The 57,128-nt window shown below is 53.9% G+C and carries 60 protein-coding genes and 1 riboswitch (2 of these 61 cut by a window edge); of the genes, 9 read left to right on the forward strand and 51 right to left on the reverse strand.

Features of this window, described 5'->3' with window-relative positions; genetic code table 11:
* The 3 genes from abc-f to ACZ439_RS00285 all read right to left on the reverse strand — a co-directional run.
* Positions 1-790 carry the beginning of a ribosomal protection-like ABC-F family protein gene (abc-f, locus tag ACZ439_RS00275; RefSeq protein WP_054799417.1) on the reverse strand. The gene continues 824 nt to the left of window position 1, outside the view, so only the first 790 of its 1,614 coding nucleotides appear in the window; its start codon is at positions 788-790; its stop codon lies off the left edge, out of view.
* 115 nt (positions 791-905) lie between these two features.
* Positions 906-2,849 (reverse strand): ABC-F family ATP-binding cassette domain-containing protein, encoded by a 1,944-nt coding sequence (locus ACZ439_RS00280; RefSeq protein WP_155613975.1) that lies wholly within the window; start codon positions 2,847-2,849, stop codon positions 906-908.
* Between the two features lie 45 nt (positions 2,850-2,894).
* The gene (locus ACZ439_RS00285) at positions 2,895-3,968 is read right to left on the reverse strand and encodes a M42 family metallopeptidase (RefSeq protein WP_464620463.1); all 1,074 of its coding nucleotides are present in this window, start codon (positions 3,966-3,968) and stop codon (positions 2,895-2,897) included.
* Positions 3,969-4,046: 78 nt separating this feature from the next.
* Between ACZ439_RS00285 and ACZ439_RS00290 the strand changes: the two genes are divergently transcribed.
* Together ACZ439_RS00290 and ACZ439_RS00295 are read left to right on the forward strand one after the other, a co-directional pair.
* A complete protein-coding gene (locus ACZ439_RS00290; protein ID WP_127605747.1) occupies positions 4,047-4,379 on the forward strand; it encodes an ASCH domain-containing protein in 333 nt (110 codons plus the stop codon).
* 144 nt (positions 4,380-4,523) lie between these two features.
* A complete protein-coding gene (locus ACZ439_RS00295; protein ID WP_054796440.1) occupies positions 4,524-4,955 on the forward strand; it encodes a DUF2269 family protein in 432 nt (143 codons plus the stop codon).
* Positions 4,956-4,963: 8 nt separating this feature from the next.
* Here ACZ439_RS00295 and ACZ439_RS00300 read toward each other — a convergent pair whose 3' ends face one another.
* On the reverse strand, positions 4,964-5,254 hold the full coding sequence (locus tag ACZ439_RS00300; protein WP_054796439.1) for a Dabb family protein: 291 nt from the start codon (positions 5,252-5,254) through the stop codon (positions 4,964-4,966).
* A gap of 160 nt (positions 5,255-5,414) precedes the next feature.
* Entirely contained in the window at positions 5,415-6,299 is an 885-nt protein-coding gene (locus tag ACZ439_RS00305) for a PP2C family protein-serine/threonine phosphatase (protein ID WP_464620464.1), read from the reverse strand.
* Between the two features lie 292 nt (positions 6,300-6,591).
* Between ACZ439_RS00305 and ACZ439_RS00310 the strand changes: the two genes are divergently transcribed.
* Positions 6,592-6,981, forward strand: coding sequence for a RidA family protein (locus ACZ439_RS00310; RefSeq protein ID WP_054796437.1), 390 nt, complete (start codon positions 6,592-6,594; stop codon positions 6,979-6,981).
* A gap of 13 nt (positions 6,982-6,994) precedes the next feature.
* Here ACZ439_RS00310 and ACZ439_RS00315 read toward each other — a convergent pair whose 3' ends face one another.
* The 21 genes from ACZ439_RS00315 to ACZ439_RS00415 all read right to left on the reverse strand — a co-directional run bounded on the left by ACZ439_RS00315 (position 6,995) and on the right by ACZ439_RS00415 (position 27,895).
* The gene (locus ACZ439_RS00315; RefSeq protein WP_464620465.1) at positions 6,995-8,647 is read right to left on the reverse strand and encodes a DUF6382 domain-containing protein; all 1,653 of its coding nucleotides are present in this window, start codon (positions 8,645-8,647) and stop codon (positions 6,995-6,997) included.
* 51 nt (positions 8,648-8,698) lie between these two features.
* On the reverse strand, positions 8,699-9,223 hold the full coding sequence (locus ACZ439_RS00320; RefSeq protein ID WP_230875932.1) for an A24 family peptidase: 525 nt from the start codon (positions 9,221-9,223) through the stop codon (positions 8,699-8,701).
* A gap of 2 nt (positions 9,224-9,225) precedes the next feature.
* Complete coding sequence (locus ACZ439_RS00325; RefSeq protein WP_141335833.1) at positions 9,226-9,882, reverse strand: TadE/TadG family type IV pilus assembly protein; 657 nt, start codon at positions 9,880-9,882, stop codon at positions 9,226-9,228.
* Positions 9,883-9,919: 37 nt separating this feature from the next.
* Positions 9,920-12,208 (reverse strand): hypothetical protein, encoded by a 2,289-nt coding sequence (locus ACZ439_RS00330; RefSeq protein WP_464620466.1) that lies wholly within the window; start codon positions 12,206-12,208, stop codon positions 9,920-9,922.
* Positions 12,209-12,231: 23 nt separating this feature from the next.
* A complete protein-coding gene (locus ACZ439_RS00335; RefSeq protein WP_464620467.1) occupies positions 12,232-13,266 on the reverse strand; it encodes a hypothetical protein in 1,035 nt (344 codons plus the stop codon).
* Positions 13,267-13,272: 6 nt separating this feature from the next.
* Entirely contained in the window at positions 13,273-13,506 is a 234-nt protein-coding gene (locus ACZ439_RS00340; RefSeq protein ID WP_054796431.1) for a Flp1 family type IVb pilin, read from the reverse strand.
* 29 nt (positions 13,507-13,535) lie between these two features.
* Positions 13,536-14,411 (reverse strand): type II secretion system F family protein, encoded by an 876-nt coding sequence (locus tag ACZ439_RS00345; RefSeq protein WP_430105025.1) that lies wholly within the window; start codon positions 14,409-14,411, stop codon positions 13,536-13,538.
* 7 nt (positions 14,412-14,418) lie between these two features.
* Positions 14,419-15,246: a type II secretion system F family protein gene (locus ACZ439_RS00350; RefSeq protein ID WP_155613969.1), complete on the reverse strand. Its 828-nt coding sequence runs from the start codon at positions 15,244-15,246 to the stop codon at positions 14,419-14,421.
* A 24-nt stretch (positions 15,247-15,270) separates the two neighbouring features.
* A complete protein-coding gene (locus ACZ439_RS00355; protein ID WP_054796430.1) occupies positions 15,271-16,503 on the reverse strand; it encodes a CpaF family protein in 1,233 nt (410 codons plus the stop codon).
* Positions 16,500-17,612: a P-loop NTPase family protein gene (locus tag ACZ439_RS00360; RefSeq protein WP_054799431.1), complete on the reverse strand. Its 1,113-nt coding sequence runs from the start codon at positions 17,610-17,612 to the stop codon at positions 16,500-16,502. The genes ACZ439_RS00355 and ACZ439_RS00360 overlap by 4 nt, the downstream gene beginning before the upstream one ends.
* A 221-nt stretch (positions 17,613-17,833) precedes the next feature.
* Positions 17,834-18,307 carry a hypothetical protein gene (locus tag ACZ439_RS00365; protein ID WP_054799432.1) on the reverse strand — a complete coding sequence of 158 codons (474 nt, stop codon included), beginning with the start codon at positions 18,305-18,307 and terminating at the stop codon, positions 17,834-17,836.
* Between the two features lie 180 nt (positions 18,308-18,487).
* Complete coding sequence (locus ACZ439_RS00370; protein WP_054796428.1) at positions 18,488-18,958, reverse strand: DinB family protein; 471 nt, start codon at positions 18,956-18,958, stop codon at positions 18,488-18,490.
* Between the two features lie 44 nt (positions 18,959-19,002).
* Positions 19,003-19,626: a class I SAM-dependent methyltransferase gene (locus ACZ439_RS00375; protein ID WP_054799433.1), complete on the reverse strand. Its 624-nt coding sequence runs from the start codon at positions 19,624-19,626 to the stop codon at positions 19,003-19,005.
* 15 nt (positions 19,627-19,641) lie between these two features.
* On the reverse strand, positions 19,642-20,679 hold the full coding sequence (locus ACZ439_RS00380) for an SAM-dependent methyltransferase (protein WP_054796427.1): 1,038 nt from the start codon (positions 20,677-20,679) through the stop codon (positions 19,642-19,644).
* Positions 20,676-21,452 carry an ABC transporter ATP-binding protein gene (locus ACZ439_RS00385; protein ID WP_054799436.1) on the reverse strand — a complete coding sequence of 259 codons (777 nt, stop codon included), beginning with the start codon at positions 21,450-21,452 and terminating at the stop codon, positions 20,676-20,678. Before ACZ439_RS00385 ends, ACZ439_RS00380 begins: the two co-directional genes overlap by 4 nt.
* 13 nt (positions 21,453-21,465) lie before the next feature.
* The gene (locus tag ACZ439_RS00390) at positions 21,466-21,807 is read right to left on the reverse strand and encodes a cyclic-phosphate processing receiver domain-containing protein (RefSeq protein WP_054796426.1); all 342 of its coding nucleotides are present in this window, start codon (positions 21,805-21,807) and stop codon (positions 21,466-21,468) included.
* A complete protein-coding gene (locus tag ACZ439_RS00395; protein ID WP_054796425.1) occupies positions 21,804-22,655 on the reverse strand; it encodes a deoxyribonuclease IV in 852 nt (283 codons plus the stop codon). The genes ACZ439_RS00390 and ACZ439_RS00395 overlap by 4 nt, the downstream gene beginning before the upstream one ends.
* An 18-nt stretch (positions 22,656-22,673) precedes the next feature.
* On the reverse strand, positions 22,674-23,483 hold the full coding sequence (locus ACZ439_RS00400) for an Fpg/Nei family DNA glycosylase (protein ID WP_054796424.1): 810 nt from the start codon (positions 23,481-23,483) through the stop codon (positions 22,674-22,676).
* 83 nt (positions 23,484-23,566) lie between these two features.
* Positions 23,567-25,240 carry a ribonuclease H-like domain-containing protein gene (locus ACZ439_RS00405; protein WP_464620468.1) on the reverse strand — a complete coding sequence of 558 codons (1,674 nt, stop codon included), beginning with the start codon at positions 25,238-25,240 and terminating at the stop codon, positions 23,567-23,569.
* The gene (locus tag ACZ439_RS00410; RefSeq protein ID WP_464620469.1) at positions 25,237-27,522 is read right to left on the reverse strand and encodes a DEAD/DEAH box helicase; all 2,286 of its coding nucleotides are present in this window, start codon (positions 27,520-27,522) and stop codon (positions 25,237-25,239) included. The genes ACZ439_RS00405 and ACZ439_RS00410 overlap by 4 nt, the downstream gene beginning before the upstream one ends.
* 79 nt (positions 27,523-27,601) lie before the next feature.
* Entirely contained in the window at positions 27,602-27,895 is a 294-nt protein-coding gene (locus tag ACZ439_RS00415) for a hypothetical protein (protein ID WP_054797402.1), read from the reverse strand.
* A gap of 116 nt (positions 27,896-28,011) precedes the next feature.
* Here ACZ439_RS00415 and ACZ439_RS00420 point away from each other — a divergent pair, with 116 nt between their 5' ends.
* Positions 28,012-28,878, forward strand: coding sequence for a carotenoid biosynthesis protein (locus ACZ439_RS00420; protein WP_054797401.1), 867 nt, complete (start codon positions 28,012-28,014; stop codon positions 28,876-28,878).
* A 101-nt stretch (positions 28,879-28,979) separates the two neighbouring features.
* On the opposite strand, the gene ACZ439_RS00425 is transcribed toward ACZ439_RS00420, so the two are convergent.
* Together ACZ439_RS00425 and ACZ439_RS00430 are read right to left on the reverse strand one after the other, a co-directional pair.
* On the reverse strand, positions 28,980-29,186 hold the full coding sequence (locus ACZ439_RS00425) for a hypothetical protein (RefSeq protein WP_054797400.1): 207 nt from the start codon (positions 29,184-29,186) through the stop codon (positions 28,980-28,982).
* 100 nt (positions 29,187-29,286) lie between these two features.
* Positions 29,287-31,488 carry a hypothetical protein gene (locus ACZ439_RS00430; RefSeq protein ID WP_464620470.1) on the reverse strand — a complete coding sequence of 734 codons (2,202 nt, stop codon included), beginning with the start codon at positions 31,486-31,488 and terminating at the stop codon, positions 29,287-29,289.
* A gap of 89 nt (positions 31,489-31,577) precedes the next feature.
* Between ACZ439_RS00430 and ACZ439_RS00435 the strand changes: the two genes are divergently transcribed.
* Both ACZ439_RS00435 and ACZ439_RS00440 read left to right on the forward strand, forming a co-directional pair.
* The gene (locus tag ACZ439_RS00435; protein ID WP_372812758.1) at positions 31,578-32,084 is read left to right on the forward strand and encodes a type IV pilus modification PilV family protein; all 507 of its coding nucleotides are present in this window, start codon (positions 31,578-31,580) and stop codon (positions 32,082-32,084) included.
* Positions 32,077-32,610 (forward strand): prepilin-type N-terminal cleavage/methylation domain-containing protein, encoded by a 534-nt coding sequence (locus ACZ439_RS00440; protein ID WP_054797396.1) that lies wholly within the window; start codon positions 32,077-32,079, stop codon positions 32,608-32,610. Before ACZ439_RS00435 ends, ACZ439_RS00440 begins: the two co-directional genes overlap by 8 nt.
* A gap of 32 nt (positions 32,611-32,642) precedes the next feature.
* On the opposite strand, the gene ACZ439_RS00445 is transcribed toward ACZ439_RS00440, so the two are convergent.
* The 14 genes from ACZ439_RS00445 to ACZ439_RS00510 form a co-directional block, all read right to left on the reverse strand.
* Entirely contained in the window at positions 32,643-33,272 is a 630-nt protein-coding gene (locus ACZ439_RS00445) for a stalk domain-containing protein (protein WP_054797395.1), read from the reverse strand.
* A gap of 9 nt (positions 33,273-33,281) precedes the next feature.
* Positions 33,282-34,115 (reverse strand): hypothetical protein, encoded by an 834-nt coding sequence (locus tag ACZ439_RS00450; RefSeq protein ID WP_372812756.1) that lies wholly within the window; start codon positions 34,113-34,115, stop codon positions 33,282-33,284.
* A gap of 11 nt (positions 34,116-34,126) precedes the next feature.
* Positions 34,127-35,140 carry a hypothetical protein gene (locus ACZ439_RS00455; RefSeq protein ID WP_054799877.1) on the reverse strand — a complete coding sequence of 338 codons (1,014 nt, stop codon included), beginning with the start codon at positions 35,138-35,140 and terminating at the stop codon, positions 34,127-34,129.
* On the reverse strand, positions 35,137-36,354 hold the full coding sequence (pilM, locus tag ACZ439_RS00460) for a type IV pilus biogenesis protein PilM (RefSeq protein WP_464620471.1): 1,218 nt from the start codon (positions 36,352-36,354) through the stop codon (positions 35,137-35,139). The genes ACZ439_RS00455 and pilM overlap by 4 nt, the downstream gene beginning before the upstream one ends.
* 145 nt (positions 36,355-36,499) lie before the next feature.
* The gene (locus tag ACZ439_RS00465; protein WP_054797389.1) at positions 36,500-37,327 is read right to left on the reverse strand and encodes a prepilin peptidase; all 828 of its coding nucleotides are present in this window, start codon (positions 37,325-37,327) and stop codon (positions 36,500-36,502) included.
* A 78-nt stretch (positions 37,328-37,405) separates the two neighbouring features.
* Entirely contained in the window at positions 37,406-37,783 is a 378-nt protein-coding gene (locus tag ACZ439_RS00470) for a competence type IV pilus major pilin ComGC (protein ID WP_054797388.1), read from the reverse strand.
* A 59-nt stretch (positions 37,784-37,842) separates the two neighbouring features.
* A complete protein-coding gene (locus tag ACZ439_RS00475) occupies positions 37,843-39,060 on the reverse strand; it encodes a type II secretion system F family protein (RefSeq protein ID WP_464620472.1) in 1,218 nt (405 codons plus the stop codon).
* Between the two features lie 41 nt (positions 39,061-39,101).
* On the reverse strand, positions 39,102-40,145 hold the full coding sequence (locus ACZ439_RS00480) for a type IV pilus twitching motility protein PilT (protein ID WP_464620473.1): 1,044 nt from the start codon (positions 40,143-40,145) through the stop codon (positions 39,102-39,104).
* A gap of 130 nt (positions 40,146-40,275) precedes the next feature.
* A complete protein-coding gene (locus ACZ439_RS00485) occupies positions 40,276-41,946 on the reverse strand; it encodes a GspE/PulE family protein (RefSeq protein ID WP_054797387.1) in 1,671 nt (556 codons plus the stop codon).
* 80 nt (positions 41,947-42,026) lie between these two features.
* Positions 42,027-42,108: riboswitch (cyclic di-GMP riboswitch) on the reverse strand.
* Positions 42,109-42,189: 81 nt separating this feature from the next.
* Complete coding sequence (locus ACZ439_RS00490) at positions 42,190-42,399, reverse strand: metal-dependent hydrolase (RefSeq protein WP_054797386.1); 210 nt, start codon at positions 42,397-42,399, stop codon at positions 42,190-42,192.
* Between the two features lie 164 nt (positions 42,400-42,563).
* A complete protein-coding gene (locus tag ACZ439_RS00495) occupies positions 42,564-43,508 on the reverse strand; it encodes a lysophospholipid acyltransferase family protein (RefSeq protein ID WP_464620474.1) in 945 nt (314 codons plus the stop codon).
* Between the two features lie 30 nt (positions 43,509-43,538).
* Positions 43,539-44,309, reverse strand: a complete 771-nt coding sequence (locus ACZ439_RS00500) for a GNAT family N-acetyltransferase (RefSeq protein WP_141336266.1) — start codon at positions 44,307-44,309, stop codon at positions 43,539-43,541.
* A 156-nt stretch (positions 44,310-44,465) separates the two neighbouring features.
* Positions 44,466-45,158 (reverse strand): LrgB family protein, encoded by a 693-nt coding sequence (locus ACZ439_RS00505; RefSeq protein WP_127610160.1) that lies wholly within the window; start codon positions 45,156-45,158, stop codon positions 44,466-44,468.
* Positions 45,145-45,513: a CidA/LrgA family protein gene (locus tag ACZ439_RS00510; protein WP_054797383.1), complete on the reverse strand. Its 369-nt coding sequence runs from the start codon at positions 45,511-45,513 to the stop codon at positions 45,145-45,147. Before ACZ439_RS00510 ends, ACZ439_RS00505 begins: the two co-directional genes overlap by 14 nt.
* A gap of 128 nt (positions 45,514-45,641) precedes the next feature.
* Between ACZ439_RS00510 and tlp the strand changes: the two genes are divergently transcribed.
* Positions 45,642-45,872 carry a small acid-soluble spore protein Tlp gene (gene tlp, locus ACZ439_RS00515; RefSeq protein WP_054797382.1) on the forward strand — a complete coding sequence of 77 codons (231 nt, stop codon included), beginning with the start codon at positions 45,642-45,644 and terminating at the stop codon, positions 45,870-45,872.
* Between the two features lie 45 nt (positions 45,873-45,917).
* Here the strand turns inward: tlp and rnz are convergent, their stop codons facing one another.
* Positions 45,918-46,859, reverse strand: coding sequence for a ribonuclease Z (rnz, locus tag ACZ439_RS00520; RefSeq protein WP_054797381.1), 942 nt, complete (start codon positions 46,857-46,859; stop codon positions 45,918-45,920).
* 86 nt (positions 46,860-46,945) lie between these two features.
* Positions 46,946-50,380 (reverse strand): methionine synthase, encoded by a 3,435-nt coding sequence (metH, locus tag ACZ439_RS00525; RefSeq protein ID WP_464620475.1) that lies wholly within the window; start codon positions 50,378-50,380, stop codon positions 46,946-46,948.
* Positions 50,381-50,665: 285 nt separating this feature from the next.
* On the opposite strand from metH, the gene ACZ439_RS00530 reads away from it, so the two are divergent.
* Positions 50,666-51,208 carry a 1,2-dihydroxy-3-keto-5-methylthiopentene dioxygenase gene (locus ACZ439_RS00530; RefSeq protein WP_054797380.1) on the forward strand — a complete coding sequence of 181 codons (543 nt, stop codon included), beginning with the start codon at positions 50,666-50,668 and terminating at the stop codon, positions 51,206-51,208.
* Between the two features lie 152 nt (positions 51,209-51,360).
* Here ACZ439_RS00530 and ACZ439_RS00535 read toward each other — a convergent pair whose 3' ends face one another.
* The 5 genes from ACZ439_RS00535 to ACZ439_RS00555 form a co-directional block, all read right to left on the reverse strand.
* Positions 51,361-52,161 (reverse strand): HAD family hydrolase, encoded by an 801-nt coding sequence (locus ACZ439_RS00535; protein ID WP_054797379.1) that lies wholly within the window; start codon positions 52,159-52,161, stop codon positions 51,361-51,363.
* Positions 52,162-52,256: 95 nt separating this feature from the next.
* Positions 52,257-52,766: a hypothetical protein gene (locus ACZ439_RS00540; protein WP_127610170.1), complete on the reverse strand. Its 510-nt coding sequence runs from the start codon at positions 52,764-52,766 to the stop codon at positions 52,257-52,259.
* Between the two features lie 24 nt (positions 52,767-52,790).
* Positions 52,791-53,780 carry an aldo/keto reductase gene (locus tag ACZ439_RS00545; protein WP_464620476.1) on the reverse strand — a complete coding sequence of 330 codons (990 nt, stop codon included), beginning with the start codon at positions 53,778-53,780 and terminating at the stop codon, positions 52,791-52,793.
* 15 nt (positions 53,781-53,795) lie between these two features.
* Positions 53,796-53,990, reverse strand: coding sequence for a DUF896 domain-containing protein (locus tag ACZ439_RS00550; protein ID WP_054797378.1), 195 nt, complete (start codon positions 53,988-53,990; stop codon positions 53,796-53,798).
* A 168-nt stretch (positions 53,991-54,158) separates the two neighbouring features.
* Entirely contained in the window at positions 54,159-54,518 is a 360-nt protein-coding gene (locus ACZ439_RS00555) for a LysM peptidoglycan-binding domain-containing protein (protein ID WP_155613952.1), read from the reverse strand.
* A gap of 146 nt (positions 54,519-54,664) precedes the next feature.
* Here ACZ439_RS00555 and lexA point away from each other — a divergent pair, with 146 nt between their 5' ends.
* Positions 54,665-55,285, forward strand: coding sequence for a transcriptional repressor LexA (gene lexA, locus ACZ439_RS00560; RefSeq protein ID WP_054797376.1), 621 nt, complete (start codon positions 54,665-54,667; stop codon positions 55,283-55,285).
* Between the two features lie 152 nt (positions 55,286-55,437).
* Here lexA and glnA read toward each other — a convergent pair whose 3' ends face one another.
* Positions 55,438-56,775 (reverse strand): type I glutamate--ammonia ligase, encoded by a 1,338-nt coding sequence (gene glnA, locus ACZ439_RS00565; protein WP_127610176.1) that lies wholly within the window; start codon positions 56,773-56,775, stop codon positions 55,438-55,440.
* Between the two features lie 98 nt (positions 56,776-56,873).
* Positions 56,874-57,128, reverse strand: partial view of a MerR family transcriptional regulator gene (locus ACZ439_RS00570; RefSeq protein WP_464620477.1) — the 3' portion only. It continues 159 nt past the right edge of the window; the window shows 255 of its 414 coding nt (coding positions 160-414); the start codon falls outside the window, past its right edge; its stop codon occupies positions 56,874-56,876.

Raw genomic sequence — 57,128 nt, forward strand, 5'->3', positions numbered from 1 at the left:
CCTTGCGCTTCTCTTCGGTTTTCTTGTTTTGCTCCCGCACGAGCTTGAGCGCCAGTTGGCTGGACTCGTACCAGAAGTCGTAGTTGCCGACGTACAGCTGGATTTTGCTGAAGTCGATGTCTGCGATATGCGTACATACCTGGTTCAGGAAGTGACGGTCATGGGAGACTACGATGACGGTGCCTTCGTAGCGGGACAAGAAGTTCTCCAGCCAGCGGACCGATTCGATGTCCAAATGGTTCGTCGGCTCGTCGAGCAGCAGAATGTTCGGATTGCCGAATAACGCTTGCGCCAGCAGGACGCGCACCTTCTGGCTGCCGTCAAGTTCTTTCATTTTGATATCGTGCAAATCTTTCGGGATGCCAAGACCGATCAGCAGCTCCGCCGCATCGGACTCCGCCTGCCAGCCGTCCAGCTCTTGGAATTCTCCCTCAAGCTCCGCCGCTTTCATGCCGTCATCTTCGGAGAAATCGGGCTTTGCGTAAAGCGCATCCTTTTCCTCCATAATTTGAAACAGTCGGGCGTGGCCTTTAATGACCGTTTTCAACACGTCGATTTCGTCGTATTCAAAATGGTTCTGCTTCAATACGGCCATGCGCTCGCCCGGCGTAATACTCACTTCGCCCTTGTTCGGTTCCAGCTCGCCGGATAAAATTTTCAGGAACGTCGATTTGCCCGCTCCGTTCGCGCCGATCAACCCGTAACAGTTGCCCGGAGTAAATTTGATGTTGACGTCTTCGAATAACGCGCGTTTGCCGTATCTTAACGTGACGTTAGTTACCGTAATCATGAATCGATGACCTACTTTCCCATGGACTAAAACTAAACGATAAAACAAATAGCTTCCAAACGTATATTATAGCATAACTAGAGCTTGTTTCCCAAAAAGATTATACAGCGCGCCTTTATTTCTGTTGGGAGATGCTCTCGACCAGCTCCGACAGCTCCGACCAGCGCTCCATCGCCTGCTCCAGCTTCTCGGTAAGCTCCTGCTCCTCGCGGTAAAGCTCCTGCACTTTGCCGTAGTCGCTCCCGGCTCTCTCGATGCCCCGCTTCACTTCCGCGAGCTTTTCTTCCATATCGGCGATTTTGCCTTCGATTTCGTCCCACTCTTTCTGTTCTTTAAAAGAAAGCTTTCTCGGACGGTTCTGGTTCGCCTCCCGGCGGTCGCCTGCCGTCGATGCCTGGCCTTGCGCACTCTTCGGTGCATCCGCCTTCCCGGTACGAGCCGTATCGCTCTCCTGCTGCCGCTCCTGCTTCGTCTGCTCCAAATATTCGCTGTAGTTGCCGTAAAACTTGCGCACCTTCCCGTCCCCTTCGAAAACGAACAAATGGTCCGCCGTCCGGTCCAGGAAATAACGGTCATGGGAGACGGTGATGACGACACCCGGGAAGTCTTCCAAATACTCTTCGAGAATCGTCAACGTCTGAATGTCGAGATCGTTCGTCGGTTCGTCGAGTAGCAGCACGTTCGGTTCGCCCATCAGCGTCCGCAGCAAATACAGCCTTCTGCGCTCGCCGCCCGACAGCTTGCCGATCGGCGTCCACTGTTGAGCCGAGGTGAACAGGAACCGCTCCAGCATCTGTGAAGCGGTAATGGCTTCGCCGCTGGTCGTGCGGATCACTTCGGCCGCTTCCTTGATGTACTCGATCGCCCGCATCTTCTCGTCCATCTCGACGCTCTCCTGCGTATAGTAGGCAAGCTTAACCGTCGGTCCGACGGCGATTTCGCCGCTGTCCGGCTGAATCCGTCCGGCCAGCATGTTGAGGAACGTCGATTTGCCGGTGCCGTTCGGACCGATGATGCCGATGCGGTCTTCGGGCAGCACGATGTAGCTGAATGAGTCGACGATGCGGCGCGTGTCGTAAGCTTTTGAGACATCCTCAAGCTCCATAATCTTTTTCCCTAGACGGCTTGCGCCCAGTGACATATCGAGGCTCCCGGACGGACCGTCGACCTTGCGGTCGCGCAGCTCGACGACGCGGTCCACGCGCGCCTTCTGCTTCGTCGTCCGCGCTTTTGCGCCTCTTCGCAGCCAGGCCAGCTCGCGCCGCAGCAGGTTCTGCCGCTTGTCTTCCATGGAGGCTTCCCGTTCGAGGCGTTCCGCTTTTTTCTCCAGAAACGAAGCATAGTTCCCATCGTAGCTGTACAGCTTGCCGCGATCCAGCTCGAACATGCGATTCGTCACCCGGTCCAAGAAGTACCGGTCGTGCGTAACAAGCAGCAGCGCGCCTTTCCACCCGGCGAGGAAACCCTCCAGCCATTCGACCGTCTCGTGGTCTATGTGGTTGGTAGGCTCGTCCAGAATCAGCAGGTCGGCAGGCTGGATGAGCACGCGCGCCATCGCGACGCGTTTGCGCTGGCCGCCGGACAGGGTGCCGACCTTCTGCGCGAAGTCGCGGATGCCGAGCTTGGAGAGCACCGTTTTTGCCGTCGTCTGCGCATCCCAGGCGCCGCTGGCGTCCATCCGGCTTTGCGCGGCGAACAGCTTCGCCTGCCGCTTCTCATCCTCCGGCGCGAGCTGGAGTTCGGCGAGCGCCCATTCGTACTCGCGGAGTGCCTTCATAATCGGCGTATCGCCGTGGAACACCTGTTCGAGCACCGTCGACTCCATGTCGAACTCGGGCTGCTGCGGCAAATATTCGACGTGAAAATGATTGGCGTGCGTCAGCTTGCCGCGCTCCGTCGTTTCAAGACCGGCCATCACCCGAAGCAGCGTCGATTTGCCCGTCCCGTTCACGCCGACGAGGCCGATCCGCTCCTTCTCATTGATTTGAAACGAAATGCCGTCGAACAGCACTTTTTCACCGTAGCTTTTATATAAATCTTCAACCGTCACGATATTCATGATCGCATCTTCCTCTCTTCAAGCGGCTGCTTACGGGCAAGGCTGTTACGCCTCGTACAAGGGCGCCGGGTCCGTCACGTAAGCGGCGAGCAGCGCCGCGGTATGAGCGATGCCTTGCCGGTGCGTCCGTTCCATCGCATGCGAAGCGTGTACACCAGGACCGATCAGCGCGGCGCGAATGTTGCTGCCTCCGCGCAGGGCGGCCGAGGCGTCGGATCCGTACTGCGGGTAAATGTCGACCGCATAGGACAAGCCTTCGCGTTTAGCCAGCTGGATCAATTGCGACGTCATCGCGTAATCGTAAGGCCCCGACGAGTCTTTGGCGCAAATCGAGACGTCCAGCTCGGTGCAGCGCAGATCGTCACCCATTGCCCCCATATCGACGGCGAGCAATTCGGTAATGTCGGAGGGAATCCATGCGGCGCCGTGCCCGACTTCTTCATACGTGCTAATCAGCAGCTGAAGCGTGCAGGCCGGCTGAACGTTCTCCCTTTTCAGCCATTCCAGCAGTCCGAACAAGGCCGCGACGCCCGCTTTATCATCAAGGTGGCGGGACTTGATATACCCGTTCTGCAAAAATTGCGCGCGCGGATCGAACGAAATAAAGTCGCCTGTCCCGATCCCAAGCGCCTTCACATCCTGCTCCGATGCGACCGGCTCGTCGAGCCTCACTTCCATGACCGCCTCTTCGCGTTTCAGCTCGCGGGCGTCGGCGAACACGTGGACCGACGGCTTGTTGGTCATAATCGTCCCCGTGTAGGTTCGTCCGTCACGCGTGTGGACGAGGCAATACTCGTTCTCCACGGAGCCGAGCATGTAGCCGCCGATCAGCGTGAATCTCAAGGCTCCGTTCGATTTGATCGAACGCACCATAGCGCCCAGCGTATCGACATGTGCGGATAAGCCGATCGTCCGGCCGGGCTCGCGCCCTTCTACCGTCAGGATGCCGTTGCCCTTGGGCGTCAGCTGCATCGTATAACCGAGCCCCGCGGCTTCCTGCATCAACAGGCGCATGATATCCGCGCAAAAGCCGCTCGGACTGGGGGTTTCGAGCAGCGTTCGGAGCAGCTGCAGCATATATGACTCGTTCATGTTCAAGTTCACGTCACGCTCCTTCATTTGATTCGAATTTCGTTTTCGTGTAAGCTTTTGGATGGAATTGCATAACTGCAGACGAACCCTCAAGGAGGAAACAAAATGACAACCGAAGCATTGCCGCCGAAAACCTGTTCAATCGACCGGATGATTACGGTGGAAGCCGACATTGAGAAAGTATTGAGCGGCCAAAAAACAACTACCCGCCGCAACGGACGGTACGCCGACCCGGGTGAAATTATGGAGCTGCGCGGGCATCGATATGAGGTCACACGCGTCTACCAGCAATCGATCGGCGAATTGACCGACGAGAACGTGCAAACGGAAGGTTACCCGAGTGTAGAGGCCTATAAGACGTACATCATGTCTTTGCATGCCGGGATGCCGTGGATGCCGCAAATGAAAATGTGGGTTCACGAGTTTCGCGCCTTGTAAGAAAAGCTCCTGTTGAAATGAAAACAGTGCAGCGCGGCGCCGTTTGCCCGCTTGAGGACTTCCTCAAGCCGGCGACCGGCCGATCTCGCTACACTTGTTCTTGTTTGTTCACCCATCCCCCTGCTTGGAGGTTGTTTGCCGCTCATGTACGCTTGGCTCGTTTATATTCACGTGATCAGCGCGATGGTATCCATCGGTCCGTTCTTCGTCCTCTTGCCGATGCTTCGCAAGCTGCAAAGCGCCGAAGGCGCCGTCCTGCATACTTATCTGGATTCATTTCAATTCGTCGTGCGACTTTCCAAACATACCGGTCATGTGCTGGTCTTCTCCGGCTTGCTGCTCATGTGGCTCAGCGGGCTGCCATGGACGACCCCGTGGATATTCGGCACGTTCGTCGTGCTGTTCGCTTCACTCTTCTTTATGGCTCGCGCCTTCTCACCGACACTCCGCAAGCTGCGTCAGCCGGATCACGAGCGTGGGGTTCTCGTCCGCAAATTAAGCCGGGCCCTTTATTTGTATATGTTCGTCTTGTTCGTTATGCTCGGTTTGATGGTCATGAAGCCCGCCTTGTGGTAGGGCTTTTCTTAACTCTCGAAATCGACGCACACGCTCGTTCCGTCAACCGCCTGCTTGAGGTACGCTTTCACTTCGACATGCAGCGGGTGGTTATCGTACACACTCAAATCGTCCTTGGAATCGAACTTCGTGATCAGCACGATGTCGTAAGAGCGGTCCGAACGAAGGACGTCAATCCCTACTTCGATCGAACGCAGCACCTCGATTTTGCCTTCCATATTTTTCAGCACCCCAGCCGTCGCTTGGACGGCTTCCGGGCTGCGGTCCTTCAATTTGAACATAACTACGTGTGTCAGCATCTCACGTTCTCCTTTTGTTGCTACGCATTATATGTATCATTCTGCTTATTTACCGGCTTGCACAGCCGACCATTCATCGAAGTTCCAAACCTTGATGGACAACTCATTATATCATTACCTGTAAGGAGGAAGCTAGATCGATTCGCTTCCAAGCTGTCGTTTACGGAAGAAAATAGGATGACAGCCGCAAACGACGCAGCCGGTGCAAGAAAAGCTTTAACCCGATCAAGATCGGGTCGTCGCCCGCATGCCGGTCCATCGCCTTCAACACGAGAATACTGATATTGTCCGTAGCCCGGTGCTCCAGCGTCCGGGAAAGCAGCTCGTCGCAGATCGCCTGCGCGCCCTCCCCGCGGTCCCGGGCTGCCGTCAGCATGACGCGAATTTCCGTTTCCGGGAACGATCCGTGAAATCCGTCGCTGGACAGCAAGAACAGCGTCCCCGGCGTGTAAAGCCCGCTTTGCACCTCGACGCGCGGATTGCCGTTCATTCCGAGAAACGAGAGCAGAACGTTCCGCTTCGGGTGTTTACGTGCCGTCTCATTCGACATCAGCCCCCGCCGCACTTGTCCGTTTACCCAAGTATGATCGCGGGTGAGCCGCTTCAAGTCTTGGCCCGGACTAAATTTGTACACGCGGCAGTCGCCGATATGAACGATCAAATAAACGGCGCCGATCAAAAGAAGCAGCGTAAGCGTCGTTCCTTGACGCTCCCCCTGCTTATGACTTTGTTCCACGATTTGGCCGTGAATCGTTTGGAATTGCCGGACGGCTTCACGCTCGAACGCGCTCCACCGGTCCTTGCGATCGAGCAGCTTCGACAGCCGCTCCTCCAGCCATGTGCGAAGTCCCTCCATCGCGGCGTCCCCGGCCGCCCCGCCGGCCCCAAGCCCGCCCATACCGTCGGCAAGCGCCGCCACGGCATAAGGCGTTCCGCCAGCGGTCAGTCCAATGCGTATCAAAGAGCGGTCGTCGTTCGTCGCACGGTGCCAACCGCTATGGGTGGCGGCGCCATAGTGCCAGTGTACGGCAATCGTTTTTTTCACGGCTCAAGTCTCCAATTTATAGGTGATTTCGGTCGTTATGATGTTTACTATATCATCTTAGCCGAGCGGATGCACCTGAAAATGGGGTAAAAGTTCGCCGGTCACCCTTGCAACATGGCAAATTCCACAATTTTTGAGTCCATTTGACGACTTCATCTGACACTTAACTGTTTCATATAAAGGAACATCGCAATTGAAAAAAGTGAAGTTTAGCCTTTTACTTGAAGTATCGTTACATCACGCCGGATGAATACTCCCGGTGATTGTTAATTGAAAAGGAGATAAATTGTGCATGAGTAAAATCCGACGCATTCAGAAAAACTCCCGGAAAACGGGCGTGCTTTATAGCGACGCCGTGATCTTCGGTAACATGATGATCGTATCCGGGATGCTGCCTACCGATCAGCTTGGTCGCCTTGTCGGCTTGGGGAATGCCGAAATCCAGGCCGAGCAAGTATTTCAAAACATCAAGTCGGTTTTAGACGAAGCGGAAGTCCTTTTCTCCGATGTCGTCAAACTGACTATCTTTTTGACAGACATCCAACGCCGTTCTGAAATCGCCTCTGTTCGCGAGCGTTATTTCGGCAATGACAAGCCTGCCAGCACACTGGTTGAAGTGAGCAGACTCTCTCACCCCGACGCACTGATTGAGATTGAAGCCATGGTTTATTTGGGCGATTGAGCTGCGATGATCTTCAAATTTTATAGATGATTTCGGTCGATATAATTTTTACGATATCGCCTTCACGAAGAGGATGCGTCTGATAAGGAACCAACAACTCGCCGTTCAGCCATGTTCCGTTGCGCGATCCAAGATCTTTAACCGCGTATCCGTCCGGCTCTTTCACAAACTCGGCGTGCAGCCGGGATACGCCTGCCTCCTCGATCACCCAGTCGGCCTCCGCCCCTTGGCGTCCGATCACGAAGCTGGGCTTGCTCAGATCGATTCGCTCCAGGCTCCCCCCGCTCCCGCTTCGCGATACTTCCAAATACGGCATTTTCACATGAATGCCTGCGTGCGGCGGGCCAAGCAGGACGGTGGCATCCGATGGAAGCAGCAGCGTCGTTCGACCGCTTAATTCCGAATGGACGGAAGAATGCTGCCACAGAGATGGACCTGCCGCAACGTGACCAGCCTCGTTCCTTGCGGACGACGACTGGAGCGCATAATCTCCGGCTTCATTCTTATTCCATGCGGACGACCAGATCGGGTTATCGCCAGCTTTATCCCATGCTTGCGCCCGGACCGCATAACCGTCCGGTTCGGCAAGCGTCGATCGATCGTCCACCGGCGTATACAATTCTTCCACCAGTCCGGCACGGCTCAAAAATGCGTGCCTGGCTGCCTCCTCCTCTGCTTTCGGCGCCAATACGCCAGCGCTGCCTAGTTCGATGGAGCCGGGTCGTTCATACCCGCGTTCCCGTCCCATTCTCCGATAACCCCATAGTAAAGCAGCTCCCAAGAAAACCGTACTTCCCGCGCTCAAGTAAAGCTTCTGCTCGTTCGGATTTTCCGCATACAGCTTCCAAACGAAGCAAAGCACGAGCACAGCTCCCAGCAGGAGAAACAGCCGCTTCTTAAGCGGTTCAAAGGGTTGCTTTTCCGATTTATCGGGTACCGGTATCACAGCCTCGTCCTCCCAGGGCGTCTCCTTGAACAGGGGAGGTGCAGGCGGAACCAAGTCAGGGCGAACAGCAGACGAGGCTCCCGCCTCCATCATTTCCTGAATGACGGCGGATGGACCTGCTGCCGCTGCCGAACCCGGCGAACGCTCCAGCTGCCGCAGCAGTAACCGCTTCAGCTCCGGGAGGTTGAACGTTTCTTCCTGCAAGTAACGCATCACCTCCTGAAAGCCGTTACCCTGCAGTTCTACGACCCGATGGATCCAGCGGGAGGCCAAATGCTGCAAATCTGTGGAAACCGACGCCTTCCCGTCCAAATGTTCTTTAGGCACATAAGTCAAATACAGATCATCAAGCCCGAACCCGTAAAAAATAAAATCCTCTTTAAGCAAGTAACGTCCAGGCTGCAGCATATACACGCTGCTGTCGTCGAGCACTTCAACGATTTGCAGCAGCAGCCCGTAGTATTGCTTCAAAGAAAGCGGCTCGATTCTAAGCCCCTGCGTTAACATACGTTTGCCTGTAATATTGTAAAACAAAGTCAGCCTGGCGTCCTTTGCTTCCACTTGCAGCTCAAGCAGCTTCGGTATCCGATTCGCTGACACCATCCGCAATTGAAACTCGGACAGTTCTTCCTGCTTCAGACCCTCAGGGGCCGTTAATGTCATAAAGTGACCCTGTTGTTTCTTGTAATCGACCTGAAGCCCGTAGATCGATTGTGTCAAGTTCATCCCCCCTTTATTCCGATCCGATCTTCATCTTTTCCTGCGCCTGGCTCAAAACAATCCGTCCCCCCCATAAATAAACGAGTAAACCGTCCCGGGCAGCACCGCCCACATGAAAGGAAAGCGAAGCTTGCCGTCCTCGCGGTGACTGCTCGTGAATCCCGATAAGTCGCGTAAAATCCAGAGCTGAAATACGATCGCAAACGTCTCTTTTAACCGAACCATGCGATCATGCCGGCAAATAAAGACGATCAAGGCAATCAAACCGGCGAAAAATAATGAGGCGACCATCGCATACAGTGTAAAAACAGCGCCCGTCATGGCCCCTAACGCACCAAACAGCTTGACATCTCCGGCCCCTACGCCGCCCACCGCATATAGCAGCAGCATCGGTATAAATCCGCATGCCAGCCCCGCCGCCGAGAAAGCAAGCCCGTACCCGCCTTGAGCCATTCCATGCCCGAGCAAACCGGCGCCAATCCCCGCTGCCGTTAACCAATTCGGTATGATTTGTTTACGAATATCCGTTGCAAAAGCAAGCGCAAGCATCATTCCAACCATCCACCAAGCCCACATGTTCATCCTCCGATCCAGGCGCGTTCCGTCGCTTTTTTGCGCAGCACAACCGTTTTTTTGAAAAACGGCAGCAAAAATGTATAGCTGTACTGCGCTTCAACCGTGACGTATGCCGATGTCCCCGCGTTGAAATCCGGCAGCTGTAAATCCGTCACTTTCAGCTTTTCCGGTTGTAAGATGCCGGTTTCCGCAAACGAGGCGATTATCGGCGTCGCCGCTTCCGCCGCATGACGGCGAATGCTCGTTTTCAGCTCCTGCGTCGACTCGCCGCCCTTCGCCTCCAGCTGTTCCCGATACGATTTCTCCCAAGCCATCAGGCGCACAATCGGCTCCGGGATGAAGCGGCTGTAATTATCGGTGAACGATTCCGCGTCCACTACCTGCTGCCTTGCGGCGTTAGCCTGCGTCACCACCTGATCGAGCCAAACGCCGGGCGCACTCGCGGCCCATTGCTGCTTCGCCTCGTTGTACAACAGCTCGACCGGATACATATTCGAGGCGATTACTTTTGCCGTTTCGGAAACCGTGGATTGAAGCGCCATTTCGCATAGAGACAGACGGATAAACGATACGAGCAGCAGAAGCAGCGAGAAGAACAGCGGCAGCACCAACGCCGCTTCCAAGACAATTCCGCCCTCACGATCTTTCACCCACCGCATGCTGTTCACCTCCAATCGGACCCCGAAATAACTTGCCCTAGTAGCGCAAATCGGCCGTCTTGGACAAGCTGCATCTCGCTTTATCCGCCCCGCATGCGGCAAAGCCGTTATTTCCCAATAGACGCGTCACACCGCGCATAAACCAGAACGAAAACGCAGTCGAAGCGCTGCCGGACAGGTAGGTCGCGGTTTGGGTTAAATCGACACCCGTATTTACATACACCAGAGCCTGAATACGGGACAAGAGCGCCGCTTCCTTACTGTGCAGCAGCAAAAAGATGCGCAAATAATCTTTATAGCTTAAAGCAATCGCCGAACTAAGCTTTTTAGAAACCGGTACCGAATTCCCTTGAATCAAAAGCGCCATATCCTGCTGCGCTTGTACGGCCCCTTCGGCAACAGCCGCAAGCAGCACCAGCAGCGGTGAACCGGCTGCCAGCGAGTTGGCGTCCGGGGCAAGCAGCGCCTCCGCAACGCCAATCGCAAGACGAAACGCAAACATCTCCGCATAAGCAAGCGAATAATTGCCTGCGCAAGAAGCGGCGCCATAGATCATATACTCCACCTCCTGGTTGGCAAGCGGATGCTGCTCCGGCATCGAAAGCTCTTTGGATGTACGGATGCGGCCGTACGAATCTTTCTCCATTCCGAGCGTCCGGTAGCTGAACTTGCTGACGGCGTAATCATCGATATAATACTCGTCCCGAACCGTCGAGAGGACGTTCTCGAGTCCGGATGCCAGTTTAAGCGCGCTCAAACCCGCCTGATCCGGATTATCTAAAGGAGCCGTCGGGACGGAGGCAAGGTTATCCTGCTGACGATTCATCTCCATGAACGTCTGGAAATAGCCTTTTACCCCCGGCGTTGCCGGATTTCCCTGAAGCGAGTGATACAACGATTCGTAAGGGTCGACGCCGGAGACGAGACTGCAAGCGCCGATGCCGCGTCTCACTTGATCCAATACGGCTTGCGTTTTCGCCCGCTGCTCCCGCTTCGCGTCTTGAATGTTCTTCTGGCTTTGACTTCTGCGATTCATCTCCGGGGACATGCGTGTCCACGCGGTATCGAGCGTTTGCTTCGAGCCTTCGACCGCAGCGATCGTGTTCGCATATTTTTGCTGCGTAAACCAAATACCGTCGTTCATTTGCGCATGAAAGCCGGAAAATTGAGCGACGGCTCCGCCCGCATCGGCCTCCCATTGATCCATCTCCTGTTTGCCGATCACTTGCACCCGGGCGAACACGTCGTCCGCTTTTGCCGTTGTGGAAGAGCCCCCTCCCCCGTTCTTGATTTGCTCCATTTCGGCGTTCAACGCATCGTTCGCTAGTACCGTTTGTTTGAACGCTTGCTGGAACCGGATGAGTTTCGTATGGAGCTCGTCTTGATCCAGCGCGGTTTTCCCTTGAAGGACCAGCAGCAGTTCGCCGTAACGCACGAAATTGGCTATCAACTCCTCGTATTGGGTTACCGTTTGCATCGCAATCTGATACTGGCTGGCGAGCTCGGCGCGGGATTGGGCGAGCTGCGCGATCGCTTGAACGGCGCCCGCGCCCGCCTGCGCCAAGGAATTGATTGAACCGTCAATGCTGCGGATCTGGTTCTGTAAGGCAGTCGCCTGAGCCTTGGCCTGCTGAAGCGCCAAACTCGTATCTTCAAGCGTATGAACACCGATACGCGCGCTCAATTCGTTCAAATCGCGCAGCTGCGTTTGATAGAACGGCGTGATGTCCGCCGATTTTTGCTTGATCGCGGCGAACTCCTGCCATGCCTCGTTCATCTTCTTGTCGCGCTCCCCGATCAGAGCCTCCACTTTAGAGGCGCGTTCACCGAACCGGGAGGCGTCTCCCATCGCGGCCGCAACACCGTTTTTCTGAAATTTGTCCACAATTTCCAGCGCAAAGTTAAGCGGTGCGCGATACTTCATTTCCTCTAAGATTTGCTGCCTCATCGTTTGATGATTGGATAACGGATATATTGGAGTCACTTTGGCCGTTCCCGGCACTAGCTCCTGACGCATCCATACGAATCGGTCGGCTCCCGCAGAATCCGACAAATTGTCGGACACCGTCTTGGCGAATTCGCCGTTCGCATCGACGGTTCCCGTTTCTATGGCGTACAAGCCATAAGCCTGCAAATTTTTGGAATACGCGGACATGACGGAGCGGACACCGGCTTTCACGGCCAGCTCCGCCTCCTGGTCCGCCGTTTTCCAGCGTAAAACGTCAATCAACAAACCTAAGAACAAAAGCAGCGGCAGTAAAATCATCATGAGATACATAGAAACGCCGCCCTTTTCGCTTCGCCACCATCGCTTGAAGCGGAACAATCGTTCACCTCCCGCCATTCTCCTCATTCATGGAACACAACGACGATGCCGCTGCGCTCCAGCTCTTTCCTCAAGCCTTGCGACAGCTTGATCTTATCCTGATTCGAGGTTTTGAAAAAATGCCAGACGACGCCCTTTACTTGCACACCTTTCTTTAACAGCTCGAGATCTTTGGGCATTTGGACCTCGCGTAAATTTTTTTCATTGAACGTGTAGTAGGCTTGATGCGCGACGCCGGATGCGTCAAGCGCGTCGATCGTCCGTTTGGATTCGGGAGTCGCTTGAACGATCGTCTCCGTCCCGTTCACCAACAGCCGCACATACTCCGCCGCTTGCGCATGGCTCGTAACCGGCACCGGCTGCTTGACGTCGGAGGCGGGCTGCACCATGGCCGCCAATGCTTGTTTCGGCTTGATACGCCCTTGAATTTCCGAGATGAATGTCCGCGTAAGGTCCGTCAAGCGGATCGTTTCGACCGGCTCGACGACATATGACGCAGCGAACGCTTCGATCTCGGTGGACTTGAACCAGCGGCTCGCCGTTGCCGGCACCTCGATGTTCCTCTCCAAAGCCGCCCGTACGACCCTGAACAAACCGTAGTGCTGAAACGACAACGAGCCTCGTACGGAAACATCCAGCAAGCCAGCCGTTCGGGCCAATTTTCCGGCCGGCCCTTCCGCTGTATCGCGTTCTCCTGCAGACTGCGGTAAAGCTACGCGAACCGGGCTCATCGGGTTCGCCACATTAAACCATTGCGACAGGCTGTCGTCAGCCAACCGCCAATAAAGCCCGTCCCCGGCTTCAGGCCGGACCGCTCCTGTAACCATGTCCTTCCGGCTGTTGTCCCAGACATAGGCCGTTCGTTCCGCCAACCGGCCCGCGTTGAAATATAAGCCGGACTCGCGGTACATCATCACCGCAAGCCACAAGAGCGAGAACGTCAACAGCACGATAATCGGCAGCGTCCATGCAGCCTCCAGCGTAAATTGTCCTTCCTTCGCGGAGACCAGACGCCTCAGCCGAGCCGCCAAGCCCTTACGGAATAGCAGACGCTCCATGAGCGGTTACGGGGTCGTTTGCGGCTGGCCCAATTGATTCCCTGTCCCGCGCAAATTGCTCGTTTCCGTATTAATTTCGGAATCCGCGCTGTTGAACAATTGCTGCATCCACTTCATGATCCACTTGCGAAAAGCTATCGCTATAATCAGCAGTACCGCGACGATGAGCAAAATCTCCAGCGTCCCGAGCCCGTCCTCCTCCTTCCAAAACCGATTCCATGCCTCTCTAAATGCGAACATTCCCCATTCCTCCCGCTTCGTAAAGATGATTAGGCCGTCATTAACAAGGCTGGAACGGCCACGATAACCATGACGATAAAAAAGATAAGCACCATCGGAAATACAAGCTTGGACGACGCTTCTTCGCCAAGCGTCTTGGCAAGCGCCTTCCGCTTATCCCACAGCGTCATGGACAGTTCGCGCAGCGAAACGAGCATCTCCTCGCCGCCGCGTCTGTAGTTCAAAAGCAGCGTTGTTGTAAACAAGGTCGTTTCCTGGAGAGAACACCGTTTGCTGAAATCCTCCATGCATTTTGTAAAAGAACCATTCATTTTCAACGCTCGCGCCGCCTCGGAAAGCTCCATGCGCAGCGGATCGGCCGATGCCCCGGTTTTGTCGGCGATCCGGATCAATGCCTGCTGCACCGTCTCTCCCGCTCCGACGAGCAGCATCAGCTGATTCAACACCTCCGGCAGCTCGATCAGCATCGAACGCCGCTTGCGGATCAGGGCTCCCTGCTCTCTCTTGTACAGCGCCAGCGGTGTTCCCACACCTAACAACAGCCCGTAAACGAGCATTTCGGCGTTATCATCGAGCAGCGACCCGAGCAGCGTAAAGAGAAGCACCCAGCCCCATCCGATCAGCACCGATCCCGCGACAAACCACCGCGTATGCGTTAAGGCAGACTTGGCGCCATGCAAGCCGATCATCACTTGATGAACATGATGGAGCGGTTCGCTCAGCCTTTCCGCAAGCTGCAGCCTGTCGATCACGCACAGGGCAGAAGCCGCTGCCCAATACAGCGGGTCTTTCGGCAGCAGCCGGCGGAACTCCAGTAACCAGGAAGCGTACGACCGGTGAGACGACACCGCCAGCATAGTGGCCGCCGTGACTTGCAGCAGCAGCAAAACCAGCATCCACGACATACGCCGCTCACACCTTTATGTCCATAATGGTTTGAATCCACAGTCGGCAAATCCACAGCAGCAGTAAGGAGCCTGTCATAATCAAATGCCCCGTTCCTTCGTAAAGCGGCAGCATATAATCGGGAGCGCTCCACGCCATCACGGCGACAAAAACGACAGGGGCGACGGCCAGCACTTTTGACTCGAACTTTTTTTGCGCCAGCAGCACCTGCAAATCCTGATCAATATCGAGCTTCTCTTGAATGAGCAGTGTCGTTCTGCGCACGACCTGCACCAGGTTGCCTCCTGTCCGCTTGCAAATGACAAATATATCGGCGAATTGGGAAATTTCCTCCACGTGCGCACGCCGGGCGAAACCGATAAATGCCGATTCGATGCTCTCTCCGTTGTCCATGCGCCGGACCATCATTTCCAGCTCCCTGATAATCAGGGCCGAGGCATCGGGATACAACAGTCTCAAATCGTTCAATGACTCGCGGATGGCGCTCTCCACCGATCTCCCGGCGCTTAGCGATGAGGAGATGGCGGACAACAGCTGCTTGAATTGAATTTTTAACTGCGCTTTGCGTTTCAACAACAGCTGCTTCCGGCGAATGGCCGGGAAGGCGAACCCGGCACAAGCGAACGCCAGCACCGCAAACGGATGTCTATAAAAAATCCATGCCACACCGCCCGACAATCCGGCTCCCAGCAGTACCGTCCCCATCCACTCGCGGCTCGACAAACGGATCTCGTTATAATCCGCAACTGCATGATTGCTTTCTTCGCCGAACTGCCCCCGTTTAATAAATTCCAGCTTACGGCGGAACGAAATCGCCTTCTTCATCGAATCCATATCACGCCTCCTTCCGCAGCTTTGCTACAGCAAGCCGCTCATGTGCAGCTTGGCCAGTTGCCGCTGCTCATTGCCGGTCGGCACCAGGCCGCCGATAATCGGACCTTCCCTTTGATCGCCCTGCTCTTCAAACCGGTACAACGGATTCAATACCACCTCCCCCTGCACGATTCCGGCTACCTCGCTAATCTCGGTTACTCTTCTTGAACGATCCCGGAGCCGCTGCAAATGGACCATCACGTCAATCGCGGATGCCATCTGTTTGCGAACGACATCGAGTGGCAATTGCGCCCCGCTCAAAACCATCGTTTCCAAACGGCTTAGCATATCCGTCGTCGAATTGGCATGACCTGTGCTCAAACTTCCGTCATGCCCGGTGTTCATTGCCTGCAGCATATCAAGCGCCTCGGCGCCGCGAACCTCTCCGACGACGATCCGGTTCGGACGCATCCGCAGCGAAGCGCGAATCAGCTCGCGGATGGAGATTTCTCCCTTGCCCTCGGTGTTGGCGTTGCGTGTCTCCAACCGTACGACATTCGGTATGCCGCGGATCTGCAGTTCTGCCGAATCCTCGATCGTAACGACCCTCTCGTCCGGCGGAATATGCTGGGCCAGGGCGTTCAGGAACGTCGTCTTGCCCGAACCCGTGCCGCCGCTGATGAACACATTGTATTTGGCTTTGACCAAACGGATCAGCCATTGCGCCGCCTCCTCGGATATCGCTTGCATGGCGATCAAATCGCGCATGCTTAACGGATGAGCGGGAAATTTTCGAATCGTCATCGTCGGTCCGTCCAGTGCGATTGGCGGAAGCACGACATGTACACGCGAGCCGTCTGTCAATCGCGCATCCACAACCGGACTGGATTCGTTGACGATGCGGTTCACTTTGCCGACGATCGCCTGAATCGTATCCTCCAGCTTCTCCCGGCTTTCGAAAGCCAGATCTGTCTGTATCATTTGCCCGTGCTTCTCGATAAAAATCCGTTCATGAGAGTTGATCATAATTTCCGTAATTTCCTTGTCTTCGACCAGGGACTGGATCACGTCGAGCCCGCGGAACGAATCGAAGATGTCCCGCACCAGCTTATGCTTGCGTCCGGCCGAAATAAAGTTTTCCATCGACCGGGTGAAAACTTCCGCTTCTATTAACTCGAGCAGCTGCTCGTCTGAAAGCGAGGACCCGTAGTCGATCCGATCTTGAATGGTCAGCTTCAGCTGCTGCTTCAGGTCGATCCAGCTCTGTTCCGCCGTCAAGGCGAACCGCCCCCTCGAACAAGCGCCGCAGCCTCGTCGGCAAATCCTCTCAACAGCATGCGATCCGCTTGCGCGACATTTTTCCATTCCGGCACATACGGTAACCGGGCGCTGACCTTAAACGAGTACGATGCCATATCATTGGCCTGGGTGCCGGTAAACCGGTTAAGGACGAACCGGACTTTAGCCTGCAACTCCTCTGCTTCCTGCTGATGACGCAGGCGGCGGCTTTCGAACCAATCCTTCGACTTTTGCAGTTGAATGACGTCATCCGTCAACGGCCAGAGCACGAGACCGGACACTTTGAGCAGCTCCGTCGTCAACGGCCCGTCCGAGGAATCGGCATCCACGATGATCCGATCGTAGATCCCGGCTTTCACGATGCCTTCGAACAGCCTCCTGATGTCGCAAGCCTCGATGTCGTCCCATTCCGCCGGGTGCGTAAGGGGCGGAATGAAATCGTATTTCCATGTCGGGTGCGTTCGCTTTAACTGCTCAAGCTTGGCCGGGATTTGCTCAGGCCGCGTTTTGGCATAGTACAGCAGCCGGGAGAAAGTCTCGCTCGTTTCGCTCTCCATCGGCTCGGTTTCGTACCAGCCCCGCGACGGCAGACGCTCCAAGGAAAGACATAACGTGCGCTCCCCATGTTCGGCGAGCTGCGCGGCCAGATGGACCGCGGTTACCGTCTTGCCGCTTCCTCCGACCGCCGAATAAACGGTAATAACGCCGGAACGTTTGCTGCCCCGAAGCGGTTCCAGATAGCTGTACTCGTTATAATGAGAAGCAACCGACGACAGGAGGCGGTTCAACGGCTGGTACTTGAACAGAACCGGATACTCCAGCACCCCGCCGGTACGCTCCGTCTCACTGACGATAACAGTGCAACCCGTCTTCAACGCGAACAGCGCTTCATGCAGCGGCAGCCATGCTTCGTGCACCAGCACAATTTGCGGTTGTCGCGTTTCCTCGACGAATCGAAACCCTTCTGCCCGAGACGTAAACCAATGAAAGCTGAACCGCTCGGCAAACTCCGAAGAACGGATATAAGCGGAAAGCATCCCGCCGAAATAGGTGTCGGCATCCAGCAGCACGAGCTGCATTTTGGCCATTAGGCCGTCCCCTCCTTTCTTGCAGCACAAAAAACACCGTTGTCGGGGTAATATCCCTGACAACGGTGCTTCCGCTGCTTCTTTTATTGAATTAATTCGTATTATATCATAAATACTGGAAATGGCAAGTGCTATGACAAAAAGCCACAAGGTAACTACGCAGTATCTTCTTGAACTGCTGCCTGAGGGTCGTCGAAAATATTTAATCGCATACTTATTGTTCATCGTTTGCCCTTATTGATTTCTTCATTCAAGACAAAGTTGTTTTTATAATAAAAATCAGTCACGTGCTCATCATTTTCTATATCTTCGTCCACAGTAATAAATTTGCAAGCAACAGAGTCATTGACCTCTTGAGCAATACCTCTCGCAAGTTCAATCATCAGTGACCCAATTCCCTTATACTCCTGCTGGTCGATACTGCTTACAGCAAGTTTTCCAATTTTAATTGCCGGAAAATCGGGAAACATAATTTTCTCTGGGAAATGGGTTGTTCTCTCATCAATACTTAGTCTGATAGAATCAGAAACAAGTGCCATGTAAGCAACTATATCCGCATTCATCTTGTTAATAAGTAAAAACGTTCGTGAGATATTAAGTTCTTGAAACTCCAGTGCCTGTTCTTTTAAGAAACTCTTATATTCAGCAATTGAGCATTGGAATTCTTCAATTCGATAACCTGTTGCGTATTCCATGGTAACGTTACATTGAACATACCATTATTCCCCTATATATCTCAATAGCTCTTAGTTACCAAAGCTGCAAAACAAATAACCTATGGCCATCGACCATAGGCTTTTGCTTCTCGGGACTCTGTAAAACTTCCAAACTCAATCCGATACTCATAAAACAGCAAATGGCAAGCCAATTATCGCCTAACGAACGACGGCCGCATAAGCTTGCTTGTTCCGCTCGATTTGGCGAATGTGCGTATCCACGTGGCGATCGAACATGCGCACGATGTCCTCCAGCGTGTGCTTCCCGGTCACGTTATGGACGGCCGTGCGCTCCCAATCTTCCGGCTTCAATGCTGTGAGCACGGAAACCATAGAAGCGCGAAGCGCTTGAAACAGCGTCAAATACAACTGCATATCGAGAGACTGGTAATCCATTCGCGAAGCCCATGCATCCGGGTCGAATTTGAACAACAGCGGATTCGGCTCCGAGAGCGTCCGCTTCATGCGGTCAACCCCCACCATCTCCGCATCGCATACGTGAATGACAACTTCTTTGATGCTCCACTTCTCAGGGGCCGGCTTGAATAACAGCTCTTCATCCGTTACTCCCTCGATAGCTTGCACCAGTTTATTGTAACCTTCCGCATAGCTTTGCACCAGCGTTTCCATGTCCCCAAACCTCCCGCATGTTAGTAACGGCATGCCGCCTTCTGTCAACGCTTGGCCGCCGCGATCATCCACACCTGCTTCTCTTTTGCATACCGGGTCATGACCTGCTCCTCGGCATTCAGAAGCGTCCAGCCGCGGAACAAACGATCGACCTGTGCCCGGTCGAAGAACCGCTTCAATTGGCCTTCCCACGCATAATAATGGGGCTCCACTTCCGTACCCTGCCCGGCGCCGTATTCCTGATCACGCGTGGAATTAACCCGGCATAACAGCAGTCCGTCCGCTGAAAGCACGCGACGAATGTCGTCGACCATGCATACCGTTTCCGCCCATGAAAAATAATGCAAGCAAAGATCGGCGATCACGGCCGAGGCGATTCCGTCGTCAAACGGCAGCCGTTCCCGCAAATCCAAGCGAACCGTCGGCACACCGGGCAGACGTTCGTTTACCCGTTTCAAGGCTTCCCCGGATCGATCGCAGGCGATCACCGGCCAACCGCGCTCAGCCGCATACAGCGTATTGTTGCCCGCGCCGCAGCCCAAATCGAGGATGGGACGGCCACTCCTCTGCTGCAGCATCTCCGCATACGGCTCCAACCATAAATCGTAACGGAGGTTTTCCTCCTGATGTCCAGCGAAGATCGCATCCCAATACGCTTCCGACGTCATACGCCTTTACTCCTTCTACTGACGAATGAGGAACAAGGTCAACTCATCCCGGTTATGAAAAAGCTGTTTAGCCTGCTGCAGCGTCATCGTGCCCGCGAAATCATCGACGACTTCACGGATCGTCTGAAACGCCTTCTTATGCATCAGCTTCACGGTTATGATCGCCGTGCCGCCGGGCTTCAGCGCATACATCAGCTCCCGGACAAGCTTCGTCATTTGGCGATGGCTCCAGCTCATGTCGCAAACGAGCAAATCGAATTGGCCCGAGACGAAAACGACTTCATCCGCTTTCTTGGCCAAATAGGTCAGCTTCGGGTGCTTCACCAGCGATGCGTCCAGCTTCGCCGGATCGACGGCGGTGACGGCGAGTCCCCGTTCAAGCAGCAGGCTTGTCCAGCCGCCTGGCGCGGCGCCAATGTCAAGCGCATGCTTGTATTGGCCGAAGTCCAGCCCGAACGCCAGCTCCGCTTCCAGCAGCTTGAATTTGGCCCTCGACACTTGACCGTCTTCCTTGCGGAACCGTACAGCGCCGCCCGCCCAATCGGACAAGTTATGCGCAGGCCGCGACAGGCCCGTGAACAACGATTCCCCCGTCATGTATACGGACAAAATCCAATCCGCCTGCCGGACGACGGGCACGGCCGAAAGCTGCGATTCGAGCAGCGGATCGATGATGGACTTGATTGCTGACGGCGACGGAAGCCCCGTCTCCGTCTCCGGCTTGCGCGCTTGCACCGCAATCGCCGAGCCCGTCGGCACGAACGGGCGATACGCTTCCATCGCCGACTTTAGCGCCGCAGCGGCTTCTTCCAGCGTTCCGTTCCAGGACGTCTGCGCATCCACCGGGCACATATGCCGCAGAAATACCGGCTCCGCCGCAAGCACGCGACGTACCGCCTCTTCCCGCTCCAGCTCCACGGTAAACGTGAACGTTTCTCCGGGCGCCAGCCAAGCGAAACGAACCGCGGCTGGCGAGAACAGCCGCCGCAATTCTTCCTGCGCCTGCTGGGCATAACCGCGATTGGACGTGCCGATCAACATCGCTTCGCTCATCCCGTCACCTTGATCCAAGGACGGTCTCCGAACCATTCGATCCGGATCGGCACCTGGAACGCCTTCATTAAGTTATCTTCGGTCAGCACATCCCGCTTCGCGCCGGAAGCGATCACTTGGCCTTCCTCAATCAGCAGCACATGCGTAAACATCGGAACAATTTCTTCCATGTGGTGAGTCACGTAGATGACGGTCATCTGCTCACCGCCAAGTACATTGATATTTTCCAGCAGCCGCTCGCGTTCATACAGATCCAGTCCGGCACACGGCTCGTCCATAATCAGAATCGACGGACTCGTCATGAGCGCTCGCGCCAGCATGACCTTCTTCCGTTCCCCTTGGGACAAGCTGCCGAGCGGCTGATCCGCCAGCTTCAGCAGATTCACCTCGTGCAGCTTATCCAGCGATTTCTCTCGAATGCCTTGCGGGATCGTTTCGTAAAATCGCAAAAATCCGAATTCCCCGGTAGCGACGACTTCCCATACCGGATCGGCGGGATTCAATTTCTCATAAAGCGACTGGCTGATATAACCGATGCTTTTGCGCACCTCCCGCACGTCGCACTGTCCGTACGTATGGCCTAGAACGCGTACGGTACCCCGAGACGGAAACTGGTATCCGTTCATCAGCTCGAGCAGCGTCGTCTTGCCGGAACCGTTGCGGCCGAGCACGACCCAATGCTCTCCGGCTCGGATGTTGAAATGAACGCCGGCCAATATATGGCGGTCGTCGCGGATAAAATGGATTTGATCCATCGATAATACGTCTGACATCAGTACACACAACCTATTCTTTAGCGGGATGAGCCAGCTCCATGAGCAGCTCGGGCGGCACCGGGCCGTTCACAAGCGCCACATGGTCGGGCTTCTGTTGGTACAACATTTCATACATATGCTTCCTGCCGGCATCGCTGGACGTATGGAGGAAGATTCGTTTCGGGTAAGCGCGCAAGGATATCATGGCGCGGACGACTTCAAGCCCGTTCGGGAAACCCCAGCCGAGGTCGTAATCCAGCGACAACACGTCAACCTCATATTCTTGCAGCAGCAGCAAACACTCTTCGAGATTGCGAGCCAATACGAAACCAGGCGGACACGCGCGGAAATCATCCAAATATACGTGGATCACCGTGTACCCATCTCCCTAATATAACAAATTTCCGATTCATGCGTAACGCCGCGAGGAACAGGGGTTTCCAGCACGACCGGCAAATTCAGGCGCTCACGCAGCTTGCTTGAGCCGAGCATCGCGGCAAAACGCTCCTCGCCCATTTCTCCATGACCGATCCGCGCATGCCGATCTTTACAGCCGCCGCGCGGGTAGAGCGAGTCGTTCAGATGAATCGCTTGCAGATCGGCCCAATAGCCGGTTTGCTCCATCCGCTCCTCCAGCTGCCGCCAGCCCTCCGACGGCGAAGATGGCCACAGTCCGGAAGCGAACGCATGGCATGTATCGAAGCAAAAGCCGACCAGCTCCGGCCGCTCGCAAAGCCGGCGTACCTGTACAAGCTCCTCCAGCGTCGTCCCCATCATCGTTCCTTCACCGGCCTGATTCTCGAGCAGCAATAACGTTTGCCCGGCATAACCCGAAAGCACTTCATTCACACATTGTATAATATTTTTGTAGCCTTGTAACGGGTCTTTTCCCCGGAATTTGCCAAAATGAACGACAATGCCAACGGAGCCGCATGCGTCCGCAATGTCCAGATCGTTGCGCAGCGAATCGATCGTCGCTTGCCGGAGCTCGCCCGGATCCGCCGCAATATGGGTAGGATAAGGCGTATGGGCGATCGACCGGATCCCGCGCTCCCGGCAGTAGGACGCACAAGCGGCCGCATCCTGCCGCTGGAACACTTTGACGGTCAGGCTGCGCGGATTTTTCGGGAAATATTGAAACGCGTCGGCTCCTAACAGGGTGGCGGTTTTGGCCGCTTCCAGGAAGCCGCGTCGGATGCTGATATGACAGCCGAATTTCATGTCCTCACCACCGCCCTTCTACGATTGGCACGCCGGACAGCAGTACGATTTCTTTGAGGAAGCATCCTCGCGTACGATCGTACCGCCGCAGCGCAAGCAAGGCTCCCCTTCACGGTCGTAAACGCGGCACCTGCTATCGAAACCGCCTGTTAAACGATCGCCGGGGTACAACGGCATGTCCATATAACCGCCGAATTCCGTCGCTTCCGCCAGCACTCGCCGCATGGACAGATATAAGCGTTCGAATTCTACCGGCTGCAAAGACGCCGGTTTACGGGCAGGACGCAAGCCGGCGTCAAAACAAATCTCGTCGCTGTAACAATTGCCGATTCCCGCCAGCACGCTCTGGTCGACAAGATTGCTTTTCAGCGTTCCCTTACGACGGGCAAGCCGTTCCGTAAACGCCGGCTCCGTGAACGACGGCTCGAACGGCTCCGGACCGAGCTTGGCGAACAGCGGCTGAAGCTGTCCCGCTTCCACGACATGCAAGTAGCCGAGCCGCAGCCCGATAAAATTCAAATACCGCTCCCCGAAGCCGATGCGGACTTGAACGGTACGCTCCGGCTTCTCGGCTTCTGTCCCGTAGAACAAAATGCCTCCGAGCATCAAATGCAGCACTAACGTCTCTCCTGACGTCAAAGTAAACAGCAAATATTTCGCCCGTCGCTCGACCTGGCGGATCGATTGTCCGCGAAGAAGCCGGTCGAACCGTTGCGACTCTATATTGATTGATTTCTCCCGCGTCACTTCCGTTTCCGTGATCAGACGGTTCACGATCAATCCGCTCAGCAGGCGGCGGTAATTTTCCATTTCGGGCAGCTCTGGCATAATGACACCCCCTCGACATAGTCTTCCTCTATATTTCCATGTCGAACCGGTTTTATGTACCGCATCCCGGGGCTCACATCCGCTTAAGAAAAGTCCGAGAGCAAATCCAGCTGTGCAGTGCCCGTTCGTTTCTTAGGCGATTTGCCTGATTGGCCTTCGGGACGGCACGCTGCTGACTTTGCGGCACCGGATAAAGCGCTCGCCGCTTTCCGTTCCAATCGTTCGATCCGTTTCATCAGATCGGCTGCTTCCGGAGAGGGTTCGTCCGTCGTCTCGGCCGAACGCCGACGCTGCCCTGCCTTCGCGACGCTACGTTTCAACGCGTCGCGTCGCCATAACACATCCTCCGCCTCACGCGCGTACTGCAGCGCCAGCTCCAACTGTTTATCCTTGTGTTCGTAGTACATCGACAGCTCGATGAAAGGCTCGAGCGCAGCCGTTCGCTCCCTTCCCATGCGACGAATGTACAAGTTCCACAGCGCGAGCGCCTCTTCGTACCGTCCGTATTTCTTGAAATATTGAGCAAGCGGCAGCACGCAGCTGTCCAATTCGGCCCGCTCCGGCTCCGCCTCCGTATCGTGCTCCGTCAAGTCGTGTGCCAGCGCCTCCATCGTCACCATAGCCGCATCGTATATTCCGCACTTCTCCAGCCACTTGCCATAGCGGAACCATTCTTCCCGTCCGAACGCCTGCACGTCGTCCCCATCCGACTCGTACCCAAGCAGCCGGGCCAAATGAATAGCCAGCCCGGCCAGCGTCAGCACATCCCATTCGTTATGCCGGAACACGCCGGACAGCACCTCGGGGTTGCGCTCGGCCAAATATTTAAAATACAGGACGGGCGCCATCGAGCCGGGCACATCGTCGCTTCGGAATACGCCGAGCCGGGACGTCTCCACTTGCCCCAGACGCACCGAAGGCAGCGTCCGCTTCCATAGGCTGCGGGACGGATACAGGAAATCGAGATGTCCCTCCGGTTCGGCCAGCAGTGGAATTCGATTGAGGATGAACCGGTTGCGGACGATCGGCCAGTCGAACGATTTGCCGTTGTAGGAAATCAGAACCGGCCGCTCGGCAATTTTAGTTTGTAAATAAGCGAGCATGGACGCTTCTTCGCCGGGATGGCGTATGAGCATCTGCTCAACGGTAAACCGATCCGCCTCCATATACCCGATTCCGATCATAAACGGCACATTCCCTGCCCCCTGCCCGAGGCCCGTGGTCTCGGTATCGATGAACAGCAGCCGCTCGACCGCCGTAGACGGCGGCTGCTCCGGCTCATTCGGGACAACACCCGCCGATTCGGAGCCGGGGGTATCGTCCGGCGGCTGTACGGCCGGCTGAGCGCCGCGTCTTCCTTTCGTACCGGGACGCTTCCCCGTCGCCAGCAGATGCTGCAGCCGTTCGGCCCGCTCTCTCAGCTCGCCAAGCGCATGTAGGCCATGCTCGTGGTCGAGCCCGAAGTGGACGCGCCGCATCACAAAATCGCCCCACTCGCCCGGCTGCAGCTCCGCTCCCAGCTCACGCCAGGCCAGCGTCTCCGCGGACTCCGGCTCCGCCTGCGGACGATTCGCCTCCCGCTCCGCTTCGTCACGCCCGCTCTCCGCTCCCCCTGCCGCCTCGTTCCGCAGACTCCCACGCTCCCCGTCGCGGGCGGCGAGAACCTGCCCGCCCTCCGCGGTCGTCCCCGGGCTCAGCTCCCCGCTTCCCGCCGAAGGCTTCTTGTGGCGCAGCAGCCTCTCGCGCAGCGAGCTCATCGCCGTCCACCCGCCCGCTTCAGCAGGTCGAGCGCCAGCCGCTTGCCGGTCAATCCGACCTCCTCGATCGGACCGACGCAGGCCGGGCAGCCGCTCAAGCAGCCGCACGAATCGATAATCCGCCCCGCTTCCCGAAGCAGCTCTCCGTGCATCTCGTACAACCGCTCGCTTAACCCGACGCCTCCGGGGTATCGGTCATAGAAGAAGATCGTCGGCTTCTTGTTATGTACGGCCTTCACTTGCGGTACGACGCGAATATCGTGCGGATCGCACATGAGATAAAGCGGCGCGATATGCACGAGCACGTTCGACAGCCCGAGCAGCGCAAACTGCATGTCGTTCACGGACATGTCCGCCGCCATTTCGTCGTCGAACGTAAACCAATAGGAGCTCGTGTGCAGCTCTTCTTCCGGCAAATGAATGGGACCCGAACCTATGTTCTCGTGCGTGTTCAATTTGAGCTTCTTAAAAATTGTCGCCTTCGCATTGACCGTAACCTCGCCGTATTGCCGCGTCAGCCCGAGCTCCTCCGACTCCCGCTGCACATGCAGCACCTTGAGCTGTACGGCCAGGTTGGCGTCCGTGAAATAATCGACGTTGACCTCGCGGACGTACGCCTTCTTTTCCTCGTAATCGAGCTTCTCTACCTGAAACTGCACGCCCTCGTGCAAATAAATCGCCTCTTCATGAATAAGCGTCGGCGCGCTGAAGCGGTCGACCTCGCCGAGCACCCTGGCCCCATTCGTCATATCGATGATGATGAAATTTTCCTGGGCCGCCGAACGCAGGCTGATGTCATGTGCCGGGAACGACTGGTCCATCCAATGCCAGCGATCCTTCGCCCGATGCAGGATGCGTTCGTCGGTCAGAAACTCCAGAATATCGTGGAGCGACTCGCCGCCGAACGTCTCGTCCGCTTCGAACGGCAGCTCGTAGGCGGCGCATTTGACGTGATCGACCAGAATGATCAGGTTGTCCGGTTCGATCAGCGCGCGCTCCGGCGGTTTTTCGATGAAGAATTGCGGGTTTTGGATCACATATTGATCCAGCGGATTGCTGCTCGCCACCAGGAACGTAATCGAGCTCTCCTGCCGCCGCCCCGCCCGGCCCGACTGCTGCCAGGTGCTGGCGATCGTTCCGGGGTAACCGTTCAACACGCACGCCTGCAGCTGCCCGATATCGATGCCGAGCTCCAGCGCGTTCGTGCTCACAACGCCGCGAATATCGCCGTTGCGCAAGCCTCGTTCAATCTCACGGCGCAGCTTCGGCAAGTACCCGCCGCGGTAACCGCGGATCGTCTTCGGTCCGAGCTCGTGAGCGACCAGCTCCTGCAGGTAAGTCAGCAAAATTTCGACCCGCACGCGGCTCCTTGCGAAGACAATCGTCTGAATGCCCTGCTTCAGCAGCAGCCCGGCGATTCTCCGCGTCTCCAGCACGCTGCTCTTGCGGATGCCAAGCTGCTGGTTGACGACCGGCGGGTTATAGAAGACAAAATGCTTCTCTCCCGACGGAGCCCCGTTATTGTTCACGAGTGATACCTGCTCCCCGATGAGGCGTTCGGCATGCTCCTTCGGATTCTCGATCGTCGCGGAAGCGCAAATAAACTGCGGATTCGAGCCGTAAAACCGGCAAATCCGCTTTAGGCGCCGGATGACGTTCGCCACATGACTGCCAAAAACGCCGCGATAGGAGTGAACCTCATCGATGACAATATATTGGATATTCTCAAACAGCTTGACCCACTTCGTATGGTGCGGCAAAATCGCCGAATGCAGCATATCCGGATTCGTCACGACGATATGCCCGGCGTTGCGGATCGCCTGCCGCACGTTCGGCGGGGTGTCGCCGTCGTACGTATGCGTCTTCAGATCCGCCCCCATCACCGTCGCCAGCTCCTGCAGCTCCGCAACCTGATCCTGCGCCAGCGCTTTGGTCGGAAACAAATAGAGCGCTCGCGCGCTCTCGTCGTTCAGAATGCCTTGCAGCACCGGCAAATTATAACATAACGTCTTGCCTGAAGCGGTCGGTGTAACCGCCACGACGTGACGACCGGCCGCAACCTCGCGGAAAGCTTCGGCTTGATGCGTATACAGCCTGCCGACGCCGCGAGCTTGCAGCGCATCGCGCAGCTGCGTATTCAACCCTTCGGGAAAAGCTTCGTAACGCCCCTCGCGAGCGGGGATCGTGTGCCAATAAGTGACTTGGTTCATGATCTCCGGGGTGTCCCGAACCAGGTCGATCAATTCGTTCATGGAAGACACTTTACCGGTCAAACGGTTCATGCAATCGGACTCCTTCTGACGGACGCTGCAACCGGTGCGGCCGCAAAGCGTCCGCAGGTTGTCAGCCTAGTTTCCTCCATTATACCGAATGTCTGTTCGATCCATCAACTTTATTTTCGATATCATCCGCGAGCGGCTTGGCGCCCTGCATAAAGTTCGGGACTTCGAACTTCACTTTATCCTGCCGCCTGAATCGCTCGCAGCCTGCCTCGCTGCCCGGTATCATTCGTCCGATTTCCCGTATCATTTGTCCACCATCTTTATATACATAGAATGGAGCGTCTTCCCTTCCATTCTTGATAATGAGGTGAGTTCCATGATTCCGAAGCTTATCGAAGCCTGTCCAATAGGCGAACAAGTCGTCAACATGCATTCGCCCCGTCTGTACCTCGCCTTCTCGAGCTTACCCGAGAAAAAGCGAACCGCTGTTCAGGCCGTGGCGACCGCATGGAAGTCACGGGAGGCCGCTGCGGGAGAAAGTCGACTCCTATGGTAAATCGCTGGCTGATTCGTTTAACAGCCTTATACGTCTTATGGTTTTTGTGCGGGTATGTGCTGGTAAGCGGAGGTTTCCTGCCCGGATGGCTCACGTGGGTGAACGGCTTTTATTTAATTCTCGGGGGCGTCACCGCCTTGACCTGGTATACCCGTAAATACGGCAGTCGTCAGGCCGCAATTCTGTTCGTCGTCTGTTCGAGCATCTCCTACGCAGCGGAATGGATCGGCGTACATACCCGCCGGTGGTTCGGAGCCTACGATTACGGTTCGGCATTCGCGCCGCTCGTGTTCGGGGTGCCTCTGGCCATCCCGTTCGCTTGGTGTATGCTGCTTATTATCGCGAAAGCGTTCGCTCCCGCTTCACCTGCTGCGGACGCTTGGCGGGGACTCAGCCTGGCGGAGAAGCTGGCGCCGAACGCCAGAGCTATCAAGCAAGCGCGAGCTCGCAAGAAGCGGCGCAGCTTTTGGCTTCCCGCCATCTGGGCCGCCAGCATGGTGACGGCTATCGACCTGCTGCTCGATCCGGTAGCCGTCAAACAGCGGTATTGGACATGGGTGCAAAAGGAGGCGGCGACCTGGAACCTCATGTTCGATGCAGTGCCGCTTAGCAATTACGTCTGCTGGTGGTTAACTGCATTATTAATAATGAATATCATCAATTATTTGCATGATGAATATATGGTCCGCCGGGGCAACAGGGAAGCGCTCGGCGAATTCATCCCTCTCCTGCTGCTGCTTACGCTGGAATCGTTGTTTCTGACTTTAGCCGTGAAGAGCGGCCTCTGGTGGGCAGCGGCTTCCAATGTCGGGCTTCTCGCCTTGCTTTTCTTATGGAGGCGGAAAGAGGCGTTCTCATGATGGTTGCGCTCAGCGGCCTTCGTGTCGCAGAAGCGGCCGCACGACAAGAAAATAAGACCTAACGGGGCTGCTCCAAGCCGGGTTAGGTCTTATTCTTATGTTTACAGAAGATCGGAAGAATCGTCGTAATCAAATCGAAAACCGTCCTCGGACAAGAGTCTCGATGGCTGCATCGCCGCCGCGGCATTGGTTTTCAGTTTGCTCAGCACTTCTTGGTACGACCGAATGCTGCCTGTTTCGCCCTGGGACCTAATCGCAATTTGCAAGGCCTGTTCGATAACGGCGATATCTTGGCTCGTAAAGTCCATGCCGCAACTCCCCCTACAGCTTGATTTTTTACTGCAACTATTCTAACCCAATCCATGTCAATTCATACTAGACGGCTATCTGGAGGGGACGACCGGAGGGTCAACGCGCCTGCCATCCTCCAAACTCGATCGTAGGCGGACTGCTTGGGCTTCCGCCTCCTGTAGGCGGATTCCTCTCGACGCGCACAACCGTTCTGTTCCTGAATTCAGGGTTTCCGTAATAAGAAGGAAACACGCCGATTTGTCTGCCCGCCGACAATCCTCCGAAGGACGGCGGAGAACCGCCGATGTCCTTCTTGAAGTTTATATCTCCCATTGTGGCCATATAGCTGCCTACTTTTAACCCGGTAATGCTATTGTTAAACTCAATGCTGCCCTTGGATAAAAAAGTCCCGTCCACGGTCATATCAGGAAAGGTATTGCTGCTGCCAATCACCGTGCTGTTTGTATAAATCGATCCTTTGATTTGCAAGCCGTCAACGGCATTGCTCAAGGTGAGCGTCCCGCCGGAGTAGATGGAACCTCCAATTTCCGTGCCGGCGATCGTATTGGCGAAGGTTATGCTCCCGTCGCTGCCAAGACTGCCTGGAACCGTAAGACCGGTAATCGTATTTTGAAATAAAATGTCGCTTCCAGCAAGGATAGAGCTGCCCGCTCCAAGCAAGTTCAATCCTCCGACGGTTGATTTGAACGTAATACTGCCCTTGGAGCTGATAGATCCGGATACACGGGCCGAGCTTAATGTATTATTGAACATAACATGGCCCGTTGCTGCGATCGGCCCTTGCACCGTCAATCCGCTTACGGTGTTGTTAAACGTAATCCTGCCGTCCGAGCGAATCGCCCCGTGAACGGTCATGTCATTAACGGAACTGTTGAAAAAGATGTCCTTGTCCGCTGCGATCGGTCCCCAAATTTCAAGTTTATCCCAATTGGCATTAAAGGTTACCGTGCCCTGACTTCGAAACATGCTGAGGCTATTATTCGGACTGCCGATGGCGAGCCTCCGAAATCCTTCAAAATAAACCCCTTTCCCCGCCAAAAGCGCCTGTCCGATTTTGTTTTCCGTCCCCCAACCGCCCAGCTGTTTCGAAAAATAAATATACCCTTGAGAGCTCAAATCTTTGCCAATCGACAAGCGGTCGCCGATCTGATTAAATTTAATCCCCGTGGAATCCGCGTTTGCGGTTGAGAGAAAGCCGGAAATCAACGACTCACCAATTTCCAAAGCGGACATTTGTTCAAACAGGATATTTTCCTTGCTGCTCATCGAACCGTTTACGACGTGAAATTTCCCGCTCATATTGCCGACGCTTAACGTTTTGCCGCTAATGATGTTTTTTTGTACGGTGACAGCATTCGCCCAATTTGTATTAAACGTAATTTTTCCGGCTGCGATGATATTGCCGTTAACCGTTAAATTGTTCCAGTTGGAGTTAATGGTGATGTCGCCGCCGGAAACGATATCGCAGTTAATCGGATCCGAATTCGATAAATCGATAATGACACTTCCCGCCGAAGGCGTACATACAGGATTGGAACTCCCCGGTGATAAGGCGTAGGACGCCAGACTCCCCGCTTTCAGCATCTGCTTGTTCGTGTCCGGGTTCGTGTAGGTATATACATTCAGAGGTGTTTCCGGCACTCTCAATGGGGAAGCGGCCGGGATCGCAACGGGGTCTAAAGGAGCAGGCTTCCGGTTAAATTGGGCATTCAAATATTCGGTGAAATCAGCATCGTATTTGGCTTTCGGCACAGTGTCGTCCTGAGCGATGATGTCTCCGTCAGGACGTTTGAAAATTTGCAGCTTCCCGGCCGTAATGGTAGGCGTTACCGCTTCTTGACCGAAGATTCCGCCCGGTACACTATATTTATCGGCCCCGTCGCCTGGCGTCCCCGGATTGACGCTGAAATTCAGCCGGATCGTCCGCGAAATCGCTTTGGATTGGCCCGTCGATACCAACTGAAGATTGTCATTTGCCCCCCCTTCCAATGTCACCTGGGGACTGGCGGAATCATAAAGCACGTCCGGCACGGCGCTTATACGTTGGATAATTGAATTCAGATGATCCGGGGTTAATCTGTATTGCTCGTGTCTGACCGCTTCATATAGCGCCCGCTGAGCGATCAAAGCTCCTGTTTCAGCTAAATAGTAGGCTCTTTCCGACTGTTCTCCCCGAATCGTGTTCAGTTGGCCTTGACGTGTGCTAAACAACAAGGGCGTCGACAATAAACCTATTAATACGACAAAAAACAAAACCAATACTAACGCAGAACCCCGCTCGGCTGAGACTATTTTCATATGCCCCATTCCTTCTTTACAAGTTTTCATGTTATCCTCTATAGTAAAAGTATAATACAAATGACCTAGTGCAAAAAGGGCGTGTTGTTGTGAATAACGAAAGAGGGATTACGTTACTCGAAGTGCTGGCTGCCGTAGCCATACTAAGCGTAGCCATGATCTCCTTTTCACTCCTATTCGGCCAAAATTTCCAATTCTCGCATCGGGAAGAAAGACGCGACGTGTCCGTCAATATTGCAAGAACCGTTATCGAGGAGCTTAAAGGACAACTGCCTTCTGGCGCTGAGCGTATGACTATTTTTGAAGACCATCAAGAAATTGATTTGGCGCTGCTGCGAGAACCATCCGCAGACATCCAGGCCGTAACCGTATATTACCCTTCCGGCACGGATCGACAGTTTACGGTTGTCATTAGAAACATTCCGATACCCGCTGATAAAAGGATCACGATACCAAATCCGGACGACGCCTCCCAGTCGTATACCTTTCCTTATCACGACTTTTTTTCGCATATTGAAGTCGAAGTGGAGAACGAGGCGCTGCGAACAAGCTACTCCTTGCAGAGCTACGTCGAGAGGCGCGGATTAGGTGAATAGACTGAATGAACGCGGCCTTTCCTTGGTAGAACTTCTCGCCGCCATTACCATAGCTGCCATTGTAATAGGAGTTGTTTCGTCGGCTATTTTTCAAACCTACACAGGATTTGCAACCGTAACGGCACGCGAATCGACTCAGGAAAATGCCAGACTCGTTACCGAGCATATTGTGAATCGCGTCAGGGAACAACCTTATGTCATTTCGCAGAGCGACGAGAACTTCCTGGAATTAACCGCTCCGGACGGGAATCCCGATACCCCCGACGATTTCGTGCATTACCGGCGGGAAGGCACGAATCTTAGCGTCATCACCAGAGCAAACAATCGGGTCGCCACAACCTTGATCGCAACGAATGTCACGGAGGCGCACGCCGAACTGATCGATGCCCATGGGCAAATCATCACCGGTTCCTCCCCGTTACAAGCCCAGGCAATCCGGATTTCTTTGAACTTCAGAACAACGGATAAGCACATGCAGCATTTTAGTACCACAATTAGCATCCCGTCCTGGAATCAATATCGGTAGCGGAAAAGCCGGGTCATGTTAACCCGGCTTTCCTATTTTTGCGCAGACGCAGTGCTTCCCTGTAGCTTGGCCTTCAACATGGCATTGACTTTCTCCGCATTCGTATTAAATATGGTCCAGGCGATGCTGTAATCATCCAAATTTTTACTTTCCCAACCACCCCGCAGAAGCTCCACTGCTGCCGCCATTTTGGCAAACGAATTGGCCAATTCCTCGTCCTGTAAATCTCTGACGGTATCCTCCAAGCTCAAATACCGTTCCCGGATGGATTGCATGCTGCCCGTATCGGTCGTCTTCAAAGCCTTCAACAGCTCCGAAAGAATAGAATTATTCGTCATGGCAACATATTGATAGATGCCTTGTTCGGAAGAAGCTTGCAGGGCAGCCGATTGCGACTTGATAAAATCCAGATTAACAGACCTGTTGGCATCATTCCAGCTTACTTCAGCGCCCAGCATCTCGGCTAGACTGCGAAGAGGAACATAGATGGAGCCGTTGTATAGAATTGAATCCTTGCCCAGCTCTGCTTGCTGGCCATTGACGGCAACATGGATTCTTTCAAATAAAACCTGAATCGATTTCAAGCCGCCTTCCGCAAATACGGTAGCTGAAGTCGCCAGCGTCGTCGCCAGCGCTAATGCGGTAACCACCTTTTTGTTCATCGTTCCCTCCTACTGCTGCGGCTGCGTTGTTCTTAGCAATGCCTGGAAATGTTCTTCCGTCCATGTCGGGTCAAGACGCTTATCGACGATATGGGGCGATAACGGCGGTAATTCCTTGAATTTCCCTTCGTAAGCACTTGCCGAAAATATCGTGATCTCTATAACCATTCGCGTATTTTCACGAGTTTCGTCAGCAGCTTTGGATGCAATCATTCCAGAAGATGCCGGGTTCGTATTCCCCGCCGTAACGGTCCATTTTCGTACATTGACAAAACGGTTCATCTGATAAAGGCCGTTTATAAAATCGACCGTGCTTGGATAGGAGCCGTTAATAGCGATGGTCAAATCGTGAGCTACCGTAGTTTGATCATTTTTCGCCTGCTTTTGAGAGGAAGAACTCCCGTTGGCAGTGGAACTTTTCGAACGATTTTGCTGCTGGGTACTGGGTGCCTCCTCATTGCCCGAAGTCAGGCCTAACGCAGTTAATGGATCGTTGGAAGACACGTTTCCCATTGAAACCGTTTCGATTATCGCGCCTGAACTCGCCTCGAGCTCCCTTATGGAGAAGAGGAATCGGACCAGTTCTTCTTGGGTCGGCACTTGCTCGACAAGCTTTTGGATGTCTTCATCCGTTACCTTGGCGGGAATGGGCTTATTTTCAATAGCCGCTTTTTGCTGCTGCAACGCATCAATCTGATTGTTAAATTGACGTTCATTCAAATATGGCGGCAGCACAAAAACAAAGGCTAGGTATATATTCACAACTAAACCTGCGGTCACTACGCTCCCCATGATCGTGTAAGGAGACTTCAAATAGTTCAAATAATCGGCCATCTTCCGCATGTATCGAACCCCTATTTTGATATAGCCTTAGCCTTTAACTTTACTTCAATGGTTACTGAATACTTAAAAACTGTAGTTGGTTCAGACACGGCTGCGTTGGAACTTGCACCGGTTTCACGGTTTGACGGTGTCTGATTCGAATAGGCTGAGGGCGACTGCTTCTTAAATTGTTCCAATTGCTGCTGAGCCTGCCTGATATCTTCCGCAGTGATAGCTAACTTGCCGGCGGCTGAAGGCGCCGATACATCAGACCGGCTGCTCCCGGATCTGTCCGGTGTATCCGGGATTTGTAAATCAAATTGCTGGTCTACCATCTGCTTGGTAATCATCCAGTTCAACTCGTTCAACAATTGATCGCCTGTCGTTTCCTCAGGCTTGAGCGAATTTTCCAACGATTGGATATAGGCTTCGGTACGATCAATCTTCCCTGTCTCCGCATTCGCGCCCGAGCCGGATTCAACCGGTTGGTTACCCGCGTCCGCCGTCACCTTCAATGGAGCCCGCGTAATGCTTTCAACATGGACGGCTTCAATTAAAGCCGATTGCTGAAGGCGAACCATGTATTCCATCGATTGTTGTAAGCTGGCGAACTCTCCGAGTAATTTGACGGAACGTTGCGGCTCGGAAGCCATAGAAGCTGCAGCGGCGTTATTCGGCGCAGCTGACGCTGCTGTTTCATAACTTTGCATGTTCAGTAGTCTGGACGCTTCCGGAAGCTGGGAGGTCAGAAGTTCGAACACAGGGATCCAATCGTATCGCTCATTTTTGAGCTTCTGGATCTCATTCGCAAACTGATGGAAATCAGCCGTTATCGGATCTTGAACCCGCTGCTGAGTTACCGCACGCACTTCCGCTTGAAGCCTCTCGACCGCTACCGCTTTATCGGACAATCCCTTTTCCAGATAAAAATGAAAAGTGACAAGCAGCACAGCAGCAAGCACCGATGCAGCGCCCGAGGTAACTAATAAGGGAACGAAGTATTTCTGTATTTTCGGAATTTTAGGAACTAAGTTGATGTTCATCATGTCGAATTCCCCCGCAAGGCCAAGCCGATCGGAACGGCGTACACCGGGAACAGGTCTTGGAACATGTTCTGCACCTGCACCCGCTCGGTATAAAACATGGTGATCTCGAGCTGCAATCGCTCCCGAAGCAGCCCGGCGATCTCGTTCAACCGGCCTACATCCCCGGCCAGCACCAACCGGCTAAACTCCTGGGAACGATTGTTCAACGTGTAGCGATAAAAATTCATCAGCCGCTCCAGCTCATGTGCCAAATCGCCGCATGAACCGCGGAAATCGGCATCCGGATCGGAGAACGCAGCGAAAAGCTGATCGATGTCCGAGGCCGCGCCCCCTTCTTCCTTCTCGCTGAAGGAAACCGGTACGGTCCGTGTGATTTTCAGCATCCCGTCGTGGAAAATACTCATGTCCGCCAAACGCTCGTTAATATCAAGCACCAACAATGTGCCCTGCTTATCCGCAAAATCCATATATTCAATAACCCGATATAGGGACAACGCCTTGATCTCCAAGCTGGATACTTTCAAATTTGCCGCTTTCACGGCATGCATATACTCGTCTACCAGCTCGCGGGGAGCGGCTACCAGCATCACTTCGCACTGCGTTTTCTCTACTTGCGGTCCTTCCTCTGCTTGTCTCGAATCGCCGAAGAGGCCGTCTACCCCTTTCAGATCCAAGCCGCCGGATTCTTTGGAAGCCGCAGCTTGTCCGAATAAATCATCGCTTTTGCTTGCTTCCGGGAGTTTGTTATGAACGATCTTCTTCTGCCGCCTGCTTGAATGACCCGTTAGACGTCCGGCCTCTGTACCGTTCATTTTTACGAAATCGTATACGGGCTGATCGAAGGGCAAATGGATATGATGCTTCATTTCGAAGTCGACCAAACGGACTAAATCTTTATGCGCAATATCCGGAAATTTCAAAAAACGAACCATAATCGCCTGGCTTGGCAGCACCATATGTACGAACTTTGTTTTTTGGCTTACCCTGGCCGTCAAAGTTTGCAGGGCACGCGTTACGGTAACGGGCTCGAGAATACGTCCGTCTTCGACCGCTTTCTTCGGAAGCTTCTCAACATGATAAGCTTTAATTTCCGGAGGCTTGGATTTATGCAGCCGCAATTCGGTCATTTTTATGGATGAATCAGTGATTTCGAGTCCTAGAGAGGATGTCACGGGAGAGAATAATTGTACAATTGAAGAAAACCGATTCGGCATAGTGACCATCCCTCCTTTCTCTATAAATCCTGAGAGCATTCAATGTTGGTAATTGTCGAAAATAATCGAATATATACGTCTATATTTTATCATAGTCATTCGATGAAAAGACATCATAACGATTTCCAATTGGCCCCATTACAAATCAAATGGCGATGAGCAGGTCTATATACGCACGGATACACGCGTCTCCCCATAGATAACAGCATATCGCGCCGAGCGCAATAAAGGGGCCGAAAGGAATATGCGCATCCCTTGTTTGACCGCTGCTCTTGAGTAGAATGAGCCCGCCGATCAGTCCGAATAACGAAGCGGCAAAGATCGTGAGTAAGGTAAGCTTGATACCCAGCATGAGCCCGAGAAAAGCAAACAGCTTGATATCTCCTCCGCCCATCCCTTCCTTCTTCATAAAGAACTCCGATGCCCAGGCTATCCCATACAACAGGCCGCCTCCGACTAATGCTGCGACCCCATAGTTCCATAAAGGGAGCCCGTGAATGAACAATCGCAGAATAAGCCCAACCGCCACGGCAAAGATCATGATTTTATCCGGAATCAGCATATATTTGACATCCGTTAAAGTAATGGCGGATAAAATCGCGACAAGAAACAGTCCGACGAGGAGTTCGGGCTTCAGACCGATTACACCAGAAGTGATTGCAAAGAATATGGCGGTAACGAACTCTCCGAACGGATAAATCCGCGAGATCGGAGCCTTGCAGTACCGGCATTTCCCTCCTAGCAGCACATAACTGAAAACCGGAATCAGGTCGAGCGCGCCCAACCGATGATGGCAGTGCACGCAATGCGACGGCGGGTAAACAAAGGATTCCTTCTTCGGAATGCGCAGGGCGATGACGTTCAAGAAGCTTCCGATGAACAGGCCGAGGATACCCGATACTAACGGGAGAAGAAGCGGATGCGCTTGGAATAACGCTTTATATAAAGCTAACGTGTCGTTCAGAAGGCTCATCACAGGCTCCTTAGTAAGAGTTAAGAAAGGTAACCCTACTTGGGGTTACCTTTCTTAAATATTCAGGCCTATTTTTACCTACGGCGTGGTTGCAACAGTAACTGTATACACACCGTCGTTTGCATTATCTCCGTCCGTAATCGTTACAGTCACACCTGTCGGCACATTCGACAGGTAGCCTTCAGTAAACAACTCCTGCAAGACAGCTGCACCGTCAGTCAATGCGGCGGTAGGATTTCCGCCCGTTTCCATAAAGTGTCTTTGCAACGCATCTTGAACAATTCTCTCTGTCGATTCGTTTGCGCTCACACGGGATTGGGTAAACCCTCTAGTCACTGCCGCTCCGGCCACTGCGGCCAAAATCCCCAAAATCACGACAACGGCCATTAACTCGATCAACGTCATCCCTTTTTGATTTTTCGTCAGCTTGAACCGCTTTTTCATTACAGTCTCCATTGTTCATTCTCCTCTCCATAATTAAACGATGTGATCAAACCTTGACTCATTCCCTGGCATTAGCCGCCCATGTTCTCCATCAGCTTGAATGAAGGAAGCATGACCGCCAGCACAATACCGCCGACGATAACCGCTAAAATTAAAATCATGATCGGCTCCAGAAGCGCCTTCAGACGATCCGCCATCGCATCGACGTCGGCTTCATAGAATTCGGCCACCTTCTCCAGCATGGTGTCGAGCGCCCCTGTCCGTTCGCCCACCTGCAGCATTTGCACGACCATCGGCGGAAACAGCCACGAATTTTTGAACGGCTCCGCGATGGAATTCCCCGCCCGCAAGCCTTCACGCGAGTCGCGAATAAGCTTCGCGATGACTTCGTTGCCGACTACGGTAGATACGATGGACATCATTTGCAGCATCGGGATCGCAGCTGCGAACAAGGAGCAGAAGGTCCGGCTGAACCGCGACAAACTTTGCTTGTGCCATAGCTTTCCGAAAACAGGCAGTTTCAGTTTGATATAGTCCAAGCCGTACACGCCTTTGGGGTGCTTCTTCAGCATTCTTAGCAAGAAAGACGGTACCAACAAGAACATCATAACCACGTACCAAAACTGCTTCATCCAGTCGCTGACGGCAATGACGATCCGAGTCGGAAGCGGAAGCTCCAACCCCATCGTCGCAAAGTTCCCCACGAGCCTGGGAACGACAAAGGTCATCAATATGATCACGACGATGACGGTAACGACCCCCAGGATGGCGGGATACACCATCGCCGATTTCACCTTTTGTTTCGTGTAATATTCTTTCTCGTAGAAGATCGCGAGCCGCGTCAGCATTTCGTCCAGGTTGCCGCTGGCCTCCCCCGCACGGATCATATTGATGAAGATCCCTGTGAAGACCGTCGGGTAATGGGCTGCTGCTGCGGAGAACTGCGTTCCCCGGGCCATCTCTTCGCTGACCGAGGTCAAGATTTTGCGAAATTCCTTGCTTTCCGTCTGCTCACTCAGGACCCGCACGGCTTCCACCAGATTGATCCCGGATTTGTACAAGGTCGCCAGCTGACGGCAAAACACGGTGAAATGCTCCGTCTTGACCTTCGGCCCGCCGCCGAATTTCAGCTCCTTGCGAAGCAGGCTCTTGCTTTGATCGATCAGTTCCAGGATCCAAAGCCCTTTGCCCTTCAGCTCCTCCATCGCTTGATGGAACGTTTTGGCTTCTAGGGTGCCTTTGTAATAGCGGCCATAATCGTCCACGGCTTTGTAATCGAACTTGGGCACCGGTCTCAACTCCATTTCGCATAAACTCAGATGTATGGCCGTTAACCGTTCAGATCTGCGAAGCCGAACATCGCTTCCCGGGCGCTCTCCATCGTGATAACGCGCTGCTGCAGCAGTTCGCGCAGCGACATCTCCATCGTTTGCATCCCTTGCGCTTTGCCGGTTTGCATGGCGGAGCGAATCTGGTGCACCTTCTCGGAACGAATCAGGTTCGCGATCGCCGGCGTGTTCACCAGCACTTCGATAGCAGCGACACGGCCTTGTCCGTCAGCCGTCGGCAGGAGACGCTGCGCCATAACGCCGAGCAGCACCGAAGCAAGCTGGACGCGAATTTGCTGCTGCGACTCCGGAGGGAATACGTCGATCACGCGATCTATCGTTTGCGGCGCATCCGCGGTATGTAACGTTCCGAACACCAGGTGACCGGTTTCGGCCGCCGTGATGGCGGTGCTGATCGTCTCTAAGTCGCGCATCTCGCCGACCAGGATGACGTCGGGATCCTGACGCAGAGCGGCACGCAAGCCGCTCGCGAACGAAGCGGTGTCAACGCCGATTTCACGCTGGTTGACAATGCAGGATTTATGGTTGTGAACAAACTCGATCGGGTCTTCGAGCGTAATAATGTGATCGTTGCGGGTCCGGTTGATGTAGTCCAGAATCGCCGCCAGCGTCGTCGATTTCCCGCTTCCCGTCGGCCCCGTGACCAGGAGCAGGCCCTGCGGCTTCTTCGCGAACTCTTCGGCCATCGCTGGCAGCCCGAGCGCTTCCATCTGCGGGATTTGGCTCGGAATCAGGCGGATCGTCAAGCTGACGTTTCCCTTCTGTTGAAAAGCGTTGACACGATACCGGGACACATCCGGTATTCCATAGGAAAAGTCCAGGTCGCCCTTGCTCATAAACGATTGATATTGTTCGTTCGTCATCAGCTCCCGGGCCAGCTCGACCGTGCGGGCAGGCGTCAGCACCTCGCCGTTAACCGGCTTGAGATCGCCGTGAATCCGAAACACGGCCGGCGAATGTACGGTAATATGAATATCTGAAGCTTTCTTCTCATAAGCCAGCTTCAACAAGTCAATTACGCTCAAATCAGACCCCTCAATTTCCCATTTATTATCATTATACGCATAATCCGGGTGATCTGCCATTAAATATTAGTTAATTCGAACTATTTCTTTATAGCGAACGTACATCTATAGAACTATGTATTAGAAATGCTTATGATTCATTCCCGATCACTCTGAATATTTCAGACAGCGTCGTATAACCCGCAGCCGCTTTCGCAAGCCCATCCTTGACAAGCGGGACATAAGACTGGGTCAGCGCATAGGCGCGGTAATCGCTGTCCGGCCTCTTCTGCAGGATCATGGACCGGAGCGTATCGTCGAGCGTCAAGATTTCATGAATCGCCAGCCGTCCCCGATACCCGCTGCGGCCGCATTCTGCGCAGCCTTGGCCCTTCTTCAACGTTCGCGCCTCAAAACCGTGAGCCTCGAACAGCTTCCGTTCATCCTCGGACGGCGAATACGCGACGGAACACGAAGGACAAACTCGCCTCACCAAGCGCTGAGCGACGATGCTGTTGACCGACGAAGAGACGAGGAACGGTTCGACGCCCATATCGATCAGCCGGGTGATGGCGTTCACGGCACTGTTCGTATGCAGCGTACTCAACACCATATGACCGGTCATCGCGGCGCGGACAGCGATCTCCGCCGTTTCCACATCGCGGATTTCCCCGATCATGACGATGTTCGGATCTTGACGAAGAATCGCCCGCAGTCCCCTGGCGAAACTTAAACCGGTTACCGGATTGACCTGAACCTGGTTAATGCCTTGCAGCTGATACTCCACCGGATCCTCAATCGTAATGATGTTGACGTCCTCATGATTAAGCCTCGACAAAGCGGAATACAGCGTGGTCGTCTTCCCGCTTCCCGTCGGCCCCGTAATCAGTACGACACCGTGCGCGCCTTGAATCCCTTTCATAAACAATCCCAAGTTATGCTCCGAAAGCCCGAGCTTCTCGATATCCGTAAGGGCGCTGCCGAGGTCGAGCACCCGCATCACGACCTTCTCGCCGTGAATAGTCGGGAGCGTGGAGATCCGAATATCGACCTTCCGGAATTCAATATCCATCTCCACCCGGCCATCCTGCGGCAGACGTCGTTCGGCGACGTTCAAGTTCGCCATGATCTTGACCCTGGCAATAATGACGCTCTGCATGTGAGGCGGCAGTGAACGCTCCGTACGCATAACGCCGTCCACCCTGTACCTGATGCGAAGACTGTCTTCCTGCGGATCAATGTGAATGTCGCTGGCGCCGATCTGAACCGCTTGAATTATAATCTGATTCACGGTCTTGACAACCGGCGAATCGTCGTCTTCCCGGGTCTGCGGCCTCGCTTCCTCGATCTCCCGGTTCTGCAGGATTTGACTGATCTGCTCGACCGATTCCTGCAAGCCGTAATAACGCTTGATCGCCCGCTGCAGCTCGTCCCGAGCCGCAATAGTCGGTTCGATGCGAAGTCCCGTGCTCATGCGCAGCTCGTCGATGGCGAAATAATCGAGCGGGTCGGCCATCGCCAGAATCAGCTTGTTGCCTTCCGTACGCACCGGGAGCACTTGATGCTGTTCGGCAAGCCGCTGAGGAATAAGATTGATGACCTTCGGATCGATCTTTTGGCGATATAACTGGATGTGAGGGATGCCCAGCTGGAACTCGAGCACTTCGATCAATTGCTGTTCGGTGATGTAGTTGCGGTTAATAAGAAATTCGCCGAGCCGCATCTTCGTTTCCCGCTGTTCCTGCAGAGCCGTCGACAGCTGCTCTGGAGTCAACAGCCCCGCCTCCACGAGCAGGTCGCCGATCCGTTTCCGTAGAGCCACTACGCGTTCCCCCCCGATCCGAATATGTACCCAAGCCCCAAACGATAAAGTCCTTGAAAACAAAAACAACCCGACTTCAAAAAGTCAGGTCGGTTGCGCTAGTTGCTCACAGCTGTCCAAGCGCCCACATGAAGACAGCCGTTCATCGCATCATCTGAAGAAATAATATGAAAATCATGCCCTATCTACTATTATTTAAGCACAATTCATACGAAGTCGTCAATGAAAAATAGACCTTAAAACCTATAATTTCGTCATAATTCGACAAATATAATTCGAGAAACCTACCGCGGCAAATATCCAGGCCAGCAACAGGCCGACATGCGCCCACACCCCGAACGTCCAGGCGATCGGCAGCGCCAATACTAGCGGCCAAACGAACAGCGCCGGCAGCGAATGCGTTACGCCGCGATGCACCCGAATATAGGTCGAGTAACCGCGAACTCTCGCCAATGTATCGAAATCCGGCCGCTTGCGAACCGACCATCGTCGCCGTCAGCATCGCTTGAAACAAAACCGGATCAGCGGACACCTCCGGATGTAGCATGGCCAAGCCCGTCAGCGTCGTCCCGAATAACAGATGGCTACCCGTATCCATCTCGGACACCCCCTGCCGTTTAGGCGGAATGCGTTTCTTTCCCTGCGTCTTGTTCCGCTTCGGTACGGCATTCCTGCTCCCACCGTTCCTGAGCGTTAAACCAATAAAACCATTGCGCCGGATGTTCGCGTATCACGCGTTCCATGAACCGATTCAACAAACGGGTCGCCTCGGAACGGGTGGAACGGCTGAAAGACGAGGATAAGTGAAGCGCCGGTTCAAACGTTAACCGGTGAACAAACCCGCGATCCCGCCGCCCGTAGAACGGAACAAGCGGCGCCTGCTGTTCGATGGCCAGCGTCGAAGCGCCTTGCGGCGTCCGGGTCTGCTTGCCGAAAAACCGTGAGGGCGGGAATGTCGGACGCCAGAAATCGCCTAACAAAAATACGATGCCTCCGTTATGAAGATGCTTCTTCAGTTTACGAAGCAGCTCCAATGACGGCGTTCGATCATAATCAAGCCCGGGACAACCAAGCGCTTGAAATTTTAAATAGAACGGTCTTAGCTCCTCGCTGCCTGCAGTCGCAACCGTCAAGCAATCGTACTTCTGACATAGATACCAATAGTAGTAAAAAAAGTTGCCGCAATGCGGCGTATACACGATCGCACCTCGGCCCAGGCGGAGCGCTTCTTCCAAGCAGGCTTCGCCTTCTACCCGGAAACGTCCGGTTCCGCCGGCCGGCAGACGGTAGGATTCAATCGCTATTTCGTAGAGGGCAAAGACGACATTCTCATAATAACGATAACGAACGCTCTTCAGATCCCGCACCTTGCGATCGGGCAGCAGCTCAAGCATATTGCTCAGGATCCGCTGCCGCAGCCGGACGCCGCCAAGCATATACAAGAGCAGCGCCGCAGCGCGGCAAACGGCAACCATTATACCGAGCGGTACCCGGCCTGTGAATCGAGCGATACGTTGTAACTTTCGTTCGTCCCCGGTGACTTTCGCGATCCATTCATACAAACCGTTGACGCCTCCTCCGCATATAAACGTTTATCTAGACATAAACCGCTTTTGATACCGTTTCGTCACACGGTCCTTCTCCAGAACGATGAAGAAGTCTACCGTATCGAACAACGCATCGTAAGCCGGCTCGCCGCCGATTTCGGCGCCCAGCCATTGATAACCTTTCATCAGCGGCGGCAGCTTGCGGAAAATATCTTTATCGCTCAGCTCGCTCTCAATGAGCTGCAGTCCGGCGATCCGATGGGAGTCCAGCGGCCGGACGCCGAATCGGTCGGTGATGACTTGCTTTCGCCGCAGCAGCGTATACATTTCGTTCACGTCGGCGATCGTTGTCAGATGCATGCTGGCACAGCCGATCATATAGCGATAGTCGTTAAGCGTCATATAATCGGCGATCCCTTCCCACAACAGCTGAATCGCCCGCCCGCCGCGATAAGCGGGATCGATGCAGCTGCGGCCGAGCTCGAGCGTTTGGCTTTTGGAAGTGTGGAACCCGGACAGATCGAACTCTGTCTCCGAATAAAAGCCAATATGACGGACCGCCCTTTGGCCCGGCAGCAGCCTGTACGTGCCGACGACCTCATCCGTATCGACGTTCTTCACGATCAAATGATCGCAATAGGCATCGTACGCATCTTGTTCCAGACCGCTATCCGTGCGCAGCCGCATGTTTTTTTCCTCTTCTACGAAAACCCGGTACCTAAGACGCAATGCTTGTTCCACTTCGCCGTCGCCTGCCGCCAGTCTAACGGTCAGCCTGGAGGGATCTAATGACGTTTGAGTAGCCGTTGGGATCATCGAGAACACGCCTCTCTACAGGTAAGTTGCCTTACACTCTTAGGTTAGCAGACGTTTATTAAGAAGACGTTTGGCGGTTGTAAAGCTTTTGTAAGGATTCGTCAGGCTGTCCATAACAAATAACGGAGCCGCATCTAATGCGACTCCGCTGTTACTTTAACTCAACCATATATAAATGGGGATAAACAATACGCTTGTCAAGATAGCAGCCGCCCCCATCGCAAATCCGCTGATACTGCCGGCCAGCTCCGAATCGCGAATAATTCTCGCCGTGCCGATCCCATGCGCGGCCGTTCCCATCGCCGTGCCGATCGAGATGTCGTCGCGAACGCCGGCCCACCTGAGTAAGGACGGTCCGAGCACGCTGCCGATTAATCCGGTGAGCACCGTCAGCACCGCCGTCAGCTCAGGCAGCCCGCCCGCTTGCTTGGATATTTCCAGAGCGACGGGCGACGTCACCGACTTCGGCATCATCGTCACGATCAACTCGCGGCTGCCGCCGAGTCCCCAAGCAAGGGCAGCGGACAGCAGCAGAGCGCTGATCGAGCCGACGGTAATGCCTGTGGCGATCGGGAGCAGCATGCTTTTGATTTTGCGCGCGTTTTTATATAAAGGAACCCCTAACGCCACGGTAGCCGGTCCCAGCAGAAATACGATGAAATCCGCCCCTTGACGGTAGGATTCATAAGGGACATGAAGCAGCAGCAGAACGGCAACGATGAGGACGGAGCATACAAGCAGCGGATGCAGCGCCCCCCACCGTTTGTGAATTTGCAGAGCCAGCGCGTAGGCTACGACCGTAAGCGTCAGGCCGAATACGGGTTGTTCCGTAAAGTCAGCGAGCGTCATTCGTTTTGTTCGCCTCCTTTCGATCGGAGCGGCTCAAGCCTTTGACCGTCCAGCCTGTCACCAGCAGAACCCCGAACGTGCTGAGGAACAGATTGGCAAGGATAACGAACGCTTGATCGCCTATGACGTGAAAGAACGCCATCGTCCCGACAACGATCGGCGCGAATAACAGCAGCATATGGCGGACGAGAAATTGACTGGCGTCCTCCACCCATTCCAACTTGACCCATTTCGCGAACAGCGCGACTGTAAACAGGACCAGTCCGATCACATTGGCAGGCAGCGGCAGATCGCAAACGGTTTGAAGAAGCGAGCCGAGCAAGTAAAAGAATAGCAAAATGGCAAAACCGAGCATGGGCTTGAACCTTTCCTTTCCGGCCTATTGGGCAGCGATTAAGAGGTATATAAAACTTGCCACAGGGCATCAATAAAGGGGGCGCCGTAAAGCGCTAATCCACAAGATCAAAGGAGCTGTCCACCCTTATGGCTAAACCCGACAATCGCGCAGACAACGTGGAACATTTACAAAACAACATCAATAACACGATTGAGAACCTGGAGGAGTCGGAAGAATACTTGGCAGAGCATGCCGATGAAATCAGTCCCGACGAGAAGCAGCAGGTCGCAAGTAAGAACGAACGCCGGCGCAACAGCCTGGAATCGTTCCGCTCCGAGATCAAGGATGAATCCGCTTTTCAAAATGAGCAGTCTTAACCTACCGATAAAACCTCCTTCCCGTTTCCGGGTCGGAGGTTTCTTTCATCCGCGGAGCCGATTCAAAATTTCCATATGAAAATGATCGTGCGCCAAATAAGTGTCCGCATGTATAGATTGAGCTTCACGAAGCAGCTCTTCGGACGCCTCGGCTTGATACCGCGAGCTGATATGCGTGATAACCAGTGTACGCGCGCCAGCTTCCTGTGCCGTTCGCGCGGCGTCCATCGCCGTAGAGTGATCGTAACGGATCGCCATTTCCTTCCTCGCCTCGGCGAACGTCGCTTCGTGAACAAGGAGGTCCGCATGCTCCGCCAGCTTCACCGCATTCGGGCACGGCTGCGTGTCGCCTAGAATCGTTACGATACGCCCGGGAATCGAAGGGCCGACGAACGCTTCCGCATCCAAAGTACGGCCATCCGGCAACGTCACCGGCTCTCCCCGTTTGATTTTCCCGTACAACGGACCGGATGCAATACCGTATTCTTTCAGCTTGTCCACCTGCAGCTTGCCTACCTGCGGTTTTTCCGTAATCCGGAAGCCGAAGCTGGCGATGCGGTGCTTGAGCGGAGCCGTTTCGACCTGAAATCCGTCATCCTCGAACAGGACCGATTGCTCCCCCTCGGTAAATTCCACGAACCGGGTTTCGTATCCGACATGCGAGTCGCTGATCCGCAGCGCCGTTTCCACAAATTCCTTCACGCCTTTGGGCCCGTAAATCGTAAAGGGCGTATCCCCGCCCTGATACGAACGGCTGGACATCAGGCCCGGCAAGCCGTAAAGATGGTCGCCGTGCAGATGAGTGATGAACAGCTTCTCCAATTTGCTGATTTTCACCGGCGCCCGCAAGATTTGGTGCTGCGTCCCTTCTCCGCAATCGAACATCCAATACGCGTTCCGTTCCGCCAACAAATTAAGCATGATCGAAGTGACGTTTCGTTCCTTCGAAGGCATACCTGCGCCGGTACCGAGAAAATAAATCTCCAACCTGATCGTCTCCGTTCATGTCCTTACGGTTTTCTTAAACGAAAGAGTGGAGCGTCCGCCCCACCCTCTAGCATGCCCATTTTCGGTTAAGCATTAAAATAACGCGCTTGCGGGTGTGCAAATACGATGGCGGATACGGACGCCTCCGGTTCCATCATGCTGCCCTCGGTCAACTCCACCCCGATATCGCCCGGATTCAACAACGCGAACAGCTGCTGCTGATCGTCGAGATTCGGACAAGCCGGATAACCGAACGAGAACCGCTGGCCGCGGTATTTGGCGCCGAAACGCTCCTGCATCGTCATTTCCGCCGGATCCGGGAAGCCCCACTTGTCGCGCATCAGCTGATGCACGCGCTCGGCGAAGCCTTCGGCGATCTCAAGCGCAGCCGCCTGCAAGGCGTGGGAGCGCAAGTAATCGCCTTTATCCCGCCACAAGGTAGCCAGATCGCTGACGCCGTGCCCGGCTGTGACGACGAGGAAGCCGACATAATCCATCTCGCCGCTCTCCACCGGTTTTAAATAATCGGCCAAGCAGAGGAACGGCTCCGATTGTTGGCGCGGGAACGAGAACGTCTGCAGCACTTTGGTCGGATCTTCCGGATCGTATACAAGCACGTCATTGCCGCTGGATTGGGCCGGGAAGAACCGGTACATCCCGTGAGCGCGAATAATGCCTTGGCTTTGCGCTTCGCTGAGGATATCGTCCACCGTCTCTTTCAGCTGGACCGCTTTCGGATCTTTCTCGGCAAGCAGTTGTTCGACCTTGCCCTTAAGGCCAAGGTGGTGCCCAAGCAGCATTTGCATATTCACGTAAGGGATCAGATGGCTGATCGGAAAATCCCGCAACACGTGACGTTCCAGATCCGGCGGCACTTGAACAGGAACGGTACGGTCGACGTTGGACGTCTTGACCCTGGTCAGCGCAGGCATCGCGTCTTCTTTCCGCCCGGATTCCTTCACATCCGACTCCTTGCTTTCGCGGAGCTCGCGGATGAGCTGCTGACGCTGCTGCGGATCGCTCAGCTTGTTGGCGATATCGAGTCCGTCCATCGCATCCTTTGCATACAGCACCATCCCGTCGTATTCCGGCGCAATACGCGTTTTCGTGAACTTGCGCGTAAGCGCGGCGCCCCCGACGAGAATCGGCACGTCGATGCCCGCCATCTTCAAGTCCTGTGCGGTGATGACCATCTGCTGTGCGGATTTGACAAGCAATCCGGACAGGCCGATCGCATCCGGCTTCTCTTTGCGGTAGGCTTCGATCAGCTGTTCCGGCGGCACCTTAATGCCGAGGTTGACGATTTTGTAGCCGTTATTGGAAAGAATAATCTCGACGAGATTTTTCCCGATATCATGGACATCGCCCTTCACCGTGGCCAGGATGATTTTCCCTTTCACGGCGCTTTCCTCTTTCTCCATAAACTGCTCGAGGAACGCGACAGAAGCTTTCATGACTTCCGCGCTCTGCAGCACCTCGGCAACGATCAGCTCGTTGTTGTTGAAGAGGCGGCCGACTTCTTCCATCCCTCTCATTAACGGACCGTTAATGATCTCCAAAGGAGCGTATTTCTTCCGCGCTTCCTCGAGATCCGGGATGAGACCGTCCTTCGTCCCTTCCACCACGTAAGACGCGAGCCGCTCCTCCAGCGAGAGGTTGGAGATTTTCTCCTTTTTCTCTACCTTCTTAGTCCGGAAATGGGCGACGAATTCGGCGAGCGTCTCGTCATTCGTGTTGTAGATCAGATTTTCAGCCAGACGGCGTTCCTCTTCCGGAATAGAAGCGTACCGCTCCAGCTTCTCCGTATTCACGATCGCATAATCGAGTCCGGCCTTCGTACAGTGGTACAGATAGACGGCGTTCAATACTTCGCGGCCGGCATCCGGCAAGCCGAACGAAATATTGCTTAATCCGAGAATGGTTTTACATTCCGGGTACTTTTCTTTAATCATCCGAATGCCTTCAATCGTCTCCACGGCTGAGCCGATGTATTGCGGGTCACCGGAGCCGATAGGGAACATATTCGGGTCAAAAATAATATCGTGAGGCTTAAGCCCGTATTTGTTCGTCAATAAATCGTACGCACGGTCGGCCACTTCCATCTTTGCCTGACGGGAAACGGCTTGTCCGCGTTCATCGATCAGGATCATGACGACGGCCGCTCCGTATTTGTGAATGAGCGGAACGATGCTCTTGAATTTGGATTCGCCGTCTTCCAGGTTAATGGAGTTAATAATGGCCTTCCCCTGGGAATATTTAAGGCCCAGCTCAATTATATGATCATAGGTGGAATCGATCATCAACGGAGCCTTTACTTTTTTGACGACATAGCTCAAGAAGTTTTCCATCGCATAAGCTTCATCGATATCCGTATCCTGCAGGTTGATGTCGATGACCTGGGCGCCGTTCTTTACTTGACTCCTCGCGATTTCCGAGCCTTCCTCGAACTTCCCTTCTTTAATCAGCCGTTTAAATTTACGCGAACCCGAGATGTTGGTCCGTTCGCCCACCATGATCGGCCGGTTGGACTCTTCCAAGTACACCGTTTCGATCCCGGACACTGCGGCCGGGTGGGAACCGTTCTGTTCCCGGGGCTTGTAGGCGCGCAGCGTCTCCGCCATGACGCGAATGTGCTCCGGCGTCGTTCCGCAGCAGCCGCCGGCAATATTAAGCCAGCCCTGCTCGGCAAAACCGGCGAGTTTCTTCGCCAGCGATTCCGGCGACTCATGGTACTGTCCGTTCTCATCCGGTAAGCCGGCGTTCGGATAACAGCTCACGGCTGTCCCGGCAATATCCGAGAGCGTACGAATATGATCCCGCATGAATTCAGGACCTGTTGCACAGTTCAGACCGATGGAGATCGGCTCCAAATGTTCGAGCGACACATAGAACGATTCAATGTTTTGACCGGCAAGCGTCGTGCCCATCGGTTCGATCGTGCCGGATATCATCAAGGGCAGCTTGCGTCCGCTCTCTTCGAACGCTTTGCGGATCCCGATGCTGCCCGCTTTCACGTTCAGCGTATCTTGCGACGTTTCGAGGAGCAGCGCATCCACGCCGGCTTCGATTAAAGCCAGCGCTTGCTCGTAATAGCTCTCGATCAGCTCATCGAAGGTAACACCGCCCGTAACCGATAGCGTCTTGGTGGTCGGCCCCATCGCCCCCACCACATAGCGCGGCCATTCGGGAGTGCTGTATTTGTTAGCTGCCTCAATCGCCAGTTTAGCGGCGGCAAGATTGATCTCCCGGGCGCGATCCTGTATATCGTATTCGGCAAGCACAACGCTCGTGGCGCCGAACGTATTCGTTTCGACCATATCCGCGCCCGCGGCAAAGTACATCTCGTGGATACGCTGGATAACGTCTGGACGAGTCAGCACTAGCATTTCGTTGCAGCCTTCTAATTCTTCGCCTCCGAAATCGTCCGCCGACAAATCCTCTTGCTGGATCATCGTGCCCATGGCGCCGTCCAAAATCATAATTTTCTTTTGCAGCTGCTCTTGTAAGCTAGGTTTAATCAATGAAAAATCCCCTTTCACCCTGCCGATCTGCCGGTATATGCGATGAAGTAGGCAGTCCGAACATGTAGACCCCTTATTCTATCCGGTATGAAGCGTTAAATCTCTTAAACAATGTATCCTTAAGTGTAACAGAAACATGATATGATGAAAAGAAACTTCGACAAAAATGGAGTCTTTATTAAATGAATCCTATCGGATTTATATACATTATACATCGACAGAACGTACACCTTCTACTATAATACAAATTAGGAGTACACATTTCATGTGAAAGAGGGATAAACCATGGCTGAAATCCGTATCCGCAATACGAACGAACGCATCCAAGGCGAAGATAACGTCAGAAATTTTCTAGAGAAACAAGAAGTGCTTTATGAACATTGGAATCCAGGCAAATTACCGGCCGAGCTGCAGGAGAAATTTATTTTGTCCGATGAAGAGAAGAGTCAAATTTTATCCACCTTCGACGCAGAAATTCGCGACCTGGCCGCCCGTCGCGGCTACCGGACTTGGGACCTCATCGCCTTGTCCGATGCGACGTCGAATCTCGACGAGCTATTGAAGAAGTTCGAACAAGTGCACACACATACCGAGGATGAGGTTCGCGCCATCACGGCAGGCAAAGGTATTTTCATTATCAAAGGCACCGACGATGTCGGATATTTCGACGTTGAGCTCGAAGCCGGCGACGTCATCTCCGTACCGGAGCATAAGCCGCACTTCTTTACTCTGATGGAAAACCGGCAAATTGTAGCCGTCCGCCTCTTCATCGAAACCGAAGGCTGGATTGCGCATCCTTTCGCCGACCCGACTTTCCAACAGGCCTAATGATAAAACCCCAACTTTAGCTGTCTTAACGCCGTAGTCCGGAACGGATCCTGCATCCATTTCGGACTACGGCGTTTTTTCGCTTGACGGGAACGCCGCAACAAAAAACCGACGCCTGCCAGGATCGACAGACCGTCGGTTTCTTATGTTCATTAGATGAATGATATGGAGTCCAGAATCGCTTGCATATCCCGCAAGCTCTTAATTTCGTAAACGGGTTCGATGTCCGAGCTGCGTTCTACACCATGGCGGTTGATCCACATGTTGCGCATCCCCACCGTATTCGAGCCCAGAATATCCGTCGTCAATTTATCGCCGATCATGACACCTTCATCTGCCGTTATGTTCAGCAGCTGCATGGCGTGGTGGAAGATGGAAGCGGCCGGCTTCCCTTCGCCGAATTCACCGGAGATCACAATATGGTCGAAGTAGGGAGCAAGCTGCGGCACCCCGGCCAGCTTCTCCTTCTGCAAATCCGGCGAACCGTTGGTCAGCAGGAGCAGCTTGTACTTTTGTTTCAACTGATCCAACACTTCGAACGTTTCTTCGTACACAATGGGACGACTGCGTCGTTCGGCGGGAAACTGTTCGGCCAGCTTGCTGCCGAGCGCCTCGTCATCGATACCGAGAGCCTTCAAGCCGCGGGTCCAGGACGCCTTGCGGTATGACGGCGCCAACGCCTGCAGCTTGCGGAATTCCTCCTGCTCTCCTGCCGTAAAATTCGCCCAGAGCCCTTCGAACGGATTGATTCCGATCATCTTCGTGAAAGGAAACGTTTCATAAGATTCGTATAATGCCCGCGCTTCACGGCGTACCGCTTCTTCCAGCTGCGCCGGGTCCAGGTCATAATGTTTGGAAGCCTCCGCGCAAGTTGCTTCAAAAGCCTCTTTCACGCTTCGGTCATCCCATAACAACGTATCGTCTAAATCGAAAAGCACCGCTTTGATCGTCATTGTTTAAATTCCTCTTTCTACTGCGATTATCGTTCCTAACTGCCAGTCATTTATATTTAATCCGATCAAGCAACCCCATGACGTTCGTTCAGGCTTCATTTGATGAGCTTTACATTGTTTTTCGAGGCGAAGTCGGAAATTTTCTCGATCATAGCTTCCATTGGCATTTGGTGGAAAAATTTCGTGAATACCCAGCGTTTGCCTTTCGGCTTCAAGGTTACCATGATCGTATCTTTGCTCACGGTTATTTCGCTAATTTGGGAAGCTTCTACGATCCGGTCGCCGCCGAATCGACGGGAGGCCAGCGAAGTTTTACCAATCCTCAGAAACGGTCTGCGCGCCCAATACATAAGCAATGCCAAGAAAAGATAACTGAAGCCCGTTACCCAATACATAGACTCGTCTTGGCCTGCTTGCGGACGAAGGGCAATAAAACAGAACACGCTCATGGCGACGAGCACCAATGGCAATAACCAGCTGCGGCCTTTAAAAGTAACCGCCCCGTCCGAAGACCGAACGGAAATCGAAGACGAACTGCTTTGGCCGTGTTTTTTATTCATGATCTTCGTATTTTTACGTACCATGCGTTCCCATTTACGCGACATTATCGTGACCCCTTATGCTCTCGATTAGATCTGCCTATGAAACTTCTCAATAAACCGGTAAGGATATTCCGATTCCAGCGCGCTGACATCATCCAGCCGCTTCCACATGAAGTCGGAAAGCTTCCAGCCGACCGCTCCCATATTATCTTCAAACTGTTCAAGCGTACGAGCGCCGAATATCGGCGATGTAATCCCTTGCTTATGGATGAGCCAATTGAGCGCCACTTGTGCCGGCGTTTTATTGGTCTCTGCCGCTGCGCCAAGAACCTCATCCAGGATTCGGAAATTCTTATCGGTATTTCGCAGCTCCCATCGACTCTCGCCGTTTTTGTTAGAAAGGCGCCCTTCCGTCGGTTCGTTTCCGCGCTCGTAGCGCCCTGTCAAAAATCCGCCGCCAAGCGGTGCCCAAGGGATGACTCCTACGTTCTCCTCCAAGCAAAGAGGGAGCACTTCGCGGTCCATGGAGCGGCACACGAGACTGTACTGCGGTTGAATGGAAATAAACCGCGCGTAGCGGTTGAAGTCACTTAGATTTAACGATTTCATTAACTGGTACGCCAAGAAATTCGAGCATCCGATGTACCGAACCTTCCCTGATGCAACTAAATCGTCCAGCGCACGAAGCGTCTCTTCAATCGGTGTGACCTGATCCCAAACGTGAACTTGGTACAAATCGATATAATCGGTTCCTAAGCGTCGCAAACTGTCTTCGACGGCATCCATGATATGCTTGCGGGATAGACCGACTTGGTTCGGTCCGGGTCCGGTCTTCATTCGAACTTTAGTAGCCAGAACTACGTCCGATCTTCGTTCGCGAATCGCTTTACCGACAATCTCTTCCGATCTGCCGCCTGCATAGACGTTTGCCGTATCGATGAAGTTCCCTCCTTTATCCAGGAAACGGTTTATCATCTCTACGGACTCCCGTTCATCGGTCGTATGACCGAAGGTCATTGTTCCTAAGCAAAGTTCCGATACCAGAATACCGCTCTTACCCAAAGCCCGATATTGCATATCAAAACCCTCCTCCTACTTCTTCTCATCTTCATCAACAAATTTGATGTTATCGAGTTGAGTACGTAAGGAAGATTTGAAAGAATCAATGTACTTTTTACGCAATTCGTTACGTTCGTTCAACTCCGCTTCGCTCAATCCTTCGGATTTCGCTTTTCGAGCGAGTTCATTGATTCGCTTCACGGTAACATCATGTTCCGATTCCAACATGCCTATCCTCCCAGTCTTCTCGTGTTCCGGTTGTCGCCAGCTGTCGGAACCTGACAAGCATGTCCAGACAAATGGCGTTCGTTATCAAATTATACTTTGACATTATGGATAACGATTGTCAAGAGAATTGACAGGCGGGAAGAGCCTGAAATGTCAGGGCGAGCGGTATTACGGAAGCAACAATTGTTGACCGGCACGAATCGAAGCGTCCTTCAATCCGTTCTTTTTTTTGAGCTCATAGATGTATTCTCTCGGGTTGCCACCCTTAGCTATATGTTCATTGGCGATACTCCACAAGGTATCTCCTCGTTCGACGATAACGGTATGTTGTTCGGCCGGCAAGGAGGCGGCTGCATAAGCGTCCGAATTCCCAAGTAATGCCGTGATCACCGTGCTGATCCCGATGATCATGGCCAACACAAGACCCGTCAGAGCCAGACGCCCTAGCCGTTTGCGATTGCCGACCGCATCTGTTCTATTCATGGACGGCACGTTTACCGAAGTTTGACTGCTAATGATATGCATCATAATGACGACCCCCAAACATTTGTTCTTATATCAAAATAACACGAACACATGTTTGAGTCAATGCATTTTCTCGAACTTATGTTTGTACGAACGGCTATTCTGTGCTATACTTCCAATTAATAGTTTCTATATATTGGAGTGATACGATGAGCAAGATTTCCTCCCGTCAACAGGCCATTTTAAATTTTATTAAAAATGAAGTTAAGGATAAAGGTTACCCGCCTTCCGTACGTGAAATCGGCGAAGCGGTAGGTTTGGCGTCGAGTTCCACCGTACATGGACACTTGGAAAGGCTCGAGAAGAAGGGCCTTATCCGCCGAGATCCGACCAAGCCAAGAGCCATTGAGATTCTGGACGGGGAACCAGGAGAAGGCGCGTTCTCCGTTTCGGTAGCCCGCGTTCCGTTAATCGGACGGGTTACGGCGGGGGTTCCGATTACAGCAACGGAGAACATTGAAGATTACTTTCCGCTCCCCAGCCACTTTGTCGGCGATCAGAGCGTGTTCATGTTAAGCGTCGTCGGCGAAAGTATGATTGACGCAGGCATTCATCACGGGGATTATGTGATCGTCCGCCAGCAGCAGACCGCCAACAACGGCGACATCGTCGTGGCTATGACCGAGGAAGACGAGGCGACGGTGAAAACGTTCTATAAAGAAAGAGACCATATTCGGTTACAGCCGCAAAACCCGAGCATGGAGCCTATTCGGTTGAAAAACGTTTCTATTCTTGGCAAAGTCATCGGCGTATTCCGCGACATCCACTAACAACTCATAACCTCTCGAAGCTCGGCTGCTGCCGGATCGTGAGGTTTTTTCGATAAAAAAACCTCACGGAAGATCACCGCTAGGTCCTTATAGGTCTTGCTAAATTAAAGAAACGGACGCTCGGCTCAGCCGAACGTCCGTTTCTTTAATTATTAATAAAGCGTTAAATACTGCTCGCGCTCCCAAGCGTGAACTTGAGTACGGTAAATGTCATACTCGATTTCCTTAAGCTCGAAGAAATGAGCCAGCGCATGATCGCCGAGTGCTTCGCAAATGACATCGTCACGAAGCATTTCGTCGAGCGCTTGCTTCAAGTTGATCGGCAAGCTCGGAATGCCTTGCTCTTCCCGCTCCTCTTCGGTCATCACGTAAATATTGCGGTCCGTCGGAGGCGGCAGCTGCATTTTTTTCTTGATGCCGTCAAGGCCGGCCTTCAACATAACGGCCAGCGCGAGGTACGGGTTAGCCGCCGGATCCGGGTTACGCACTTCAACGCGCGTGCTGAGACCGCGGGAAGCCGGGATACGGATCATCGGGCTGCGGTTGCTGGCCGACCAGGCGACGTAACAAGGCGCTTCATAACCCGGTACAAGACGCTTGTACGAGTTGACGGTCGGGTTCGTAATCGCCGCGAACGCGCGGGCGTGGCGCAAAATACCAGCCATGTAATGACGTGCTTCTGCGCTTAGGCCGAGTTTGTCGCTCTCGTCGTAGAAGGCATTCTCTTTACCGCGGAACAACGATTGGTGACAATGCATGCCCGAGCCGTTAACGCCAAACAACGGCTTCGGCATGAATGTGGCATGCAGGCCGTGCTGACGGGCTACCGTCTTCACAACGAGCTTGAACGTTTGAATTTGGTCGGCCGCTTTAATCGCATCGGCATATTTAAAGTCGATCTCGTGCTGACCCGGCGCCACTTCGTGGTGTGACGCTTCGATCTCAAAGCCCATTTCTTCGAGCGTTAACACGATTTCGCGGCGGCAGTTCTCGCCGAGATCCGTAGGCGCCAAGTCGAAGTAACCGCCCTGGTCGTTCAGTTCCATGGTCGGATTGCCTTTCTCATCGGTTTTGAACAAGAAAAATTCCGGTTCCGGCCCGACGTTCATCGCGGTATAGCCCATTTCGTACGCTTCTTTCAACGCCGCTTTCAGAATGCCGCGCGGGTCGCCCGGGAACGGACGGCCGTCCGGCAAATAAATATCGCAAATCAAACGCGCCACGCGATCTTCCGTCACCCATGGGAACACGACCCAAGTATTCAAATCCGGGTATAAGTACATGTCTGATTCTTCGATACGAACGTAACCCTCGATGGAAGAACCATCAAACATCATTTTATTATCAAGCGCCTTCTCAAGCTGGCTTAAAGGTATTTCGACGTTCTTGATGGTGCCGAGCAAATCCGTAAATTGAAGTCGAATGAATCGAACGTTTTGTTCCTTGGCAATACGTAAAATATCTTCCTTCGTGTAGTTCTTATCCGTCACTGTGAAATCTCCTCCTTAAAAATCGGTACGTAATAACGAGGGGGTACCGCTCGCCCCGCCTCAGGTGAACAGAGCGGCGGTCGCTCCTCGGCCAAACCCTATTTTCTGAAAAAACGAGACAGTTCGCCTTGAATCAACGATACATGATTCGGTCGCTTGCCTCCGCCTATCAGCTGCTGCTTCAGCATCTTGTGCAGCTGGGAATCGGTCAGTTCCCGGCGTTTCACTTCGGATTGCTCGTTCAAGATGGTTGCATCCTCCGAATCTTTGTCGACCGGCAGCAGCACTTGTTTAATTCCTGCGATGTTAACGCCCTTCTCGATCAAATCCTTGATCTCCAAAAGACGCTCGAC

It is taken from the genome of Paenibacillus sp. JCM 9796, from assembly GCF_055379675.1.

Excerpts from the sequence above, each read along its gene's own strand:
- ACZ439_RS00345 (WP_430105025.1), bottom strand. The coding sequence starts at position 14,411 with ATGTCGTGGATGCTGGTTTTGCTGCTGCTGCAAGTCACGGCGGCCACT.
- ACZ439_RS00470 (WP_054797388.1), bottom strand. The coding sequence starts at position 37,783 with ATGGAGACTGTAATGAAAAAGCGGTTCAAGCTGACGAAAAATCAAAAA.
- ACZ439_RS00400 (WP_054796424.1), bottom strand. The coding sequence starts at position 23,483 with ATGCCAGAGCTGCCCGAAATGGAAAATTACCGCCGCCTGCTGAGCGGA.
- ACZ439_RS00500 (WP_141336266.1), bottom strand. The coding sequence starts at position 44,309 with ATGATCCCAACGGCTACTCAAACGTCATTAGATCCCTCCAGGCTGACC.
- ACZ439_RS00300 (WP_054796439.1), bottom strand. The coding sequence starts at position 5,254 with ATGCTGACACACGTAGTTATGTTCAAATTGAAGGACCGCAGCCCGGAA.
- ACZ439_RS00550 (WP_054797378.1), bottom strand. The coding sequence starts at position 53,990 with ATGTTGGAATCGGAACATGATGTTACCGTGAAGCGAATCAATGAACTC.
- ACZ439_RS00545 (WP_464620476.1), bottom strand. The coding sequence starts at position 53,780 with ATGCAATATCGGGCTTTGGGTAAGAGCGGTATTCTGGTATCGGAACTT.
- ACZ439_RS00280 (WP_155613975.1), bottom strand. The coding sequence starts at position 2,849 with ATGAATATCGTGACGGTTGAAGATTTATATAAAAGCTACGGTGAAAAA.
- lexA (WP_054797376.1), top strand. The coding sequence starts at position 54,665 with ATGAGCAAGATTTCCTCCCGTCAACAGGCCATTTTAAATTTTATTAAA.
- ACZ439_RS00340 (WP_054796431.1), bottom strand. The coding sequence starts at position 13,506 with ATGTTCGCATTTAGAGAGGCATGGAATCGGTTTTGGAAGGAGGAGGAC.
- ACZ439_RS00285 (WP_464620463.1), bottom strand. The coding sequence starts at position 3,968 with ATGAAGGAGCGTGACGTGAACTTGAACATGAACGAGTCATATATGCTG.
- ACZ439_RS00335 (WP_464620467.1), bottom strand. The coding sequence starts at position 13,266 with ATGGAGCGTCTGCTATTCCGTAAGGGCTTGGCGGCTCGGCTGAGGCGT.
- tlp (WP_054797382.1), top strand. The coding sequence starts at position 45,642 with ATGGCTAAACCCGACAATCGCGCAGACAACGTGGAACATTTACAAAAC.
- ACZ439_RS00530 (WP_054797380.1), top strand. The coding sequence starts at position 50,666 with ATGGCTGAAATCCGTATCCGCAATACGAACGAACGCATCCAAGGCGAA.
- ACZ439_RS00365 (WP_054799432.1), bottom strand. The coding sequence starts at position 18,307 with ATGGAATACGCAACAGGTTATCGAATTGAAGAATTCCAATGCTCAATT.
- ACZ439_RS00420 (WP_054797401.1), top strand. The coding sequence starts at position 28,012 with ATGGTAAATCGCTGGCTGATTCGTTTAACAGCCTTATACGTCTTATGG.
- ACZ439_RS00290 (WP_127605747.1), top strand. The coding sequence starts at position 4,047 with ATGACAACCGAAGCATTGCCGCCGAAAACCTGTTCAATCGACCGGATG.
- ACZ439_RS00310 (WP_054796437.1), top strand. The coding sequence starts at position 6,592 with ATGAGTAAAATCCGACGCATTCAGAAAAACTCCCGGAAAACGGGCGTG.
- ACZ439_RS00455 (WP_054799877.1), bottom strand. The coding sequence starts at position 35,140 with ATGATGAACATCAACTTAGTTCCTAAAATTCCGAAAATACAGAAATAC.
- ACZ439_RS00320 (WP_230875932.1), bottom strand. The coding sequence starts at position 9,223 with ATGTGGGCTTGGTGGATGGTTGGAATGATGCTTGCGCTTGCTTTTGCA.
- ACZ439_RS00370 (WP_054796428.1), bottom strand. The coding sequence starts at position 18,958 with ATGGAAACGCTGGTGCAAAGCTATGCGGAAGGTTACAATAAACTGGTG.
- pilM (WP_464620471.1), bottom strand. The coding sequence starts at position 36,354 with ATGCCGAATCGGTTTTCTTCAATTGTACAATTATTCTCTCCCGTGACA.
- ACZ439_RS00415 (WP_054797402.1), bottom strand. The coding sequence starts at position 27,895 with ATGCATGTTGACGACTTGTTCGCCTATTGGACAGGCTTCGATAAGCTT.
- ACZ439_RS00510 (WP_054797383.1), bottom strand. The coding sequence starts at position 45,513 with ATGCTCGGTTTTGCCATTTTGCTATTCTTTTACTTGCTCGGCTCGCTT.
- ACZ439_RS00465 (WP_054797389.1), bottom strand. The coding sequence starts at position 37,327 with ATGAGCCTTCTGAACGACACGTTAGCTTTATATAAAGCGTTATTCCAA.
- ACZ439_RS00350 (WP_155613969.1), bottom strand. The coding sequence starts at position 15,246 with ATGGATTCGATGAAGAAGGCGATTTCGTTCCGCCGTAAGCTGGAATTT.
- ACZ439_RS00380 (WP_054796427.1), bottom strand. The coding sequence starts at position 20,679 with ATGAGCGAAGCGATGTTGATCGGCACGTCCAATCGCGGTTATGCCCAG.
- ACZ439_RS00410 (WP_464620469.1), bottom strand. The coding sequence starts at position 27,522 with ATGAACCGTTTGACCGGTAAAGTGTCTTCCATGAACGAATTGATCGAC.
- ACZ439_RS00535 (WP_054797379.1), bottom strand. The coding sequence starts at position 52,161 with ATGACGATCAAAGCGGTGCTTTTCGATTTAGACGATACGTTGTTATGG.
- ACZ439_RS00375 (WP_054799433.1), bottom strand. The coding sequence starts at position 19,626 with ATGACGTCGGAAGCGTATTGGGATGCGATCTTCGCTGGACATCAGGAG.
- ACZ439_RS00425 (WP_054797400.1), bottom strand. The coding sequence starts at position 29,186 with ATGGACTTTACGAGCCAAGATATCGCCGTTATCGAACAGGCCTTGCAA.
- ACZ439_RS00325 (WP_141335833.1), bottom strand. The coding sequence starts at position 9,882 with ATGCGGTGGGTGAAAGATCGTGAGGGCGGAATTGTCTTGGAAGCGGCG.
- ACZ439_RS00295 (WP_054796440.1), top strand. The coding sequence starts at position 4,524 with ATGTACGCTTGGCTCGTTTATATTCACGTGATCAGCGCGATGGTATCC.
- ACZ439_RS00395 (WP_054796425.1), bottom strand. The coding sequence starts at position 22,655 with ATGAAATTCGGCTGTCATATCAGCATCCGACGCGGCTTCCTGGAAGCG.
- ACZ439_RS00430 (WP_464620470.1), bottom strand. The coding sequence starts at position 31,488 with ATGAAAATAGTCTCAGCCGAGCGGGGTTCTGCGTTAGTATTGGTTTTG.
- ACZ439_RS00445 (WP_054797395.1), bottom strand. The coding sequence starts at position 33,272 with ATGAACAAAAAGGTGGTTACCGCATTAGCGCTGGCGACGACGCTGGCG.
- ACZ439_RS00555 (WP_155613952.1), bottom strand. The coding sequence starts at position 54,518 with ATGATGCATATCATTAGCAGTCAAACTTCGGTAAACGTGCCGTCCATG.
- ACZ439_RS00505 (WP_127610160.1), bottom strand. The coding sequence starts at position 45,158 with ATGACGCTCGCTGACTTTACGGAACAACCCGTATTCGGCCTGACGCTT.
- ACZ439_RS00360 (WP_054799431.1), bottom strand. The coding sequence starts at position 17,612 with ATGGCCAAAATGCAGCTCGTGCTGCTGGATGCCGACACCTATTTCGGC.
- ACZ439_RS00540 (WP_127610170.1), bottom strand. The coding sequence starts at position 52,766 with ATGTCGCGTAAATGGGAACGCATGGTACGTAAAAATACGAAGATCATG.
- ACZ439_RS00385 (WP_054799436.1), bottom strand. The coding sequence starts at position 21,452 with ATGTCAGACGTATTATCGATGGATCAAATCCATTTTATCCGCGACGAC.
- ACZ439_RS00450 (WP_372812756.1), bottom strand. The coding sequence starts at position 34,115 with ATGCGGAAGATGGCCGATTATTTGAACTATTTGAAGTCTCCTTACACG.
- ACZ439_RS00405 (WP_464620468.1), bottom strand. The coding sequence starts at position 25,240 with ATGAGCTCGCTGCGCGAGAGGCTGCTGCGCCACAAGAAGCCTTCGGCG.